We start from the raw sequence: 57,671 nt of genomic DNA, 5'->3' as shown, positions 1-57,671 counted from the left end.
GACTTGGTTAGTAAGTGGTTTTGGAAGAGAAGAAGAAGCTCATAAATTTTATAAAAAGCTTGGTTATGAAATAACGGGATATAGATTTAGAAAGTTAATATATTGATAAGTATAGCTTATTTTCGATATTTATTAGTTATCAAAGATAAAGCTCAGGAATTATCCTGAGCTAATTTCCATTTACTGGAGAGATGACCCGAAATCGACGGATGCTCCATCTACCCCACGTAGGGACGGGTTACATGTTCTTTATTTTCTCCAGGACTTCTTTTACCTGAGGGTATTGAGCGATTTTTTTATATAAAGTCGTTCTGCTGATCCCCAGCATCCGAGCTGCTTTGGACAGGTTTCCTTTTGCGGATTGAATCGCCTGTTTCACCGCTTCCTCCTCCTTGCTTTGAAGCAACAAATTCGTGGAACGATCCTGTGGAAAGATTAACTCTTCAGCGGAGATCACAGTCGATCGATGGACGAAATACGTTTTATATGCAGCCTGTCGAAGTACCTGGCGTAATTCCCTGATGTTTCCGGGCCAATGATAGAGTTGAATTTTATCTTTAGCCAGATGATCCAACGTAAACTGGTTTATGCCGATTTCCTGAGCGACCTGCTTTAGAAAAAAATCTACGAGAGTTAAAAGATCCGAACGCTCTCGAAGGGGAGGAAGCGAAATTTCAAATTCACAGAGGCGGTAATACAAATCAGCTCGAAAACGTTTCTTTTGCACTTCCTGGGCCAATGGCCTATTCGTGGCTGCAACAATACGAACATCTACCGGTTTGGATTCAAGGGAACCGATTCTTGTGACTACTTTTTCTTCCAAAACCCGTAACAAGACCGCCTGAGAGCTTAAGGGCAATTCCCCGATTTCATCAAGGAAAAGGGTACCTCCATGAGCTGCTTCGAATTTCCCGATTTGTCCATCCTTGCGTGCACCAGTGAAAGCTCCCTGTTCATAGCCGAACAACTCCGATTCAATCAATTGTTCGGGAATGGCTGCACAATTGACTGTGATTAATGGGCCTTCTCTTCCGCTTTCCTGATGGATTCGCCGGGCTATCCCTTCTTTTCCACTTCCGGTTTCCCCTTGGATGAGAATGGAGGCTTCCGTTTTGGCGACAGCCGACACGATTTCCAAAACTTGTTTTACTTTCGGACAATCGTAAACCAATTGATCCGTATTCTCGGCTTTTTTTGGTTTGAATGGATCACGTGATCTCTCAGTACTGATAACCACACGGAATTTTTTTCTTCGTTTATCCTGTATGGTTTGAGCCACCCATGTTCTCTTTTTTCCTTTCAGATTGGGTTTAAGCGTTATTTTTTTCAGCGCTGGACCACAGGTAGATAAGATTTCCTCGGATTCTTTAAACCAACGATCCAAGGGTTGGCCGATACAGCGTTCTAAAGGCTGTTCTAGAAGATTTGCCGCGGCTTGGTTGATCCGGGTGATGATACCGCTTTCATCTACGGATATAAGAGGTTGGTTGATTCCTTTGAAAACCGTTTCTGTTTCCTGGAGGGCGAAGGTTAATTCCTGTTGTGTACTTTCGAGAAGAAGATGGGCTTGGCATGCTTGGGCTGCCGCGATCACCATTCCCAAGGTATGGACTTGATGGTTCCGGGCGTCTCCACTGATATCCAATACACCCAGAAGTTCTCCTTTTGGAGAATATAACGGAGAAGCGTAACAAGTGAGAAAATGGTTTTCGCGACAATAGTGTTGTTTACCGATCACGCTTACCGGTTTTTTTTCAACCAGAGCGGTTCCGATGGCATTGGTTCCTTTGATCCGTTCATGCCAGTTCGCCCCCACATCCAACCACACTTTTTTTGCTTTCTCTATGAAGGGGAAATCTCCCCATGAACGGATAATGTATCCGTCCACATCTGAAATGAGAATCATAAAGGAAGTCCTTTTTAACTGAGAATAGAGACGGTCCAGTATTTTCGTTGAAGTACGGAAAAAATCATGGAACTGGTTGGTTCGGTCTCTTAACTCTCCTTCTGTTAACAGTTCATTATTGATTTTATCGGGATCAACACCAAACGTTTTGCTCCTCTCCCATGACGTATGAATTATCGCATTATTTTCTGTAGATTCATGCAACACAGGCATTCACCCCTTTAAAGTACCATCTCGCTTTCACTGAAAATGAAGGCGTAATGAGGGATACTTCACCGAAAAAGCATTCAGTTCTGATACTAATATCAAATTCGGTACTTGACGAATTTAATTGTAACATATTTTATTACAATTTATCCAAAAAAAGATAGGACCAGCTTTGCTCATTCGGAGTTAAATATTTTCTTGTCATGCAAGATTTGCAATGTAATGGCTTTGGCTTTTCCGCCGCTAGCAGAATCTTGAGCCTCAATATTGGTAGCAAAACGTTTGAGGAAATCAACTTGTTCTTTGGGAGAGATCTTCAATGGGTCCAGTTGTGGAAGCACTCATATATCCCAAATTCACGATGATCACTCTTTTCAAGTCAATATCGTATCCTTATTGTATCAAAAAGGGTAGATAAAGTCTGTATTTGTTATCAATTTGTGTAACTTTAGACTCTATCGTTGTCCATGATCTCCAATAGGATCTTCCTATATCTCCTACTCAATTGGTAGCAGTGAGTAAAAGCAGAAAAAATCAGGGCGTATTCAACAAAATGATAAGTACACCCTGACTTTTTCATGTAAGACCTCTTGAAAATGGGTCTTAGATCCTTATAAACCTATATTTTTTGCAATGATCTGTTTCATGATCTCATTGGTTCCCGCATAGATCGATGTTACTGCGATGTCGCGGTAGCGGCGGGCAATCGGATACTCTTCCATATACCCGTAACCACCGTGTAATTGCATACATTCCCCAGCCACTCGCTTCGCCATTTCTGTAATCCACCACTTTGCCATTGACACTTGTGTCACGATATCTTTACCTTCCATATGCTTGACAATCAAATCATTCACAAATGTGCGACCAATTTCAATCTCAGTCGCCATCTCTGCGATTTTAAACTGTGTATTCTGAAATTGGCCAATCGGCTTACCAAATGCCGTTCGATTTTGTACATACTCGATCGTCATCTTGAGCATCTCTTCAGCAGATGTTTGCGCTTGAATGGCTACGACAAGTCTCTCCTGCTGCAGCTTGTTCATGAGGTAATAAAATCCTTTTCCCTCTTCCCCCAACAGATTGCTTACTGGTACACGGGCATCCTCGAAGATCAGTTCGGCTGTATCACTGCTGTGAAGGCCGATTTTGTCCAATTTCTTACCTCGAGAAAACCCAGGAGTATTCCGTTCCACTACAATCAGGCTAATGCCCTTATAGCCTGGAACAGCTTTCGGATCAGTCTTGCAGGCAACCACGATGAGATCGGACTGAATTCCATTCGTGATAAACGTCTTTTCACCATTAATGATGTAATGATCCCCGTCACGGATTGCGGTGGTTCGGATGTTTGCAAGATCGGATCCTGTACCCGGTTCAGTCATCGCAATTGCAGTAATGATGTCACCGCTTACACATCCCGGAAGCCAACGCTGTTTCTGTTCTTCTGTCCCATATGCATCTAAATAAGGAACAACAACATCGTTGTGCAAAATAAAACCGGTAAGCCCTGTTCCGATACGCTCCAATTCTTCCATCAAAACGACCGAATAGACGAAATCAGCATTCAGCCCGCCGTACTTTTCATCCAGCCACGGACAAAGAAATCCGTTATCACCCATTTTTTTCCATAATCCACGTGGGATCAAACGCTCCCTTTCCCACTGGTCAAAATAAGGAACAACCTCTTTCTCCAAAAATTTGCGGAGCGATTCGCGAAAAATGAGATGTTCTTCTTTTAGGTATCGATGTGTCATGTTTCAATTCCTTTCATCCTTGTAAGAAATTATTTCGAAAATATCGTTAATATTAGTATAATATAAAAACATGTCAATGATAGCGTTTTCTAAAATTGCAGGAATATTACATATAGTTCATCTAAAACCCCACATCGATATAAGTCTATCAAGTTAACTATTGCTTTTTTTCACTCTATTGTTGTCGTTTAATATTGACTTAGGGCGTATTCATACACCTGTCCAAGGTGTGGAGACCGTTTGAAGAACAGGGACAAACGGTAAAAGAAAAAGCAAAATCACCTTAGCCCCCTTGAAAATGGGACTAAGGTGTCGTGTTGAGGTTTACCATTAATCTTCGATATTGATCGGATAGGTTTCGAGGAATTTGGTATTAAAATTGCCGCTGACAAAAACCTCATGATCCATGAGTTTACGATGAAAGGGAATCGTTGTATTTACGCCTTTGACAACAAATTCATCCAAAGCCCGCTTCATCCGTTGGATGGCTTCCTCACGATCTTTCCCCCAAACTATGAGTTTGGCTACCATGGAATCATAGAATGGGGAGATCTCACAGCCTGGATAGACGGCACTGTCAACGCGCACACCATATCCTCCTGGCGGAAAATAGCTTACCACTTTTCCGGGGGAGGGCATAAAATTTTTCGCCGGGTTTTCAGCGTTAATCCGGCATTCGATCGCCCATCCGTTAATTTGAATGTCTTCTTGCTTCATGGAAAGCGGATAACCAGCAGCTATCCGGATCTGTTCTTTAATGAGATCATATCCAGTGATCATCTCGGTTACCGGATGTTCCACCTGGATTCGCGTATTCATTTCCATGAAGTAGAATTGGCCGTGCTTGTCCAATAAAAACTCAACTGTCCCGGCGCCATGATAGTTAACAGCCTGTGCAGCGGCAACAGCGGCTTCTCCCATTTTTTGACGCAATTCCTGACTTAAAGCGGGAGACGGAGCCTCCTCGACGAGCTTTTGATGGCGGCGTTGAATCGAACAATCCCGCTCGCCGAGGTAAACAACATTGCCATGTTTATCGGCGATGATTTGGATTTCAACGTGACGGGGTTCCTCAACAAACTTCTCAATATAAACGCCAGCATTTCCAAAAGCGGTTTCCGCTTCTTTCTGAGCTTGACGAATCCCTTTCCGAAGTTCTTCTTCATTGTTGGCAAGACGCATCCCTTTTCCTCCACCACCGGCTGTGGCTTTTATAATAACAGGGAAACCAATCTCTTTGGAAATGTGCACAGCATCTTCAATGTCTTCCACGAGCCCTTCTGTTCCCGGAACGCAAGGAACTCCCGCCTGTTTCATTGTTTCTTTGGCAGTCGATTTATCCCCCATTTTTCGGATTGCCAGCGGGTCCGGACCAATAAATGTGATATTGCATTGGTTGCAAAGCTCGGCAAAATCGGCATTTTCAGCCAAAAACCCGTATCCCGGATGGATTCCATCGACTCCGGCCGATAAAGCCACACTGATCAGATTGGTCATATTCAAATAGCTTTCTTTCGAAGCTGTTGGACCGATACAATAGGCTTCATCCGCTAATTTCACGTGGAGTGCTTCCCGGTCAGCTTCGGAAAAAACGGCCACCGTTTGAATTCCCATTTCCCGACAAGCGCGGATGACACGGACAGCAATTTCACCACGGTTAGCAATCAGCACTTTCTTAAGCATATCGCTATCCCCTTACACTGTCTTAATTCGTAACACCGGTTGCCCATATTCGATTACTTGTCCTTCTTCCGCCAAGATCTCGACCACTTCGCCAGCCACATCCGATCGGATATCATGGGAAAGATTTAAAGAAGCCACACGGCAAGTGCCAAGCAACGTATTTTCTTCCACACGATCTCCTACTTGAACAAAAGGACCGGAGAAAATTCCCACATATCGGGACACGATCTCTTTCGTGGAGATCACCGGAGATTCGGATTCCGTGTCTACCTTTTGCAAGGAAGTGTTAAATTCTTCATTGGTAGGGGTCGTAAGAACAGGTGATTCTTCACCCTGAACCATCTCGGGGGCCGGCTTTCGTATGGCGATTCGAAAACCTTCTTTTTCAAAGCAAAATTCATCAATAGAAGATTCGTTCACAAGGCGAATGATTTCTCGAATTTCTAACAGTTTCATGTTGGCACCTCTTTTTCTTGCTCTTTTATCTTGGAGATCTTCGCAAATGATGGAGCCGGTTCCAAGGCAATCCGAACGGCAAGGTTTCTCGCAGTCCCTGAACTGCAGGAACTATTGCATCCCCTTGTTTCTGCCAGTATGATACAGGCTCTTGGGTCACAAACGGAGCGTGATATCGTCCATCCTCGGATTGCTTCTTCAAACAATCTTGTTTGACTAACGTAATCATCATCGGATCCACTCCTTAAAGCGGAATATTTCCATGCTTCTTCGGCGGTCTGGATTCCCGCTTCGTCCGAAGCATCTCAAGTGCCTCTTTGAGTTTTTTTCGAGTTTCTCGCGGATCAATGACATCATCGACCATGCCATGAGAAGCAGCAACATAAGGATTGGCAAACAGCTCCCGGTACTCAGCGATTTTTTCTCTTCGAGTTTGCTCTGGATTCTCGCTGTTTTCAATTTCTTTGGCGAAAATGATATTCGCAGCCCCTTCCGGTCCCATAACAGCAATCTCAGCGCTGGGCCATGCGTAAACGATATCTGCCCCAATGGCTTTGGAGTTTAAGGCCACATAGGCTCCCCCGTACGCTTTTCGCAAAATGACGGTGATTTTCGGAACGGTGGCTTCAGAGTAAGCGTAGAGAATTTTCGCCCCGTGACGGATAATCCCGCCATGTTCCTGTTTCACACCCGGGAAAAATCCCGTAACGTCTTCGAACGTAATTAATGGAATATTAAAGGCATCACAGAAACGTATAAATCGAGCGAGTTTATCCGATGAATTGATATCCAAGCCACCAGCCATGACTTTGGGTTGGTTAGCGATAATTCCCACGGAATGTCCGTCAATTCTACCGAAACCGATGACAATGTTTTTCGCAAAATCAGGTTGAATTTCCATAAAGTCGCCGCCATCCACAACCTGACGGATGACTTTTCGCACATCATACACTTTCGTTCCTTCAATCGGAACAATTTCGGCCAGATCTTCCCGCCAATCCGAATCTTGAGGCGCCTCAAAAACAGGAGGATTCTCCATATTATTTTGAGGAAGGAAGCTTAACAGGCGTCTTACATCGTTTAAGACTTCGGGTTCGGAAGGGGCTGTAAAGTGAGCAACCCCGCTGATGCTCGAATGAACCTTGGCTCCCCCCAGTTGATCAGCCGAAATTTTCTCTCCTGTGACAGTTTCAATGACTTTCGGCCCCGTAATAAACATCTGGCTCGTTTTTTCGACCATAAACACAAAGTCGGTAATTGCAGGAGAGTACACGGCTCCCCCGGCACAAGGGCCGAGAATCACGGAAATTTGCGGGATTACGCCCGAGTAAATGGCGTTCCGGTAGAAGATGTGGCCGTATCCATCCAAGGATACAACCCCTTCCTGGATTCGGGCTCCACCCGAATCATTCAAGCCAATAATCGGGGCTCCGTTTTTGGCTGCCAAATCCATAATGCGGGCAATTTTCAACGCATGCATTTCCCCAAGTGCCCCGCCAAAGACCGTAAAATCTTGGGCGAATACATATACCAGGCGTCCGTGGATCTGCCCGTAACCGGTGACGACCCCTTCTCCGGGAGCATCGACTTTATCCATTCCAAAGTGCGTGGCCCTGTGTTTGATAAACGGATTCAATTCGACGAAAGTGCCTTCGTCCAGAAGCAAATCGATTCGCTCTCTTGCGGTCAGTTTTCCCCGCTTGTGTTGCGCGTCAATTTTGGCATCGCCGCCGCCCAATTGAATCTTCAGTTTTCGATCCATTAATTCATCAATTTTTTTATACATGCTCATGTTGTTCATCAGCTCCTGGTTGACAGAGTTCGATCAAAACTCCCTGGGTGGATTTCGGGTGTAAAAAGGCGATCAAATTCCCATGAGCGCCCTCTTTCGGAACTTCATGAATGAGGCGAATCCCTTTTTCTTTTAAAAAGTTCAATCGTTTAACAGCATCATCCACGCGAAAGGCAATGTGATGAATGCCTTCACCCTTTTTCTCAATAAACTTTGCAATTGGACTATCCGGGGAGGTGGGTTCCAACAGTTCCAGCCGGGTTTCCCCAATCTCCAGAAAAGCCACCTTCACTTTTTCGCTTTCCACCGTATCAAAACCGAGTAATTTCAATCCTAACAGGTCTGTATAAAAAGGGACCGATTCTTGTAAACTCTTTACAGCAATTCCGATATGTTCAATTTGTTGTGGAGGATTGAGCATTCTCTTAACCCCTTTCCTGTTCTTCAAAAAGTTGAACCAGTCTTTTGAAGGCTTGGGTCGCCGATTCCCGTCCACTAAGCACCTCTTTTTCAATTTGAGGGAGAACCGATTGGATGGTCGGATGCTGAAAGAATCGTGCGCGAAGATACTCATCAATCATCGTATAGATCCAATCTAAAGTCTGTTGTTGCCTTCGGCGATGAAAAACACCGGATGCAGTAGTCACTTCCTGGAATTTCCGGATCACTTCCCAGATTTCTTCAATTCCGGTTCCGTAAAGGGCGGAACAAGTGTAAGCCTTCGTTTTCCAACCTTCGGTGGCTGGATGAAGATAATGAAGAACACGATTCAATTCCGCCTTTGTCGCCCTGGCTTTGATTTCGTTATCTCCATCCGCTTTGTTTATTAAAATCGCATCAGCCAGTTCCATAATCCCTTTTTTAATGCCCTGAAGATCATCTCCGGCACCGGTCAGCGTAAGCAAAAGGAAAAAATCGACCATGGAGCGAACTGCAACTTCGCTTTGCCCCACTCCGACAGTTTCGACGAGAATGACATCAAACCCGGCAGCTTCACAGACCAACATGCTCTCTCTTGTTTTTCTCGCCACCCCTCCCAGCGTTCCCGCAGACGCGGAAGGACGAATATAGGCATGGGGATGTTTAGAGAGCTTCTCCATTCTCGTTTTATCCCCCAAAATACTTCCTTTCGTCAATGTACTGCTCGGATCAATGGCCAGGACAGCTACCCGATGCCCCTTTTCGCATAACATAAGTCCAAAGCTTTCAATAAATGTACTCTTTCCTGCCCCGGGAACACCGGTAATGCCGATCCGAATCGATCGGCCGGTATGGGGCTGCAAGCGTTGCAGAACCTCTTGAGCCATTTTCATGTGCTCTTCCAAGTTGCTTTCAACCAAGGTGATGGCTTGAGCCAAAATTGTTCGATTTTTCTCCAGGACACCTTGTACGTAATCCTCAACCTTCAGGCGTCGTCGTTTTTTGGGTTGACTCATAGGCTATACCTCATCATTCAAACGTTGATTTACAACTTCCAAAACTTTCTGGGCAGCGACAGGGATAATCGTTCCCGGACCAAAAATCGCCACAGCCCCATGTTCTCTCAGATATTCATAATCTTGAGCTGGAATAACCCCGCCAATGACTACAGCAATATCTTCTCGGCCAAGCCTTTTCAATTCTTCCACCAATTGCGGAAGCAAGGTTTTATGTGAACCGGCCAAGGAACTGATGCCTACAATGTGAACGTCATTTTCTACAGCTTGTTTTGCAGTTTCTTCCGGTGTTTGGAAGAGCGGACCGATATCCACGTCAAACCCCATATCCGCAAAAGCAGTTGCAATGACTTTCGCTCCCCGGTCATGTCCGTCTTGTCCCATCTTGGCAATCAAGATACGCGGACGGCGTCCTTCCCGTTTCTCAAATTCATCCGTCATTTTCCGAACTTGAGCAACTTCTTCAGCATCACCGAATTCTGAGCTGTAGACTCCACTGATGGAACGAATAACGGCTTTATGACGACCGACCACTTTTTCATATGCATAAGAGATTTCGCCAAGAGTCGCTCTTGCCCGGGCAGCTTCAATGGCTAGGGCAAGCAGGTTTCCTTCCCCGGTTTCTGCGGCATGCGTAATGGCATTTAAGGCGCTCTGCACTTTTGCCTCATCCCGGTTCGCGCGAAGCTCTTGCAAGCGGCGGATTTGCGCTTCGCGAACAGCAGTATTGTCCACTTCCAAGATTTCCAGAGGCTCATGGTGATCCAAACGATAGCGATTCACTCCGATGATCACTTCTCTACCGGAATCGATATGAGCCTGTCTTCTTGCAGCAGCTTCTTCGATTCTCATTTTTGGAAGCCCCGTTTCAATGGCCTTCGCCATTCCCCCTAAAGACTCGATTTCCTGAATATGCTCCCAAGCACGCTTGACCAATTCCGCAGTTAAGGCTTCGACGTAATATGATCCTCCCCAAGGATCCACCACTTGACATATTCCTGTTTCATCTTGCAGATACAATTGCGTGTTTCTCGCAATCCGGGCGGAAAAATCGGTCGGCAATGCAATCGCTTCGTCTAAGGCATTTGTATGCAGTGATTGGGTATGCCCAAGGGCGGCAGCCATCGCCTCTAAACAAGTGCGTGCTACGTTATTAAAAGGATCCTGTTCAGTCAGACTCCAACCCGACGTTTGCGAATGCGTCCGCAAAGCCATCGACTTTTCATTTTTGGGATTAAACTGTTTGATTAATTTAGCCCACAAGAGACGCGCAGCCCGCAATTTTGCAACTTCCATAAAATAGTTCATTCCAATCGCCCAGAAGAAAGAAAGTCGAGGGGCAAAGGAATCTACATCGATCCCGGCTTTTATTCCAGTACGGACATATTCCAGCCCGTCAGCAAGGGTATAACCCAATTCGATATCAGCTGTTGCTCCCGCTTCCTGCATATGATAACCCGAAATACTGATGCTGTTAAACTTCGGCATATGTTTCGAGGTATAAGCGAAAATATCGGCAATAATTCTCATCGAAGCCTCAGGTGGATAAATATACGTGTTTCTCACCATATATTCTTTCAAAATATCATTTTGAATCGTTCCCGTTAACTGCTCCTGTTTGACTCCCTGCTCCTCGGCAGCTACGATATAAAAGGCCATTATGGGGAGAACAGCACCATTCATCGTCATGGAAACCGACATTTGGTCCAGCGGAATGCCATCAAACAAAATTTTCATATCCAGGATCGAGTCAACAGCTACCCCGGCTTTTCCTACGTCCCCGACAACACGAGGGTGATCAGAATCATATCCTCGATGGGTAGCCAAGTCAAAAGCGATAGATAACCCTTTCTGTCCGGCAGCGAGATTCCTGCGGTAAAAGGCATTACTTTCTTCCGCCGTGGAAAAACCGGCATATTGGCGGATCGTCCAAGGTTTAGTCACATACATGCTCGGATAAGGCCCCCTTAAATAAGGAGGAATGCCGGACATGTAACCAATATGCTCGAGATTGGCAGTATCCTCAGAAGTGTAAAAGGGTTTTACTGAAATTTGTTCCATCGTTTGCCAAGCAGAGGCCGTATTTGCACTCTTCTGAGCCGATATAGGAGGCTTGTAGGCGATTTTGGTGAAGTCAGGTGATTTTTTCATTTCGCAATCCCTTTCTTTTGTTGGAGTTTTGACAATATATCAAAACAATGAGCCCTTACATGGACAAAATCATCGACACCGGCTTGAAGGAAACGTTCCCGCCATTCTTTTGCAGGCAATCCAGCCAGGAAAACCGTAGATTCCGGGCGGCGTTCTTTTACCTTCCGCACGACGTCGGGAACAATTTCCGGATATCGGTCATCCTCGGAGCAAATGACCAGGATATCGGTGGAAGAAGCGGTATAGGAGTCTACAACTTCTTCAACGGAAGAAAGCCCCTCTTGTTCAATGACGTCAAATCCACCGACCTGAAAGAAACCAATCGTGAAATCTGCGCGTGGCTTCAATCGGGCTGGGTTTCCAATTTTGGCAAGGAAAATTCGTGGATAGGCTCCGTTTTGTTCCCGATAGGCTTCTGCGTTTTTCCTCAATGATTCGAAGCGTTCCGCAGCACGAAAAGCGGAAATCGGGCGAATGGAGGAAACAGGCGATGCGATGGATTTCACCCACTGCCCCACTGTCAAGCCGGATTGAAATGCTTGAATCGAAGCTTCAAGCGTGTGTTCAGATAAGAAAACATTGGATCTGAAGGATCGTATTTCTGCCAGTCGTTTTTGCCGTTGTTGCTTGACAAGCATTTCATCGTTTTCTAACGTTTGTTCGGAAAGATTGGGATACATATTGGTTCCTACGATCCGATCCTGACGTGATCCAATCCGAGCGATCCGCTTCTGAGCGATCTCAGCTACTTGATCTTGAATCCATCCCTCTGCTAATGAATTCATGATTCCGCCCCGGGATTCAACCTGTTGGAATAAAGACCAGGCCTTTTGTGCCATCTGATCCGTTAGCCATTCTACGTACCAAGAACCTCCCGCTTGATCGACCACACGCGACAAGTGTGCTTCATGTTGCAATATCAGCTGCGTGTTACGTGCGATCCGACGAGAAAACTCGTTCGGCAAACGAATACATTCATCGAATGGAGATACATGAAGACTATCTACTCCTCCTACTACGGCAGCGAATGCTTCTGATGTTACGCGAAGCATATTCACATAAGGATCGTAAACCGTTTTATTGAAAGCCGACGTCCGGCCATGAATGTACATTTTTTGCGATTCGGCATTCCCGCCAAACGCATCGATGATTTGACACCAAAGAATCCGGGCAGCACGCAATTTGGCGATCTCCATAAAGAAATGCGAGCCAATTGAGAATGAAAAAACCATCCGAGGAGCAATCTCATCGATCGATAATCCTCTCTCCATCAATTGCCGGATATAATGGACACCTGTCGCTAGGACAAAAGCAAGCTCTTGAACAGCATTTGCACCCCCGTCATGATATGGATGTCCCTCCACCAGAATGGTTCGCAGGTTTGGTACCTGTTTTAGCGAGGCTTTTGTTATCTCAGCCAGGTGATCATAAGCTTGTTCTAAAGAAAAGGGAAGCTGACCTTCTTTGACATAGAATCCGATCGGATCCATACCGATACAACCTTTCAGTTGGGAAAGATCCAACTGATGCTTATTCGCCCAGGCAAGAAGCAAAGCGAAATAAGGAAGCCCTAAACTTCCAACCCGGAGAAACAACGGCGTTTTTTCTAAATCGATGGAAGCGAAAGCGTTTTCCAAATCCTGCAGATGAACAAGAGAAACGCCCTTATCGCCAATTTCCGTTTCTTGTACCTCATCAGGATCTAAACCGCGTAAGCTGGCCTGATCCAAGGAAAGATAAATGGTGGTTTGACCTCGGGCTAAATCCGAACGCAAAGCCTCTCCCAATGCTTGAGGCGTGATTGCCTGGATTTCTTGCGCGATTTCCCAGCGCCGGTCTCCTTCTTCTTTTGTTCCACGGACATAAGGAGCTCGTCCGGGTTGAGATTGGATATGAGCCAAATGTTCAATATCTTCAGGCCGATAAATCGGTTGAAGCGTAATCCCTTCATACGTATTGGTAAAAAGCTTGTCAAAAGAGGTTCCTTTCAGAGACTTTTCAACAGCATTCTTCCAATCGTCGTAGGACGGATAGGGAAAATCTCCGAAAAATTTTTCTTTATCTGCTTGAATTGACATGATATGCCCCTCTTTCTTGTTTATGAAGTTTTAACCAGAAACAAAGGTTGTCCGATTTCTACCAACTGACCGTTTTGCACCAATACTTCAACAATTTCTCCTTCGACTTCAGCTTCAATTTCATTAAACAGTTTCATGGCTTCGATAATGCAAACCACTGTATCCTTTTTCACTTTCGATCCTACTTGCACATAAGGAGGTTCTTCAGGGCTGGGGGCAGCATAAAACGTTCCCACAATCGGAGAAGTAATTTTATATAACGAATCTGTCTCAGGGTTTGTCGGCCTGTTTTCGACTGGTTTTTCTTCTTTTACAAACGGTGGTTCGATCGGCTTTGCAGCAGGTTTTGGAATTTCAACCGGTGTAACAGACGGCTTTTCTGGAACGTTCATCTTCGGCGCAATCGTTTGGATGGAAGAAGAAACAGATCGCTTGATAACAAGTTTCCCCTCACCGGTTTCCAATTCTAAAGATTCAATGCCTGATTCATCGACTAGTCGGATGATTTCCCGAATTTCATGCATCCTCAACATACTCCACTCCTTTGAGATATGACATGTTATTTTATAAAGAGACCGACCAGTTGGTCTGCAAACCGACTAGTCCGTCTCTAAAAACCCAAAAAAAGAGTAATTTGATAAACATTCTGGAGATAAGACCATCCGAAGAATCAAATCCGCATAAATGTCCGAAATCGTTTCGATCGTATATTTCCCATCAGGCTTGTACCATTTATAGATCCAGTTAACTGCTCCAAAGATGAACATCGCTGCCATGGTTACCGGTAATTGGGGGTGAAATTCGCCGCATTCAACTCCTTCACGAAGGACTTTAATGATCAAATCTTTGTATTGATCCCTCTTCGCCACTATATTCGGGAAATAGTCGGAGGACAAATAATGACTTTCCTGATAAAAAATGGTCACCTCGGGTTTATACAGATCGATCATGACAACGAAAGATTTCGCAATAGCCCGTAAACGTTCGGTGGGTGTATTCCATTCATTGTAGGCAGCATGCCCTTTTTCTAAAACATAAGTAATAAATTGGTCGTGAATGGTATATAACAGTTCATCCTTGGAAGAAAAGTGATGATAAAACCCCCCTTTGGATGTTCCGCACTCTTTAACGATTTGATCCACGGATACATTATGATAGCCATACGTTTCAAAAAGGCGTAGGGACGTTTCGATGATCCTTTCGCGAAGAGGCTTGTTTCTCATATGTTGTGTTCACCACCTGGTTGTATTATAACACATCGAAAAAATTTTTGTCGAATTTTTCTTTTTAAAAGACATTTATTTACTTTACAAAACGAAAGACAAACTTCATAATATTGTTATATAACATGTCGTTTATTACAGATACTGTTATAGAAAGAGGTAATTTTATATGAAAAAAAGATCCGAAATCATCTTTCCGCTAGACGAAGGTGCGAATTTAAAAAACTACGAAGAAACAAGAGAGTCTTTTGATTGGAAAGAGATCGAAAAACACTTTACATGGAGTTCTACCGGTAAAGTAAATATTGTTTATGAAGCCATTGACCGGCGTGTCGATGAGGGTGCTGGAGATCAAATTGCGTTATATTTTACCGATGGAAACCGTGATGAAAGCTACACATACAATCAGTTAAAAGAGCTTTCTTGTCGTTTTGCAAACGGTTTAAAGAAATTAGGAATCAAAAAAGGGGATCGCGTGTTTCTTTTCATGCCAAGAAGCCCTGAGCTGATTATCGCCATGTTGGGCATTGTTCGAATCGGTGCCATTGTTGGTCCTCTTTTTGAAGCCTTTATGGAAGAGGCGGTAAAAGACCGTCTCCTGGACAGTGGAGCCGTGGCTGTTGTTACGACTGACCAACTACGAAAGCGCATTCATGATTCAGAACTACCACAATTAAAACATATCATCGTATTAGGGGAAATTTCCGATTCTTCCAAAGAAGTTTCTTACAATAGCTTATTAAACCAGTCTGACGCCTATACGATTGAGTGGGTGGATAAAGAAGATGGTATGGTCTTATTTTACACGTCCGGTTCTACCGGTAAGCCCAAAGGCATCCTCCATGTTCATTATGCCATGGTTCAGATGTATGTTTCCGGCAAATATGTTTACGATCTGCGCAAAGGGGATGTGTATTGGTGTACTGCTGACCCTGGCTGGGTAACAGGAACATCAGCCGGCATCTTTGCCCCTTGGCTAAACGGAGTCACATCGGTTTGCCGCGGTGGTCGTTTTAAACCTGAAGATTGGTATGCGACATTGGAGAAGTATAAGGTCAGTGTTTGGTTCAGTGCACCAACGGCCTTTCGAATGCTGATGGCTCAAGGAAATGACCTTCCCAAGAAGTACGATCTAAGTTCTCTGCGCCATATTCTGTCTGCCGGTGAACCGTTAAATCCGGAAGTGTTTTATTGGGGATTGGATGTCTTGGGTCAGCCTATTCATGATAACTGGTGGATGACAGAAACGGGTTCTACCATCTGTGCGAACTATCGAAACATGCCGATTCGCCCCGGTTCAATGGGTAAACCTCTGCCTGGTGTGGAAATGGCCATTGTTGATGATGAAGGAAATGTATTGCCTCCGAAGCGGATGGGGAACCTGGCCATTAAACCCGGCTGGCCTTCGATGATGCGCAAAGTTTGGGGAAATGAAGAAAAGTATCAGTCATATTTTCTCAATGGCTGGTTTATTTCAGGCGATTCGGCCTATCAGGATGAAGATGGATATTTCTGGTTCGAGGGCCGTGTCGATGATGTCATTAACACTTCAGGGGAACGCGTAGGTCCTTTTGAGGTTGAAAGCAAACTCGTCGAACATCCTGCCGTTGCAGAAGCAGGAGTCATCGGAGTTCCCGATCCCGTTCGTGGCCAAATTATTAAAGCATTTATCACACTTCGGGCAGGATATGAACCAAGCGAAGAACTAGCAAAGGAAATTTCCCAATTTGTCAGACAAAGATTAGCCGCGCACGCTGCTCCGCGTCAGATAGAATTTAAAGAAAAACTTCCAAAAACCCGTTCAGGAAAAATTATGCGACGCGTTTTAAAAGCTTGGGAATTAGGCTTGCCCACTGGAGATTTGTCTACCCTTGAGGATTAGAGGTGAATAAAAATGATTCTGAGAAGCCTGGTGATTCATCTATTGGATGATTAGGCTTCTTTCTTTTATCCTAGGGAATTTTCGGAATTAAACGGCATCAGCTGCCTTTGCTGGATGCCCTTGTTTGCCGTACCTTTCAGAGCATATCAATCGAATTGCGTGATAATGTAATAAGACCTGACAAATACAATCATAAATAAACAGAATTAATATATTCCTTATTAAAATTTATATATTGACATATGTTGATATATAGTTCATATTATGAAGAAAAAAATATAAAAGGAGGAAGCAATTTGAATTTTATTGAGAAAGCTGGAAGATTTATGGGAAACACATTCCCGATTTGGGTCTTATTAATCTCTGTTTGTGCTTTTTATCGTCCAAACGCCTTTCTTTGGATTAGCCCTTATATTACTTTGTTATTGGGAATAGTGATGTTTGGTATGGGTTTAACCTTATCTGTGGATGACTTTAAAGAAGTATTTCGCAGGCCCAAGGAGGTAGCCATTGGCGTTGTTGGCCACTTTATCATCATGCCTCTTGTTGCATTTATCCTGGCCATCGCCTTACATTTGCCGCCAGATGTAGCGATTGGGGTTATTTTGGTTGGAAGTTGCCCGAGCGGGACGGCCTCCAATGTAATGACTTTTCTGGCGAAAGGAGATGTCGCCCTGGCTGTATCAATCGCTTCGATCTCTACCATCCTCTCTCCTATTGTTACTCCATTTTTAATCGTCTTATTTGCACAAAAATGGACTAAAATCAATGCAGGGGATCTCATCTGGTCCATCGTTCAAGTTGTAATCATCCCTATTGTATTAGCGTTAATTGTCAAAGCATTCTTTAACAAACAGGCAAAGGCCAGCGAAAAAGCATTACCACTTGTATCTGTCATTGCCATCATGGCCATCGTGTCCGCAGTAGTAGCTGGAAGCCAAGCAAAACTTGCGCAGACAGGACTCATGATTTTCGCTGTTGTGATTTTGCACAATGTATTGGGCTTTTTACTAGGTTACCTGATGGCAAAACTTTTCAAAATGGACCTTGCCAAGCGAAAAGCTGTTACAATGGAAGTTGGTATGCAAAATTCCGGACTCGGTGTAGCGATTGCGATGGCGAACTTCACCCCGTTGGCCGCTGTTCCAAGTGCTATTTTTAGCGTCTGGCATAATATTTCGGGTTCGATCTTGGCCACTCTATTCTCACGGATGAAAGAGAAAAAGTAACATAAAATAATGAACCCGTACCACTTTATTGTGATACGGGTTATTTTTTGGGATTCAACATTTATTGATACCCTTTTGGGTCAAATGATTTTAGGCGGGGTAGAAATAGCAAAGCTCGATTTTGAGTCACACATTCTACTTTTTAGTAACGGGTTTACTTGTAAGGTGCAAAACGTAAAATAACATTATATTTTTCAACACAAATCGCAGATAATACAAGAGTAAATTCACAATACAATTCACACAAAAAGAGCTTGGATATTTTACCAAGCTCTTTTTCATTTCTTGTTATCTATGTTCTTTTTAATTAAAGCTACTTTATTATCCTTTAGTGTCTTCGTCATTTTTGTATTCTAAAATATCCCCAGGTTGGCATTCTAATGCTTTGCAAATTGCATCTAAAGTTGAAAGCCTAATTGCTTTTGCCTTTCCATTTTTCAATATAGAAAGGTTAGCCATTGTTATTCCAACCCTCTCCGAAAGTTCTGTTACGCTCATTTTCCTTTTAGCCAACATCACATCAAGATTGATTATAATCGCCATTTTATTCACCTCAGACCGTTAAATCATTTTCTGATTTTATATCTATGGCTTCTTGTAACAGCCTTTGGAGAACAGCAGCAAAGACTGCAATAATCGTTGAAGCAAAAATAATGCCCAATCCGATTAGCATGATACCTGGGGCGTCTTCTAACTTCGCAACGTTATAGAAGAATGGCAAACCTGGCACATACAAGATACTGATTGTGATTGCACAGTATTTTATATTCTTTAAAGCCTTTACAGATAATTCCGAGAAAGCTTTGTTCTTGTCAATATAACTTAAAAGTTTAAAAGCCTGATACAGAGCGAAGAAAAATGGTATCGCCGATACATACATAACAATTAAAAAGCCATATAGTACATAAGCGTACTCCGAATTACTTTCTGCTGCTTCTTTAGCTAACATAGGCAACCCAAATATACATAAAGCAAGAACTGGAGTTCCGATAATAAAAACAGCTATTTTTAAAAACAATGTTGTTCCTTGTTTCATAAAAAGCACCTCTCCTATTTATTTTCAATTTGATTTTAACAGGGTATTTATCGATTTGCAATAAATTCTTATCGACTTTAATTATATTGTTGTTGTTTTACAAATATCCTTTTAATTTTAGACAAAAATAAAAAATTGTTTGCACCTCTGAAGTAAACCCGTTCTAACCATCATAATACATAAATAAATTAGCCCGCATAGTTAGTTACGATTATTTAACTAACCTGCTCCGTTAGTTGAAGAATAGAGGATATTCAAAACCTACTCTAATTCACCTATAAACCAAATCTCTCCTTCATATGTGTCCCCATTTTCATCAGTTATAATTTCTTTAAATCCCTTAATGAACCCCGTTTGTCCAGACATTTAAGCAACATTTGAAGTTATAGATTGTCGAAACTCTTTAGGGGATAAATATCCCAAAGAATGTGGTCTCTCATCATTGTAGAATTTTATAGTTTGATCAATGTCATTTTTAGCTTCCAAGAAGGAAGAATATTCTTGGAACCAAACCGTTTCTTCTTTCAGGGTACGAAACCAGCGCTCAATATAAGCGTCTGCGTCAGGATTGTTGTATCCCGTTCTCTCTTGCTTAAACCCTGTATCTTTCAGTGCTTTCATAAAGTGGCGACTCGTCATTTGACACCCATTGTCACTCCTAATTGTGAGACCTTTTTCTTGTGTACCAAAGGTAAATCGGTTGTTTAGCGCCTGATCAACAGTAAAAAGAAACTCATCAGTGCGACAGAATCATAAGAATTTGTATCCGACAATCTCCTTGTCATATGCATCAATAACCGCAAAGAGATAGCCCCAGCCATCTTGACTACACCAGATTTTTGTCATGTCCACTTGAAAATGCTCATTGGATCGTGAGACAGGGATCTTTCCGATTTTCTTTTTCCGTTTGGCCTGGTAATGTGCTGGTTTGCTTAGCAAACCAAGCTCTTTCATGATCCGGTACACTCTTTTATGATTCACATTGATGCCATACTTTTTCTTTAACCAGATACGAATCCACCGATATCCATTGGTTGGGAACATTCCACAAAGCTCTTGAATCTTTTGACGAAGCGTTGCTTCGTCATTCTGTACACGCTTTTTTGGCTCTTTCTCTTTTATTAGCTCGTATCCATAGGTGCGGTTCATACGAAGGGTCTTCGTAATTTGTGGGACCGAATACCCTTCTTCTACTAAGGTTTGCACGAGCTCCCGAGTGCTTACTTTCGGCCCCAGTTCGTCTTTTTTCGGAGAATCTCAATTTGCATGGCTTGCTCACCAATCAGAGCCTTGGCTTCTTTTAACTCTTTTTCCAGTTCGCCTTCTCTATTAGATAGACCGCTAGACAAGGCAGATAGTCCACCTTGAATAAAAGACTCTCTCCACTTGTAATATTGTGGTTGTAATATTCCGTATTCTCTGCATACAGCAGAGATATTTGCTCCTGGTGCCATTCCAGCTAACACAATCTCCATTTTCTGTTCAGCTGTCCATTTTCTCCTTCCCATTAAAAACGACCCCTTTCTTCTTCCTCAATTATAACTTAAACTTTGTCTGGAAGATTATGGGGTCATTATAAACAATACAATAGCAATTGCATAGAAAGCTAAGGGGTTTTCTCGTTCGCATTCGGATAAATCATAAAAAATATTCCACTAAACACAAATAATGCCCCTATACCATGGGTTATTGTTAATTGTTCATTAAAAAATACAGTTCCCATAACAGTTGCAGATATAGGCATAACATTGATAAAAACAGATGCTGTTGATGCCCCAACATTTTGTATACCTCTATACCACCAGACAAAGCTGATAGCAGAAACCATAACAGCTACATATAGTACGCTTAACCATACCTCCCACCCACTGCCTTTTATTGAATCCAAAGAGGTATAGTAAATAGCTAAGGGAGATAACAATATCGTTCCGAAGCCTGTTGCATAGGTAGTTGCGGTTAATGGACTGTATTTTTTCATTACAACCTTTCCAATCACTGAATAAATACTCCAACTTAGACAGGCAGAAATCAAGACCAAATCAATCGGAGCAAATTCAAGTTCTAAAATAACACTCAATTGTCCATTCGTTATGATATATAAAGCACCAAATAAAGCCGTTATCACTCCAAGTATATCCTTCCAGTTTATTTTCTCTTTCAAGAAAACAGCTGAAAATAGCGTGATTAAAGGAGCATTTACAGCGATAACCAAAGAACTTTTTACAATAGGTGCAAATTTAGTGGCAATAAAAAAACAAACATTATACAAAAAAATCCCCGTAAGACCAAGCAACAAAAACATTCCCCAATCCTTTTTCGTCGGAACTGGTTGTTTCGGTTCTTTCCACCACATCAAAGGAAACAAAATCAGGCTTGCTCCAAAAAAGCGGAAAAAGGCGACTGTGACTGGATGTAAGCTTTCAGTTGCAATTTTCCCCGCAACAAAAGCCCCGCCCCATATGGTTGTAGTAAAAAAAAGAAGAGCATAGGTTTTTATCTTGCTTGTTTGCATTAAAAGCCCTCCCTCATCCCAAGGTCAATTTGTTGTTTCAACAAGGGATTTGTAAGTATGATATAACAATAATCATACTTTATAAAAAAACAAGAAGATCCCGACTTGAATTTTATCACAATAAAAGAAGAACAATTGGTTTTAGTTGCGAAACCAGACCAGAATTTGGTTCAATTCGGCAAAAGGATAAGTGGTGAAAAGTTAATTATGGCGGATCTTACCGGACTTGCGAGAGAGAAAACGCCCTCCCTCGTCGACGCTCGCTTTCATTCCTGTTCTCTTGCTCGCATTCTATAAATAAAAAGGATTTCGGAAAAAATAAACAGAGTTTGTCAAGACTGAGGAGGGTGAACCCGGTGAATCAACACATAAGCGGACAATTGATTTCAGGTGAGTTTCATTCCGATACAAACGAGTTGGTTATAAAACAAATCAGAAACATACCTGTAGAATCAGTTTGGAATCAAAAGCAAACAGAGGAAATGTATCAGACATTGAATACCATAAAAAACAGTCATGAAGACTCTCTGATTGTTTCCGTTGGGATGCTTCCTATACTTCTGAACCGCCAGGAAATTGAACAACTACATCAGGAATTGCAAGACATTATCACTTTTGTAAGGAAAAATCAATAAATTAGCTTACAACCACCCCATCCAGCCGCACCGGAAATTTTGTAGTCTGTGGGACCGAATTCGCCTCTTTTGCAAGGGTTTACACGAGCTCTTGCCTTCGGTCCCGATTCGTTTTTTTCTTCAAAAAGGTTTGTAAGAAAAGGCTTAGATGGATCGGACATACGAAAAGTCAAAAATCCTCCTACGTCTAATGCTCGCTCTCATCCAAATATGCCTAAGATTTTTCGATTTTAATTTTCATAATAATATTTCATCTACTTGATTGATAGAAAAGCTGTTAATATATCTAAAGCAACATAGAGTCGGATCGATTACATCAGGAGGAATATATGGAAAGTTTTCAGGTCGAGTATGATCATGTGGATGCTGTCCACCTGCTTTCAATCAAACTAACCCGATTTTTATCTCAAAAAGCCTTTCTTTCTTCCAAACTTGTTTGTCTTTGTATTGGTACAGATCGAAGTACGGGCGATTCGCTGGGACCATTGGTAGGAACGTTTCTATCAGAAGCAGACGAATCAGCAATCATCATTTATGGCACCTTAAGTAATCCGGTTCATGCAATGAACCTGGATCAGATCATAAACAACATCAAACATGCCCATCCCTCTTCTTACATTCTTGTTGTTGATGCTTGCCTGGGAAAATATAAAGACATCGGCTTAATCAAAGTCGGAAATGGCCCTTTAAGTCCTGGTAAAGGATTGAAAAAGAATCTACCTGAGGTTGGAGATTTCTATATAAAAGGCATTGTAGATATGATGGGGACAAATGGAATGTACATTCTGCAAAGCACTCGACTCCATCTTGTCTACTCCATGGCCAAAGTAATTTCCTCTGGAATTCTTAAAGCGGTCGATCAGTTGAAATCCTCCAAAGAATAGAAACATAAAGCAGCTTCCTGACTCACAACCGAGACAAGAAGCTGCTTTTTTATTACCAGGCAGCCACTTCCCCGTCAGTACGCGGTTCAGTGCCACCCACCAAAACTCCATTGTCTTGTTTCAAAATGATCTGCCCTCGGCCAAATGCCCCGTTATCTGCAGCAATGCGAATGTCATGACCACGTCGAATCAAAGATTGAACAATATGGTCCGGAACGCCTCTTTCCACTTCCACTCTTTTATCTTCTAACCACTGCCATCGTGGTGCGTCCAAAGCAGCTTGTGGATTGAGGTGAAAATCAATCATATTGGACACCACTTGCAAATGCCCTTGTGGTTGCATATATCCACCCATCACACCAAATGGGCCAACAGGTTGACCTTCATTGGTAATAAAGCCAGGAATAATGGTATGATAGGTCTTCTTACCCGGTTGTAAACAGTTAGCATGATTTCGATCCAGCGAAAATGTAAGTCCACGATTTTGCAAGCTGATCCCTGTGCTTGGCACAACCAAGCCTGAACCAAAGCCATGGAAGTTGCTTTGGATATAAGAAACCATATTCCCTTCGCAATCTGCTGCAGCTAAATATACCGTACCACCACTTGGCAGCTTCCCGGCTTCTGGAAGCAGGGCTTGTTCGCCTATTTGTTTACGACGAATCTCAGCATAGCTTTCAGATAGAAGGTCTTCAACTTTTACATTCATATATTTTGGATCTGTGATATATTTCTTTCCATCCACAAAAGCCAGTTTTAACGCTTCAATTTGTAAATGGTAGGTACGTTCAACTTCCTTCTCAATCAGTTCAAACCCTTTCAGGATATTTAAAGCCATAAGAGCAACAAGTCCTTGCCCATTCGGTGGAATCTCCCAAATATCGTATCCACGATAGTTGACAGAAATGGGATTCACCCATTCAGGTTGAAAGGAAGCTAGATCCTCCAGAGATAAATAACCCTCATATTTTTTTGCAAAAGCCACAATTTTTTCTGCAATCTCACCCTGATAAAACGAGTGGGCTTTTGTTTCAGCAATGGATTGTAACGTTTCAGCATGACCTCGTGAACGCCAAATTTCTCCTGCTTCTGGTGCCCTTCCTTCCGGTGCAAATGTTTCAAACCAATGAGCAAATTCAGGTCCTTGTAGTACCCGTCTATAATGCTGATACGCTTTTTTCCAATACTTGCTTACCGTCGGTGAGAGAGGGTATCCTTCTTCCGCATAGCGAATGGCAGGTTCCAACACCTTGGTCAGTGGAAGCTTCCCGAATCTTTCGGAAAGCTCTGCCCATGCCGCTGGAACTCCTGGCACTGTAACAGGTAACCAGCCATAATGAGGGATTTCCTTGATTCCTTTTTTCTCCAGTTTTTCAATACTGATACCTTTTGGAGCAGGTCCACTGGAATTGAGTCCATGTAATTTTCCGTTACACCACACCAGAGCAAATGCATCGCCGCCAATTCCGTTGGAAGTAGGCTCAACGACGGTAAGAGCTGCAGCTGTGGCGATTGCTGCATCAATGGCATTTCCTCCCTTTTTTAACATATCCAAACCAGCTTGTGCTGCCAAAGGGTGTGAAGTAGCGACCATTCCATTTTTGGCATATACCGGCATACGTTGGGATGGATAGGGATTGTGTAACGCGTGAAATTTCATTTTGCTCCTCCTTAATAATATCCATTGAAGATCATGCTACCTTGAGTACTCAATGTGGTATACTGATACCAAACGCCCAAAATTCTTACAACAGTGAAACTTTCGCCCGTTCGTAGCTAACAGGTGAAATGGGTGAAGTAAGATCTTTAACAGTTTTTGGGTGTTCTGAGGTGAAAACATATGAACAAACTAAAATCCCCTTATTTTCTTTTAATTCTGGCGAATCTCATTTGGGGAGGCAACTTTGTAGTAGGAAGAGCAGCAGCAAATTATTTACCTGCTTTTACCTTTTCATTTTTGCGATGGTGTATTGCTTTTATTATTTTCTTACCCTTTATCTGGAGAAAAATCAAAGAAGAACGCCAGATACTTATGCAGCATAGAGGCACTCTTTTGCTTATGACCATTTCAGGTATTGTTGGTTATAACACCTGCTTGTATTTTGCCTTGCATTATACGACATCCATTAATGCTTCTGTAGTGAATTCTACAACACCTCTCATTATCGCTATCTTGTCTTTTTTAATAATTAAGGAACGCTTAAACATAATCCAAATGATAGGAACCATTTTATCTATCATTGGCGTTTTATTTATTCTTTCCCAAGGTTCAATGCAAACTTTATTCGCTTTTTCTTTTAACATAGGAGATTTGCTAGTGATAATTGCCGTGATGTCGTGGAGTTTTTATTCTGTTATTGTAAAGAAATATGCTGGCATTATACCAAAATACAGTTCATTTTGTATTACCATGTTTATCGGCATCATTTTATTATTGCCTTTAAGCATTTGGGAACTTCAACAACCTGAAACAACCATTACCTGGACACCTTCTTTGATCTTTATACTCTTATTCGTCGGCTTTTTTGCTTCCATCATTGCTTTTTTATCCTGGAATACAGCCGTAGAACAAGTTGGAGCTTCCCGAGCAGGTGTATTCTTAAATTTAATTCCTGTCTTTGCTTCCATATTTGCGATTATTTTTATTGGTGAAACTTTAACATGGTATCAAGCAATAGGTGGAATCTGCGTGATTATTGGTGTTCTGGTATCTGCAAAACGTGTAAAGACAGTAAAAAATAAGGACACTTTGCTAGACAAAAAGGTGAGAACTGACAGTTTTTAAAATTAGCCAAGATGGATGGTGCCAACTTATTCATCAAACGACCATAAAACATGTTAATAAATCTGTTTTTCATGCTTGGTTGCATTTACCTATTTGAATGTTTTAAACAGAATAATGTTAGTAAAGGACAGAGGAAATGAAGTGGTTAAAGGATTGGACATGGTTTGAAAGAATATGGCTAATCTCTTTTACTTTGATCACCTTATATTTATCCTATGTATGGAAAGATAGTTTAATAGGTGTCATTAGTTCATTAACAGGGATGTTAAGTGTCGTTTTGGTTGCAAAAGGAAAAATTTCAAACTATTATTTCGGAATTATTAATGTCTCTTTATATGCTTATCTCTCTTATCAACAAGGTTTTTATGGCGAAGTTGCCTTAAACGCATTCTATTTTCTGCCCATGCAATTCTACGGTCTATGGGTTTGGCGAAAGAAAAAAGTCCAGAATGAAGCGTTTGATGTTAAAGTAGCCGTGATGACGAAAAAAGAAAAATGGATTTGGTCCATTGTGACCATTGTTGCCACGCTTATCTGTGGTATGATCTTACAACTTATCAAAGGGAATCTCCCTTTCATTGATGCCGCTACAATGGTCCTGCAAATGATCGCGATGTGGTTCATGATTAAGCGATTCAAAGAACAATGGCTATTATGGATTCTTGTTGACATCCTCTCGATCGGGATGTGGTTTCATGCTTTTATAAAAACAGGAAATGATGTTTCTGTATTAATGATGTGGGCTGCCTATCTATTCAATGCTGTCTATGGCTATTGGAACTGGAATCGGGCGGTAAAGAGAGAAGTGAGCGTATGAAAAAAGTAGGATTTTTTGGAGGAAAATTTCTTCCGCTTCATATGGGACATGTTTATGTAATAACAAAAGCGGCATGTATGGTCGAAGAGTTATATGTTATTTTGAGCTATAGCAAGAGTAGAGACTCTTTACTCTGTCAAGCTGGAAGAATCCCTGATCTCCCTCATTCCGTACGCCTGCAATGGCTAACCACTGTAACCAGGGATATGGAAAACGTAAAAGTGTTAGCAGTAGAAGACGATGCACCTAGTGATGAAACTTATGATTGGGAAAAAGGGGCGTATGAGATAAAAAAAGCGATTGGTAAACCGATTGATGTGGTCTTTAGTTCCGAACATTCCTATGATCCCATCTTCAAACGATTATACCCCGACGCTGAACATGTAGTCATTGATTCTGACCGGTCTCATTATCCTGTTTCGGGAACAGCCATCCGCAAACATGGCCCCTACCGGTATTGGGATTATATTCCAAATGCAGTGAAGTCTTACTTTGTGAAAAAAGTTGCCATCGTAGGGACTGAAAGCTGCGGGAAATCTACCTTGACCCGATATCTTGCGCAAATTTATGGCACCACTTATGTAGAAGAATATGGGCGAACCATTTGTGAAGAAATCGGTGGCTGTGACGGTATCATTAACGAGGAGCATTTTAAAGAAATCGTATTTGGACATAAATATATGGAATACCAAAAAGTAAAAGAAGCCAACAAAGTTCTTTTTATTGATTCAGAAGCAGTAGTGAGTCAATACTATGCTGAATTATATTTGGGTTATCCATGTTCCTGGATTGAAGGAGCCATTTTAGCACAAAATTATGACTTGTATCTCTATCTGGAACCAGACGTACCGTGGATTGACGATGGTTTTCGTGTTCACGGGGATGAAAAGATAAGACAATGCAATAATGAAAAGCTCAAGCAAATGTTTCAGGAAAGAAATATTCCCATTGTGACTATTCGTGGTTCTTATCTAGAACGACTGGAGCAAGCGAAACGAGCGGTAGATCAATTACTTTTTGGTTAGAATGAGTTTCGTCAACCACAGGACGATAAGGAACTGGATTCGCTCGGAATTGTATATTGGTGAAGTTTGATCCATTACGTTGAGGCTCCTGTATAGAGGTACGTTACTGCCTATGCCAATTAGGTCTTCATTTCTCTTTGAAATTTGGACACAAAATAACCGGCCCCCTGTATGCTAAGGGATGGCCGGCTTGTTGTTTAGGCAATAAGTATGTAGTATCAATGCTCGTTTTGTGAAGTGAATAGTCGAATACCTAATCCGATCAATATCGCTCCATTGACACTCCACACGGCTGAAGCCGTGGGATTCTTGGGTCGTTAGCGTCCGCAGTCCGTTTCCGTTTTGGACAACGCCCAAGTTCAGGGGTGTGTCATCACCCCGTCCTGCAGTTCTACGGCACTAAGCCGCATGTACCCACATGGGCGGCATACCTGTTACCAGTACGCTAGGCTACTAACCCAGAAATGGCTTTGGCTATATTGATCGCTCCATTCAGATCAGCATGGCAGGTATAACCACACTTTTTGCATCTGAATTGGATGCCATTTCGATTCGCTTTTTCACGATGACCACATTTACAAGTTTGACTGGTGTAGTCCGGTTTAACCAATTCAAAGCGAATCCCAGCCATTTCAGCCTTGTATTTAATCATTTCTTTTAACTGGTGGAAAGCCCATGAATGAAGGTTTCTGCCAGCTTCTTTTTTAGACTTTGCTCTATTTCGAATATCCGTCAAATCTTCCATACGAATCATGCCAACACCGTTGGCAAGTGCATGGTCGATAATTTGACGGCTTATTTTATGTCCGAAGAATTCGCAAATGGTTCAGATGCGAGAATTCCTGGCGAAGTTTTCTGGAAGTCACCCCTTTCAATTTCTCCATCATATCTGATGGAGAATCAGTTGGAAGACAATTAAAGTATAAATGACAGTGGTCGTACATTACTTCGATTGATATGATATTCCACTGATTTTCCTTGCAGATTTGCTCTACGATTTCTTCAATCGCTCTTCTACTTTCTTTACCAGTACCTTACGGCGATATCTGGGACAAAAAACAAAATGATAGTGAATCAATGATACAGTCGTTTTTGTTCTTCTATACTCTTGACTCATACTATAATTGTGTCAACTTAATATTCAAAATGCAACAAAAAAGTAAAAAATTGTTGCTCTAAGTTTCCCCATAAAGGGGATACCGAGCAACGCCACCTTTCATCCCACAGCTAAAGCCAGTGGGCTTTCAGGCGGCATTTCTATAAAGGACGATTGTACAAGCTCTCGGTTTAATTAGGACTGATAATCTACAAATGCTTCCTCTGTTATTTTCACTCTAAAACTACGGTTATTCCCTACCTTTTTATTATTCCGATAATAATCCGCAGGAAAATTAGATATCTCTCTTGTCTTTCAAAATCGCTATAACACACTCTCTTTCAGTAATTACAAACTCATTACTTGTTTCTTGAAAAGATATATCTTTATGGAGCTCATTTAATTTGTTTTTTAGTGATTGTAAAGGAGGCAGTTCCTGAGCATATAAATTAAGATGGCGAATCTCATAACTTTGTGCATCTACATGCATTTCAACTCTAATAATATCCTCATTTGTTCGTTCAATCTTATGCACACTAAATATCTTCTTTTCTTCATTGAATTCTAGATAAGAACCAAATAATGCCGCTAAGACGTCATAAGATGGATTTCCTCTTTTAAATATGTCTACTAGCTCTAGTATAAGTTCATCTAATGAACATTCTTCAAACTTTCTCATAAGCAATCCTTGTGAATCATCCTCCAACCAACTCTGAATTGGGTTTTCGCTAGCATATCTATCATCTATGAAGTTTGGGATCCAAGGCTTTTTATAAAGAAACTCCCTATTCATTTCCATCACCTTTATTTTTTATAAAAATTTTGGTGTGGAGGTAGCGAACGTCGATTTTGGGGTCATTTGCCAAAAAATGAAAAAAGCTATCAGAAGGAAACAAATAGTCCTTCTTCATTCCATTAAAGGACCATATTGTTGAATAAAATGATCACTTTGTTGAAAAACACACAATAATAATCATGCTTCATGGAAACAAACGTGTGTTTTCCCTTTGACCTTCTAATTAAATATTGGGGTGGTTACTTTAAGATTAGATGTGAAATAATACTGTTCTAACAGAGCATAAAATGACCGGATTTAAGTAAATCTCATTGTTAGAATTTGATTAAGGAGTGAGCTATATGGCATTGGTTGAATCGTTGCAAAAGGCGATAGACTACATGGAAGAACATTTAAAGGATCATATTACGATAGAAGATATAGCGAAACAAGCCAATGTATCTCCCTTTCACTTTCAACGTACATTTATGATTTTGACCGGTATATCTGTGGGAGAATATCTTCGGCGACGCCGTTTAACATTAGCCGCTCAAGAATTGTCTACTACAAATTGCAAAATCATTGACCTTGCCCATAAATATGGCTACGACACTCCTGAGTCTTTCTCAAAAGCTTTTCGTAAACAGCATGGTGTAACCCCAAGTGAAATGCGAAAAGGGATTGGAAAGTTACATTCCTATAACCGTTTGACTATACAGGTAAATCTGAAAGGAGCAGATCCAATGAAATATAGAATTGTAGAAAGAGATGCTTTCCAAATAGTAGGTATTAAACAGGAATTTTCATGCGTTACCGAGGAAATGGATGCTGTTATTCCAAAACTTTGGGATGAAGCTCATAAAAGCGGAACCATTGATTTATTAATTCAATTAAATAACGGCCAAATTAGTGGTCTATTAGGTGTGATTGTTGACTTTAGTGGACAGAAAAACGTAATGGAATATTGGATCGCTACAGAATACATTGGCGGCGTGCCAGATGGACTATCGCGCTTTGAAATACCCGCATCCAAATGGGTTGTATTTGAAGTTCGAGGCCCAGTGCCAGACGCTATAAAAAAATACATGGAAACAAATTTTTTCAGAATGGTTCCCATCTAACAGCTATGAGCATGCTGGTACAGCATCACTTGAAGTATATAAAGAATCTGATCCTACCAGACCTGATTCATATTCTGAAATTTGGGTTCCAATAAAATAATCATGAACTTGTGAAGGGGAATCATTATGACACTAAATGATAATACCAAGGAAAGCGACCTTCCGACCGATTTAGCCAAGCCAGCAAGACGGGCACTCGAACGGGCTGGTTACTTGCGACTTGAGCAGTTCACCAAGCTTAGTGAGGCCGAGGTCTTGCAGTTACACGGTATAGGCCCAAAAGCGATGGATCAAATCCGTCGGGCTTTAGCCGCCAAGGGCCTATCGTTCGCCAATGGCTCATAAAGCGTGTTTATCCATTGAGTGAGAAGTTTAGTTAAGTCCAGATAAATACTCTGTTTCATGCCAACTAAGCTTTGCAAATAACCATCAGTAAAAAGAACTCGAACGTTTTTTCAAGAAGCAGAATGACCATCCACGCTTCAAAAGCAGGAAAAATTCAGTTCAATCCTACACAAGTCAATGTGTAAACCAAAACATCAAAATAGATGGAAACAAAATCAGACTACCCAAGTTAGGATGGGTAAAGTTTGCCAAATCGAGAGAAGTGGAAGGAAAGATTGTTTCTGCCACGATCCGGCGCAATCCATCCGGAAAATATTTTGTTTCCATCCTGTGTGAAATGAACTACTGCCCATATAAACCCACCCATAAAGAAAAAGCCATTGGAATGGATCTTGGCTTGAGAGATTTCGCAATCCTCTCTAATGGTGAAAAAATCAATGCGCCTAAGATTTTCAGAAAGTACGAAAAAGAGTTGGCCAAATGGCAACGAAAAATGTCACGCCGTCAAAAAGGGGGAAGCAACTGGAACAAGGCCCGGATCAAGGTGGCCAGAATCCATGAAAAGATCGTCAATGCAAGACATAACTTTCTACATAAACTGTCAACCAAACTGATTCACGAAAACCAAGTGATCTGTTTGGAAGACTTGCAAGTGAAAAACATGGTAAAGAATCACAAGCTGGCAAAATCGATTACAGATGCATCGTGGTCTGAGTTTGTAGCCATGCTGGAGTATAAGGCGAATTGGTTTGGAAGAACCATTGTTAAAGTGGGTAAAGCATTCCCATCCAGCCAGCTATGCTCCCAATGTGGACATCGCCATAAAGAGGTAAAGAACCTCAATCTAAGAGAGTGGAAATGTCCTGAGTGCCAAACTCGCCATGATCATGACATCAATGCATCCATCAATATCCTGCAAGAAGGTATGAGACTCATTGCCGATGGACTGTCGGCCTAAGCTTGGTAAATTTCTCTTCGGTAGAAGAGATTACCCAAGAATCCCCTGCCCTTTAGGCATGGGGAGAGGTCAAATGGAGTTTCGAGGCTAAAATAACTAAGCCTTCAATGGGATATGCAACATCTTGGTGGGCATGAAAATATTCCGTTTCAACTATTACACCACCATCTGGTTCTATTTCCCCACTAGTTATTGCACAACTTAAACATTCAACCTCAACTGTTTTTCCATTCGACAAAGTGATTTTTCTCATAATTCCCTCCTAGTCACCTTCTTCTTGAATGAAATGGAAAGAAGGTGATGCAATATTAGAATAGAATTATTAATAGATAAGGAACAAGCTAAACTGGAGGGTGTTTTTCATAAAGTGCTGATAAATCAAACGAAATCAACATTAGATATTGGTATTGCGCTTCTGGATGATACAGGTGCTGTCCTCTATGAAAACGCTAACATCAAAAAGTGGTTCAGTCATACAGAATCAATAGAAAATCAATTCAAACAGTTTTTCCCCAAGCATCGAATTTCTAAAATCCTCTCTTCCGATCAATCCGTGCACTGGAGGATCGCATTAGAAAGCATGGAGTTAGAATGCCAGGTACATCCTTATCCCTGTTCTATACATCCTGAACAAGTTCTCTTATTGATCGCCTATGATATCACTCCCTTTAAAAAGATCCAGGAACAGCTGGCTGAAGCCAAGGCAACACGAGATGAATTGGATGCAATCATTCAAAACTCTTATGATGCAATTTACATTACTGATCAAAATGGAATAACACTTAAAACAAACGATGCCATTGAGCGCTTAACTGGCATTCCAAAAGAATATTATATTGGCAAAGATCTTCGTTATCTTGAAAAAAGAGGAATTGTCCAAAAGTCTGTGACATTCGAAGTCATGAAGCAAAAAAAGCCGGTGACTGTGATTCAAGAAAATGCGTTAGGAAAAGTTATACTGATTACAGGCAGTCCTGTTTTTAACGAACAAGGAGAAATTATTCGGGTTGTCACCAATCTTCGTGATATCTCCGAATTAAACCGATTGCGAGAAGAGCTGTTGCAACTGCGTCAATTTCATGCCGGAGATGAACCGATTGTGGTTGCGAGTAAAGAAATGAAACAAATCATGGAGCTGGCCAAGCGAGTAGCTCAAACAGACACTACTGTTCTTCTTCTGGGAGAGTCAGGGGTAGGAAAAGAGGTAGTGGCACGGGTCATTCATCGAAATAGTAAACGATATGAAAAAGGTTCATTTATCAAGGTGAATTGTGGTGCAATTCCTCAGGAGTTACAAGAGTCAGAACTATTCGGATATGAATCAGGCGCTTTTACAGGTGCCAGAAAAAATGGAAAAAAAGGCATGTTTGAATTGGCACATGAAGGAACACTGTTTCTTGATGAAGTTGGAGAGATGCCTTTACACTTACAGGTAAAATTGCTACGAGTCTTGCAGGATCAAGAGTTTTACCGTGTAGGTGGAACGAAACCGGTCAAAGTCAATGTACGAATTATTGCTGCAACCAATCGAAATTTAAAAAACATGGTCAAAGAGGGCAAGTTTCGTGAAGACTTATATTATCGTCTCAACGTCGTTCCGATTGAAATCCCCCCGCTACGGAAACGCCCAGAAGATATCTCGCCTTTAATTCAATTCTATCTCGATAAATTTAATCGGAAATACCAGACCAACAAAAAATTGAATAAGGAAACACTAGAGGCTTTAAAGAATTATCCATGGCCAGGAAATATTCGAGAGCTTGCTAACCTGATCGAACGGCTATTGGTCATCATTCCTGAGCATGAAATCAAGCCTGAACAACTTCCCAATCTGATGGGGGTAAACATTCTTGCACATAAAGAGAAGATTCAAGAGCCAAATCAAAGTCAATCCATTATTGATTTGGATGAAATCGAACAGGCAGGCGGTTTGCAAGCAGCATTGGAACAGCTGGAGCAACAGATATTGAAAAAGGCTTATGAGCGATATCACAGTTCTTATCAAGTAGCCAAAAAATTAAATATCAGTCAATCCACCGCTATTCGTAAAGCACATAAATATGGGATTCATGTGAATAAAAAAGATTAGAATGGATATCGTTACAAACATTATAATTGGTAAAAACATTGGGGCAGACTCTTAAGCTTAAGAGCTGCCCCTTTTGTTCTACCTCCATAAATTTTCAACAATCGTGGTGATCCCTTGTCCTCCTCCAATACAGAGTGTTACTAATCCATAGCGGGAATTGCGTTTAATCATTTCATGCACCAATTTCGTCATCAATATGGCACCGGTTGCACCAAGTGGATGTCCCAGAGCAATGGCTCCCCCATTTACATTTACTTTCTCCAGTCCCAATCCCAGTTCTTTCATTACAGCCAAAGCCTGAGCGGCAAATGCTTCATTTAATTCAATCAGATCAATATCCTCAAGACGAAGCCCCGCCATTTTCAGAGCCTTGTATGTTGCCGGAACTGGACCAATCCCCATAATCTCTGGAGAAACACCTGATACTGCCTGGGCAATGATTCTCGCTTTTGGTTTCAACCCTCTTCGCTCTGCTTCATCTTCGGCCATCATTAATACAGCAGCGGCTCCATCATTCCGTCCACTCGAATTACCCGCTGTAACGGTTCCGCCTTCCTTGAAGACCGCTGGAAGTGTAAGCAGTTTTTCGACGGAGGTCATTCGTGGGTGCTCATCCACTTCAAAACGAATCGTTTCCTTTTTTCCTTTGACTTCATATGGAACAATTTCATCTTGAAACTTGCCAGATTGAATCGCATAGCTTGCTCGACTTTGACTTAGAAAAGCAAACTCATCCTGTTCTTTTCGACTGATTTGATATTTTTCGGCAAGATTTTCAGCAGTCAATCCCATCGTTAAGTGCTTTCCGTAAATCTCTGGTGGTTGTGAACGAGGTTGACTTTCGGTATTTGGATCCAGCAGTTCTCCATTTCCCGCTTTTAAGCCAAAGCGAATCCCACGGATATAGTATGGAGCTGTACTCATGCTTTCAGCTCCTCCAGCCACAATGATATCCGCCAGTCCGCACTGAATTTGTTGAGCAGCGTTATTGATGGCCTGTAACCCTGACCCGCATTGGCGGTGCACCGTATACCCTGGTACTTCTACGGGCAAACCGGCCCGAAGAAGGGCCACTCGAGCCATATTTGGCGCATCCGTGCTTTGTTTGGCCTGTCCCATAATCACTTCGTCCACTTCTTTGCCTTCGATGTTGGTTCGTTTTAGCACTTCATCAATCACCTTGGCAGCCAAGTGATCCACTTCTACATTCTTTAACGTTCCACCCATCCTTCCGATCGCTGTACGAACTGCATCGACAATAACCACTTTTCTCATTTTTCAATCCCCTCCATTATTTATGCACCCAGATATGCTTTGCGAAGCGCTTGATTATTTAGCAACTCTTGTCCTGTTCCTTCCAGGACAATCTGACCATTTTCCAAAACGTAACCCCGATCAGCCACTTCCAAGGCTTTCGTGGCATTTTGTTCGACGATGAGAATCGTCACTCCTGAGTCACGGATTTGACGAATAAAGTCAAAAACCCACTGAACCATAATGGGTGCCAGCCCCAGAGTAGGTTCATCTAACATGAGCAACTCGGGCTTGGCCATTAACCCTCGCCCAATGGCCACCATTTGTTGTTCTCCGCCACTTAAACTTCCTGCCTGCTGTTTTTTTCTCTCTTGCAAACGGGGTAACATCTCGTAAATCTGGTCAAGCGTTTTTTGTCGGTCTAAACGGGCGCGTTTCGCATAGGCACCCATTTCCAGGTTTTCTTGAACCGTCATGGTTGGAAAAAGCCGCCGACCTTCAGGTACGTGAATCAGTCCCATTTCTGTTCGCTGATGGGCAGGGATTCCTGTCAAATCATTTCCTTGGAACTCTATTTTTCCTTCGACTTTCAGAACCGTTCCCGAGATACTTTTCAAAATAGTCGATTTCCCCGCTGCATTCGCTCCAACGATCGCAACAATCTCTCCGCGTTGTACATGAAGAGAAATCTCTCTCAATACTTGTATCTCTCCATAGAAAGAGTTGATATTATGCAAGTGTAACATCCTTGAACTCACCTCCCAGATAGGCTTGGATCACCTCTGGATTACGGGTCACTTCTTCTACCGTTCCCTCTGCAAGTTTCCGACCTTGTTGCAGTACCAGAATTCGGTCACATAAAGCCATCACGGCTGACATCACATGCTCAATCATGCAAATGGTCATATTTTGTTCGCGATTCAAATAGCGAATAACTTCGATCATATCCTGTACTTCTCTGGGATGTAGACCTCCCATCACCTCATCAAGAAAAAGCAGTTGGGGCTGAGTTGCCAAAGCACGAGCGAGTTCGAGTTTTTTCTTCAGCCCCACCGGAAGTGTTTGGGCTATTTCATCTTGGTAAGGTGTTAACTCGAGCAAATCCATGATTTGTCGAGCAACTTTTCTTGCTTCTTGAAAAGTGTTATGTTTGGGCAAAGCACCCATTAATACATTTTGCTCTACTGTTAAACCACCAAATGGTTTTACCATCTGAAAGGTTCTTCCTATTCCGAGTGCAGCAATTTCATGTGTTTTTTTGCCTGATATGATTTGGTCGTGAAAACGAATCTCGCCTTCATCCAGCGCCAGATTTCCCATGATAAGATTGAAAAGGGTTGTCTTTCCAGCTCCATTCGGTCCAATAATCCCAAAAATTCCGCCTTTCTGAATTTCGAAACTGACATGATCCACCGCAATCAATCCACCAAAACGTTTCACCACATTTTTTACACTAAACATGGACGACCCCTTTCTTTCGTTTGGCTACGACTTGTTTGAACCATGGAACAATCCCTTGCGGGATGAAAAGAACGACGATCACCAGCAGCAAACCGTAAACCAATGCTTGAATTCCGCCATGAGCCCCACCCAAAGTTGCTCGTAATAACGTTCCCAGCAAGGTGATCAGGATCGCTCCAAAAATCGGCCCCCCTGCTGTTCCAATGCCCCCAATAATCGCCATTAAGGCAATTTGAGCAGATAAATGAAAGGAAAACTCGTGAAACGGTTCCACAATCCCAACATATTGTGCATAAAATGTCCCACCAACTGCTGTTAAAGCACTGCTAATTGTCATCGCAATCAATCGAACTTTTACTCCATTTATTCCAAGAGCCAAAGCTGCCTGTTCATTTTCTCTCAGTCCAACCAGATAGTATCCAAAATGGGAACGATTCAACCAAAGCGATAAGAAATAAACGATTGCTAACAATCCGAGAGCAAGATAAAAGTAAGTCACCCGATTGTCAAATACCATGTTGATGAAACCTGGACGGTATGGAACAGGAATCCCCGCTGAACCATGGGTTACCTCTTGCCAGTTAATCGCAATAATCATCAATACTTCCGTTACCGCAATGGTACACAAGGAAAAAAAGGGACCATGCAATCTCAGTGTCACAATTCCGATAAAAAGTCCGAACAGGCCAGCCAGTAACGCTCCCACAATCATCCCAATCCATGGAGAGACCCAATAGTCTACGAACAAAATCGTGGAAGTATATGCCCCGATTCCAAAAAAGGCTGCGTGTCCAAGTGACAATAACCCACCATATCCGCCAACGATGTTCCAGGAACAAGCAACAAATCCCCATAAAGCCATTAAAATCATCGTATCCAATATAAAAGCTTGATCCTGAAACAGGAGAGGTAACACCAGTAGTAACAGAATCCCCACCAGACCATTTCGTTTCCCTTTACTGTTTACAAGTCTCTGCATCATTCCAAGGCCTCCTCTGCAGCGCCTTCTTTACCAAACAACCCATTCGGACGCAAAATCAATATCAGGATGAATACACAAAAGTAAACCAGTTGTTTCATCGATGGGGCAATAAAATAACTGCTCATCGTCTCAATTAGCCCAATCAACAATCCCCCCACTACAGCACCTGGCAGACTGCCTAACCCTCCAAGTACTACAACCACAAAAGCGATTAAAACAAACTGTTCACCAACCGTTGGATAAACGGAGTAAATGGGGACCATGAGCGAACCGGCTATCCCTAAAATCCCGATGCCGATGCCAAAAGTAAGGGCATAAATTTTCTGAATGGATACCCCCATCAAAGTAGCGGCAAATCGATCCTGGGCAGCTGCACGAATGGCTTTTCCTGTATAGGTGTAATACAAAAAGATAAACAGAAGAATCGTAATAATCCCAGCCACAATGAAGGCAATGAATGATGGAAAGCTAATATGGATCGGACCCATATGAATCACTTTCGTTGAAACAGGATGGTTGATTGAACGGAAATCAGCGGAAAACAATACGAGGGCCATGTTTTGGAATGCAACAGATAATCCAATAAATGAAAATATTTGTACTACATGGGGACGTGAAATCGTCCTGCCTACAATCGTTTTATAAATAATCAGACCAAGGATAAACAGGGCAGGTGTAACGATCAACAATGATAGATAGGGATTCAAACCAAAGAGCTGATACAAGAAGAAAGCACCAAACATACCCAGCATAAGAAAGTCACCATGAGCAAAGTTCACAATCTTCATCACACCGAAAACCAAAGTCAAACCAATACTCACAAGAACATAAACGCCACCAAGCAAAATCCCTGATATCAACAATTGAAGAAAAATATCCATGGCTTCACCATCCTAATCTATTTTCGTTCGTTCCATTTCGGCAGTGGTATATAAATCGGTTTGGTAAGTGCAAACTTTTCAGGATACACAGCGAGTAATTTGCCATTCTGCCATTGCATCACGGTCATCTGTGCCCGCGTGTTTTGCCCATTCTGATCAAAGTGAATGCCCCAACCTACAGGAGTTGATCCGATCGGCAAGTCCAGGGACAGTGCTTGTTGACGTACTTTTTCCGGATCCGTCGTTCCTGTTTTTTGCAAAACTTCGTTAAAGAGAATGTACGCAGAGGAAAAAGCCACTTTGGCAATCAGATCCGGTTTCTTGCCAAACTTCTTTTGAAAGCGCTTAAAAAATTCTTCATTGATTTGCCTTGCTTCAGGTGTTAACGCATGGGTATTCAGTAACATCGCACTGGAAGTATCCAGCACGCCGTCTGCGTCCTTGCCAAATGCATCACCAAAATTATCTGTACTCTGTCCGGCGCCATTGGCTATTATTACCTTCGGCACATACCCCAACTGTTTCGCCTGTTTTAAAAAAAGTTGTGCGTCGTTGTTGTACTGAACTACATCGAGCACATCCGGGTTCCATTTTTTCAGTTGTAAAATGATGGATGTCATATCATTGGTCGTTTTCGCATTATACTTTAACTCCCCGATGATAGGCATCCCTGCTTTTTGGGCAGCTTTCCTGGTTGCTTTGGAGACCCCGTGTCCAAAGTCACCATCTTCATGTAGCAATGCAATCCTTAATTGAGACGGTTTCTTGCCAAGCTTGGGGCTGACTACCTTTTCCAAAAATTCAATGGATGCAGGACCGTAAGAGCTGGCGTTCGGATTGGGTCGAAAAACATATCGGTAACCGCGTCCTGTCAATCTTGGATCCGTTGCGGCTACTTCCCACAGTATCACTTTGTTTCTCTCCGTTATTTCGGAAGCTGCCATTGCCAAAGGACTTCCATAAGCACCAACAATTGTTTTTACATTTTCCATGGTAATCAGGCGATTGACTTCATTGACTGCAGACGTGACATCGGGTATATCCACTTTTACCAATTCAATTTTTTTAGCATGGGGCCGCTCATTCACAATGTCTTTGGCAATCTCGATTCCATTTGTACAAGCTTGTCCAATTTTTGCCAGGCTACCGGATACTGGAAAGGCCACACCTACCCTTAATGTATCTTCTTCCGAAGCCATGCTTGAACAGCCCGCCATGAAACTGGTTGCCAACAGGATCGCCAGGCATAATCGAGTGAATCGCTTACCGAACATTTTTGTCTCCCCTTTTACCCCATCGATTGTTTATTTGTTAAATATTCAGTTCTATTCACCATCCGAAAATGATCAGATATTTCATAATGAGCAGGTGTGATTTGTTTCAATTGATCGAGAGTCAGATCATCGACCAATTCTTCCAGGACCATCTGATTATCAATAAAACGAAAAACAGCATATTCCGTAATCAACACATCGGCTTCTCCTTTGGCCGTCAAAGGAAACGTACATGCAGGCAAGATCTTCGGTTTTCCATCAGAAGTTAGATGAGTAGAAACCACAATCACTGTACGAGCACCCACAATTAAATCCATGGCTCCTCCAACTCCCAGCACATCCTTTCCAGGAACGGCCCAATTGGCAATATCCCCGGACTGACTGATTTGCAATGTTCCAATCACCGTCTTGTGGATATGCCCTCCGCGCATCATGGCAAAGGATAACGAGGAGTCAAAGTATGAGGCTCCGATTTGTTCCGAAATGGGTAACTTGCTTGCATTAATTAAATCAGGGTCTTGGGATTCAGTGGGAGGAGTCGGTCCAACACCCAGGATTCCGTTTTCTGATTGCAAAAACACCTGTCGATCCTTGGGGATATAATCCGCAACCAGGATCGGAATCCCAATCCCCAAGTTCACAATATCCCCACTTTCCAGTTCTTGAGCCGCTCTCCATGCAACATAATGTCGTGGATCCATCATGAGGATGCCTCCTTTTGTACCACCACATCGACAAACACATGAGGAGTTACAATTGCTTCCGGATCCAATTCTCCTACTTCTACCACCTCATCCACTTCCACAATCGTTAAATCTGCAGCCATCGCCATGAGTGGATTAAAATTACGGGCAGTCTTATAGTAAACCAGATTGCCGTAACGATCCGCTTTATAGGCCTTAATTAGTGCGACATCTGCACGAAGACTCCGTTCAAGCACATACTCCTTTCCATCAAATATGCGTGTTTCTTTTCCTTCAGCCAACAAGGTGCCTGCAGCAGTTGGTGTATAAAACGCTGGAATTCCACTTCCGCCAAGCCGGATCGCTTCACTGAAAGTACCTTGGGGAAGCAACTCCACTTCCAGCTTTCCTTCCCGCTTGTACCGGGAAACGTCTGGATTACTGGTAAAATAGGTACCGATTGCTTTTTTAATCCGGTTATCCAGCAGCAATTTCCCAAGCCCTTTCCCCTGTTGGCCTACATTGTTGCTGATCACCGTTAAATCCCGTACCTCTGTTTCGAGCAATGCCTCCAGAAGAGACAACGGTTGGCCGGAGAGACCAAATCCCCCAACCATGACCGTTGAACCACTTGGCACCAAGGCAACAGCTTCCCGTGCTGTCATGAATCTTGCTGGCATTTGCTCTCTCCTCCTTCTCTCTAGTATAAATTTTCAATGATCATCGCTACTCCCTGACCACCCCCGATACATTGTGTTGCCAATCCATAACGACTGCCACGTCGCCTCATCTCGTGTAAGAGTGTGACAACCAATCGTGTACCTGTGCATCCAAGAGGATGGCCTAATGCAATCGCTCCCCCATTGACATTCACTTTTTTGAGGTCCAGATTCAGCTCACGAATACATGCCAGGGATTGCGATGCAAATGCTTCATTGAGCTCAATCAGATCGATATCATCCAGTGAAAGTCCAGAACGTTCAAGCACTTTTTGGGTAGCAGGAACAGGACCGATCCCCATATATGCAGGTTCCACACCTGCTGCTGCAAAGGCAACAATCCGAGCCAACGGCTTTATACCCAGCTCTTTCGCTTTTTCCAGCGACATCAATAGCACTGCCGCAGCTCCATCATTTCGTCCACATGAATTTCCGGCCGTAACTGTTCCATTTTCTTTGAAAACAGGTGGCAGACTTGCCAATTTTTCCAGAGTTGTATTCGGCCGGGGAAATTCATCGATTTCAAAGGTAATCCTCTCTTTTTTCGTTTGTACTGCAACAGGTGTAATCTCGTCTTTGAATCGTCCGGTTTCCAACGCTTCTTTCGCCTTCATTTGGCTTTCATACGCAAAACGGTCCTGATCTTCACGACTGATTCCATATTTTTCTGCCACATTTTCCGCTGTTTGTCCCATGCTAATCCTTCCATAAATCTCAATGGGCTGTGAACCAGGTCCACCTTCAACATTGGCATCAACCAACTCAGGGGTATGTCCAGGACTTTGCACATTACGCAGGTAGAAAATGGATTGACTCATATTTTCGGTTCCACCGGCTATCACAATATCTGCTTCACCGAGTCGAATTTCATTCATTCCAAGGTGAATGGCTTGCATTCCTGACCCACAGAGCATATTCACGGTATATGCATGGGCAGAAATCGGCAACTTTGCTTTTAAAGTCGCTACCCTGGCGATATTATTTGCACGGCTCGTTGAACGAACATGGCCTAAAATTACTGCATCTACCAATTCAGGTGAAATGTCTGCCCGTTTCAAAACGGATTGAATGACCGTCTCCGCCAAGTCTTCAGGATTCACAGAAGCCAATGTACCACCATATTTACCGATCGCTGTGCGTGTTGCACTGACAATCACGACTTCACTCATACTTTCACCCCCAGCATGTTATTGTTATTTGTTTGAATCGCCCCGGTAATCATACCATCCTTTTCCAGTCTTTCTGCCCCATTCTCCCTTTTCAAACTTTTCGATCACTGATTTCTTGGGCCCAAGTGCTGGGTCGCCCGTTTCCTGCATTCTTTGCATCCGAACATAATAATTCACATCAATGCCAGTCAGATCCATCAAGGCAAACGGACCAATCGGATGATTAAGCGCTTTCATGCAAGCCAGATCAATATCCTCAATCGACGCAATTCCCTGTTCATAGAGAGAAATAGCCTCATCTGTCAATGCTCCAAGAATCCGGTTCGCAACAAAACCGGAAATTTCTTTATGAAGAACAATCGGAATTTTTCCGATACAGCGGGATAGTTCTACAATCACATCAACAGTTTCTTGAGACGTTTGTGGATTGCGAACCACTTCTACGAGCTCCATCACCAGTGCTGGATTGAAAAAATGCATATTGCAAACGCGATCAGGTCGGTTGGTAGCATCAGCCAGTTTGGAACTGACGATCGTTGAGCTGTTTGTAGCTAGTATCGTTCGGGCTGGAGTCAATTGATCCAATTCGCTGAATAACTGGCGTTTCGTCTCCAACTTTTCAATAATCGCCTCGATCACCACATCGGCATCTCGGGCTACTGCCGTTAGATCGGTTGTGAATCCAAGGCGTGCAAATGCTTCATCTACCTGGGATTGTGTCAATTTTCCCTTATCAACTCTTCTTTTCATGTGATAATGGAGTGACTCTTTCGCTTTCCGTAAACTTTCCTCTGATATATCCTGAACGCTAACTTCATAACCCGCTAATGCACAAACCATCGCAATTTGCGAGCCCATTGCTCCAGAACCTACAACCAGAATCTTTTTCACATCATCGATGTTCATTTTTATCTCCCCTCTTTCTTCGCTCTTCCTCCACCAAAATCCGTCGTAATACCTTACCCACGTTTGACTTCGGGAGAGAGTCTCGAAACTCAATACAACGTGGAACTTTATAGTTCGCAAGCTGACTGCGACAAAACTGGATAAGCTCATCTTCCGTCAACGATACATGAGGTTGTGGGACAATAAATGCCTTAACCGCCTCACCCCGATAATCATCAGTAATACCAATGACGGCAGCTTCTCGAACTCCTGGATGCTTGTAAAGCACTTCCTCAACTTCATTGGGATACACATTAAACCCACCAGTAATTATCATTTCTTTTTTCCGTCCAACAATATAGTAGTAATTCTCCTCATCCCTTTTAGCAATGTCTCCCGTATACAGCCAGCCATCTCTTAAAGCCTGCTTCGTCTCCTCTGGATTTTTCCAGTAACCTTTCATCACTTGAGGTCCTCTTACCACGAGCTCTCCTTCTTTACCTGGAGGAAGCGTTTTGGTCCCTGTCTCCAGATCCACTATTTTAGCTTCTGTATACGGGAGAGGGATCCCGATGCTTCCTGGCTTGCGCTTACCCTGAAGCGGATTGCGATGAGTCACAGGTGAAGCTTCAGACAATCCATATCCTTCCGTAATAATCGCTCCTGTTTTTTCTTCAAAACGTCGAATAATCTCAGTCGGTATGGGTGCTGACCCGCTAATACAATGCTTGAGTGAGGACAAATCGACCTCATTGCTTTTGGGATGGTTCAGGAGAGCAATGAACATCGTCGGAACGGCTGGAAACAAAGTAGGACGATATTTCTGAATAAGTTCAAATACTTCATTCACATCAAACTTCCGCCGTAAAACAATGGTTGCTCCCAGGAAAATGGCATAATTCATACAGCTTGTCATACTGTACACATGGTAAAGAGGGATCAGGCATAACATGATTTCGCCTGGTATTTGCAGAATGGATGCAGCCATTTGATAGCATTGTTGCACATTGGCTACCAGGTTATAGTGGGTTAACATGGCTCCTTTGGAACGTCCCGTGGTTCCACCTGTATACTGCAAAACAGCAACATCCTCTTTCACGTGAAATGGGATGTCTGGTGGATTGGCCTGGGTAGACGCGAGTAACTGTTCAACATGGACCGCATTTTCGACGGTAGCTTCTGGTTCCAAACCAAAGAGTAGGATTTGCTGAATATTTGTATGAGATTGGATTGTTTTCAGCTTGTCCCATTGCTCTTTCTCGCATAATACCCATCCAGCTTCAGAATCCTGAAGGATATTCAGAAGTTCTCGCTCTTTATAAAACGGATTCACTTGGACTACAATTCCGCCCGCTTGTAATACACCATAATAGGAAATGATATATTCAGGGCTGTTCTGAAAAATAAGTGCGACACGATCCCCCTTTTGTATTCCTAAATGGGCAAGAACAGTTGACAAGCGATCCACATGCTCTTTTAATTCCTGATACGTATACGTCCTGTTTTCAAATCGAATCGCTACATGATCAGGAAACCTGGCAGCGGAATTTGTTAAAAGTTGAAACACAGGCATTTCAACCATTTCCTTACCCCTTCTTTTTGTATTCTTTGATAAGCTGGGTTCCGATGATATTGCGCTGGATTTCGGAGGTACCTTCATATATTTTGGTAATTCGTGCATCGCGATAGAATCGTTCAATGGGGTACTCTGCACTATATCCCAATCCACCATGAATTTGCACGGCTTTGTCAGCAACCCGATTATATACTTCAGAACCAAACAGCTTCACCATCGCAGCTTCTTTAATCACCTTGATCCCTTGGTCGACCATCCAGGCGACCCGATAGGTCATTGATCGTAATGCTTCAATATCCAGTGCCATGTCCGCCAACATGTGCAAAACGGCCTGCTGTTCAATAATGGGCTTGCCAAACTGAACACGCTCCATCGCATACTGGATGGATCGATCCAGTAAATATTGACAAGAACCAAGATTTCTTGCGGCTAAACCGGCACGCCCTTCTGTCAGAATTTTCAATGCATTGAAATACCCTTCTCCTTCTTTGCCCAGTACATTCTCAACCGGAACTTCCAGGTCTTCGAAAAACAACTCGCAGGAATGTGAGCCATGTAGCCCCATCTTTTTCTCTGTTTTTCCGACGATAAATCCTGGAAAATCCCGCTCGACAATAAAGGAAGTGATTCCTTTTGGTCCCTTTGCAGGATCCGTCACAGCCATAACCGTAAACACGTGGGCATCGCGGGCATTGGTAATGTAATGCTTGGAACCATTAATAATATATCGATCCCCTTTACGTACAGCAGTTGTTTTTATTGCAGCTGCATTCGACCCAGCACTTGGTTCTGTTAATGCAAAAGCCCCAATCCATTGCCCACTGGCCATTTTTGGCAAATAGCGTTTCTTTTGCTCCTCTGTTCCAAGCTGCACGATCCCTACCGTACCAATCCCGGTATGTGCTCCAATTAAAGAAGTAAAGCCATTATGTGTTTTGCCAATCTCTTCGTAAATGGCACATTTACCTACCATGGACAACCCGAGTCCGCCATATTCTTCTGGAATACTAATTCCAAACAACCCTAACTCTTTGGCCAGATCAATCACTCTTTGAGGGATCTCGTTTTTTTCTTCGATTTCCATTGCCACAGGTTCCACTTCGTTTTTTACAAAGTCTCTGACAATCCGTTTTAATGTTTCAATTTCTTTTGGCAGTGTAAATTCCATGGTCTCTCCTCCTGGTTTAGCTCTGTGTTTTTTGATGGGTCACCCTATTTATTTTGCAAATAGCATGCCAAGTAAAAATAACAGGAAAAAACCTTTATTCACATCAATTCAATAAGTCAATTTTGCATTACCCAATGCAAAATTGACTTATTCACCTAATAAAAAACTTCCGACTTCACAATAACTGAGTGTGTGAAGTCGGAAGTTTTTTATTATGGATCATGCACTTGACTTTTGTTTCCTGTTAGGCAAAGCTCATCCTCTTTTTTCTTCTTTTTCTCGGTAATCATACTCATAAAATCCGCGTCCTGTCTTTCGTCCAAGCCGGCCTGCTTTGACGTACTTTACAAGCAAAGGGGATGGTCGATACTTTTCACCCAGGTGTTTATAGAGGTATTCCATATTGCGCAAACGTGTATCCAAACCTACCAAATCAGCCAGCTCAAGCGGTCCCATCGGATGATTCAAACCCAGCTTGATGGCTTTGTCGATATCTTCAGCAGAAGCCACTCCTTCCATTAACATATTCATCGCTTCGTTTCCAATCAGACAGTTAATCCGGCTTGTAACAAATCCAGGGAATTCGTTGACTTCGACTGTCTCTTTGCCCATCTTTTTGGCTACATCTTTGGCGACTTGAACGGTCGCATCTGAGGTATCCAAACCACGTACGATCTCAACCAACTTCATCTTGTGTACAGGATTGAAAAAGTGCATGGCAATACATTGCTCTGGACGGCTTGTCGCAGCCGCAAGCTCCGTTGGGCTCATGGTAGAAGTATTGGTTGCCAAAATAGCATGACGCGGAGCATGTAAGTCCAGTTGCTTAAATACTTCTATTTTTACATCCATTAACTCAAGAACGGCTTCAATGACCAGGTCGGCTTCTTTCACTGCATCTTTTAACTGTGTGGTATAAGCGATTCGTTCATAAGCTTGATGGCAATCTTCTTCACCAAGCAATCCTCTTTTGATCGCTTTGTCCATTTCGGTTCGAATATCCTGTTTTGCTCTTTCCAAAGCATTTGGAGAAATATCCTGTAAAGCCACTGTATAACCAGCCAAGGCAGCAACATAGGCAATCCCTTTGCCCATCGTGCCACTGCCGATCACTCCAATATGTTTGACCACTGCGATCCCCTCTTTCCTTTCGGTTATTTATGAATCATCTTCCTTTAAACTGTGCAGCTCGCTTTTCTAAAAACGCCTGACATCCCTCTTTTTTATCTTCTGAGTTGAATAAAATGCCTTGAGCCAGCTTTTCCAAAGTTAATGCTGTATGGATATCCAAATCAGCTCCCTGGTTGACAGCGATTTTAGCCAATCGGACAGCCAATGGGCCTTTTGACAAAATTTTCGCTGCTTTCTCTTTGACAGCAGTCCATAATTCTTCGATGGGAACCACTTGGGAAACCAATCCGATTTGCTCTGCCTTTTCTGCTGTAATCATTTCCCCGGTTAAAATCATCTCTAACGCTCGTCCCTTCCCTATCAGACGAGTGAGCCGTTGTGTTCCACCCGCACTAGGAATAATGGCTAAGTTCAGCTCAGGCAATCCGATTTTGGCATGCCTTGCCGCGATGCGAATATCACATGCCAATGCGAGTTCGCATCCTCCACCCAAAGCAAAGCCGTTAATTGCCGCAATCGTCACTTTGCTTGCGTTTTCAATCCGCTGATAAACCCCGGACATACCTGGAAGCAAAGCATCCAAGGCATTTTTCTTTTGCAATTGCCGAATATCTGCACCAGCTGCAAACGACTTCTCACCTGCACCCGTAAAGACGATGACTCCTACTTCTTCATCTTTCTCAAACAATTCCAGTGCCTTCTCCATCTCTTTCAATGTTTCGCTGTCTAACGCATTTCTCACTTCCGGGCGATTGATTTTAATAACTCCGAGCTGCGACTCTTTGGAAATGACAATGTTTTGAAATGTCATCTGACCCACTCCTCCTTATGGATGCATTCTTCTCTATGAGCCTTATATGCAAGAATAATGCCAGAAAATATCGGCATGTTTTTTGCATAGTTAATGGGTAGGGATATGGATTTTACTAAGGAGGGGTTATGTTGCAAAATAAAGTGGCCATTATAACAGGAGGAAGTAGTGGAATCGGAAAGGCGATCGCCAGGAAACTGGCTGAAGAAGGATTATCGGTTGTGATTACTGGAAGAAAAAAAGATAAATTGGAAAAAGCCAAAGCCGAAATCGAACAATATAAAGATCAGGTTCTGATCTACCCCATGGATGTTCGTGATCCCGATCAAGTACAAAACATGGTTGAAAAAACGATCGACACTTTCGGACAAATTGACTTTCTTGTCAATAATGCTGCCGGCAACTTTATTTGCCCAGCAGAAAATCTTTCGATCAATGGCTGGCACGCCGTCATTAATATTGTTCTTCATGGTACCTGGTATTGTTCGCAAACAGTCGGCAAGCATTGGATTGCCAATAAACATCCTGGCCATATTCTGAACATCGTTGCCACTTATGCATGGACAGCAGGACCGGGGGTCATTCATTCCGCTTGTGCCAAAGCAGGAGTATTGGCGATGACTCGAACACTTGCAGTCGAATGGGGGGCCAAGTATGGTATTCGGGTCAATGCCATTGCACCAGGGCCTATTCAAAATACGGGAGGAGCCGATCGTCTGTGGCCTACTGAAGAACAATATCAAAAAACCATACAGAGTATTCCAGCCAAACGATTGGGAAAACCGGAAGAAGTTGCACGTCTAGCTCATTTTCTTCTATCAGATGAATCGAATTATATGAACGGAGAATGTGTCGTCATAGACGGAGGGCAATGGTTAAATCGAAGATCCTTTTTATAGAGCGAGCGAATAACATCCCCTGTGCCCATGTTTATGCAATGAAAAACAAAATCCTGTTTATGCTAAAAAATCCCGACAGGCAACTCTAATCCGTTGATTGTCGGGATTTTTTAGCTGTTTGTCCTCCAGTGTCATATTTCCTTTACTGCTACGATGCGAATCCGTTTATAATCTGCAATCCAACAGCCATTCTCAAACAGAAAGGGACGGGTTTTTTTCTTCACTTCGTTTATAAAAAGCGAGCGAGAAAACCCCTAGCTTCAGCTATGGGGATGAGAGCGAGCGTCGGACGAGGGAGGGCATTAGCCTTTGTGCCAAGTCCGACATTTTTTCAGAAAAGTATTTACAACTAAATGTCCCACTGTTAAACTACAGTTAGTTGCTCCTTGACAAGTGGATAGCATATAGGGTTGTGCAAGCCAATCACCTTGCACGTAAAATGCTATGTGTATGGACTGGCTAGACTGAAAAGCGAAAACCAAGCAGTAGGTCTAGCCTGTGACGTAGCAACTCAAACTGTTTAACCGTGGGGCCCACGGGGTTAGCTTGGTTAACTTCCTGTCAGTGGCCGGGATTACCCAAGAATCCCCTGCGTTTACGCATGGGGAGTGGTCAAGACATCCTGTTTTTCTTGCTTTGTTAATCCCTGTAGAAACCTGCAAAGCCAGTTAACCAATGGTCCAACCCCTTCTCACCATCCTCTGGATAACCAGATGTTTGTCCAAGAATAACTATTGCATATATTCCCTCAAATAGCAGACCGGAACAAACTCTGTTAACCAGATTCCATTGGCTGATTTGAAAAATGTATACCCATCCTGATACATTTCCCTGGCTAGAACCTGTAATATCACTGGATTACCATGTCTTTTACCAACCTGACGGGCGGTAATCGGATTTTTTGATAGATGTACATGATGGCGATTCCCTTTGATCAATCCCTTTTTACGAATAGATGGAAAAAAGCGGTCAGCTGTCCCGTGGTACAGTCTCTCGGGCGGCTCTATTGGCTCCAAATTCAAGTCGATGGGTACAGAATGTCCTTGATTGGCACGAATTTTTTGACCGTCTTCGCTAAAGGCAAAACGCTGTTTATCATTCGTTTCAACGATACGTACCAAGGTTTCGCGATCCAGTAAAACTCCATGTTTCCGACAAGCATCTAAGAGTTCCTCTACGCCTACCCACCCATTCTTATCCAGTCGTATACCAATTTTCTCTGGTGTATGACGTAAGACTTTACTAAGGAATTTGCTTTGTCTCACATCATTCTTCTTCATAAAATCACTCTCCGATATATTCGATAATCAAGATATACATTTTCTAATAAACATAGTCTAAGTCCTAGTGATTGATCGGATTCAATCAAAAAAATAAATGGATCTTCTTCAGAAAATGACTGGTTCTATGATTTTACACAAAATGAAGAATAATTAAAACCCCCCATAAAGATGAAAGCGACTGAAATATGATTCAGCCGCTTTTTTTAGCTAATGTATTTATCCAACCCATTGTTTCACCATTGGTATCCTTTTAATGATAAGCCAATCCAGAAGCCAGACGATCACCAGCGAGAGCCCGACTAAAGGGAAAAGGATGCCCAATGCGATCACGAGAACGCCTACTCCTTTGACCAGCTTAAAGTTTTTTGGGAGTGGGGGTGTCCCTAATTTATTGCTCGGCTTTCGCTTCCACCACATGACGAGTCCAGTGATAGAAATACCCACGATTCCGAGACATATGATCAATCCTGCGATTTGGTTTGGGAGACCAAATTCGGTTCCTTTATGAAGGGTAATGCCGGTTGCGATGATTTTGGCTATAGGACCATAATCGGCAAACCGATAATCATCCAGCACCTTTCCGCTATATTGATCCAGGAATAATGTGGCCTCATCCTTGGATTTGTCAGGAAAGACAGATACCGTGTAGACCCCTTTTGGACCCTCCGGGTAGTAGACATTGTAGCCGGGATGAACGTGACGAGCATCAGCAATCGCCACCACTTTGTCGATGGAAATGGGTGAAACTCTCTCATCCTTCGATTGAGGAACGGGCCGTTGTTCGGCTGCCCACGGCACATCGGCCACATCCTTGGAAGGAATCGTCGATTCCGGCTTTTCTCCTCCCCAGACAGCAGCCGGATACCCAATGCCGGCATCCGTTGCCAATTTCTGAAACTGATCTCCCCAAAATCCGGACCAAGGCAGACCTGTCAGTATCAGAAAAGCGATCCCCAACGACAGCCAAAAGGCCGGAACCGCATGAAGATCCCGCCAAAAGATTCGTTTTCCTCCGTTCAATCTAGGGAGAAAGGTACCAAAAACCCCTCCTTTTCGCTCCCTGGGCCACCAAAGAAATATCCTAGTGATCAGAAGAATGATGGCCCAACAGGCTGCCAATTCTACCAGACGATCACCCAGTGTCCCAGCCATCAATTCCCCGTGCAATTTTTCTATTTTGTCCATGATTCGTTGATCGTCATTTAACACTCCAGTGATAGCTCCATTATATGGATTGACAAAGACTGTTAGGGACTGATCCCCAGCCCGAATCCCCACTTCGGAGGACCGGTTCGCTTCAGCATGAGGTTGGTACCGGGATATTTGAGCATCCGGATACGCTTTTTTATCTTTTCGATCTGTTCCGACGGTGCCAATTCCTTTCCTTCCGCTTGAACCTGGTACATATCTTTGTACAACCAGGATTCAATTTGGGGCTTAAAGAGATAGATGCCGCCCGTCACCGCCAACATGACCAAAAACGGAGCGAAGATCAGCCCTGCATAGAAATGCCAACGCCAAATCGCGGCATACAATGGATTTGCTTTCTCTTGCTCGTGTTTTTGATCAGATGAATGATTTTGAGTCGGCTTAGCCATAAGCAATATTTCTCTCCTTTGGTCGTATAATTTGATACAACATTTTCTATATGAGTATAGAACGGAAAAGATAAGAAGCCATGACTCCAATGGGCTATCATTTTATGTCCAGATCTTGGCCAAATAAAGATATTAGACTTCTATCTTAAAGAAATAGTTTAATACCTCTTGCTACTCCTTTTACCTATGATGGAATGGAGATAAAAAACATGAAAATGCATTTCCTGGCTTTTCCCATGGAAAAGTTAATGGAAGATGGTTACTTAAATGTATTGAAATTTATCTGAATATTTTTATGTATGTTTTGCAAACTAGTATATATTTATTATTAGTTTGTATTATTATACATAATAATTAAATAATTTTTTATATTTTTTCGATTCTATGTTCCCTCTATTCTGATATATAATATCTTTCAAATAGAATGTTCGGCTATGGAATTGGTTTTTGGCAATCGGTACGCCATACCTGTTAAATAGTTGAATCATAAAAAAAACCCGTACCACCTTGAAGATGGTACGGATTAATCATTTTTGTTTCTTTTCTGCTCAAAGTGAATTTAGGTGGGGATTAGAAATTTTGTTAAGGTTTTTGGAGACAGCTTTCACTTTTAAGTCCGATTATTTCCGTGTTGGCCAACGGTAAGGTTTGACGTGCCGGATCATGGAATGGAAAATCGTTGCCCATTGGTCGATACTCAACCAACCAATGGGAAAATCTCTTTCAATTCCCAGTTCTTTCAACAGATGAGAAATCTGCGGTGGCGTAAACACGCCTCTTAGCGCTTCATAAACAGGCCATTCAGGTATCTTCAATCCATGTGAGGCCAGCGCCGAAAACAGTGCATGACCCCGAACGGGAATGAATGGTTTCTCTTTTCTGTTAATAAACAAGACAGCCGAGTCCACACGGGGAGGTGGGGAAAAATGATCAGGAGACAATGTCCTCCCCATCTTCAAGTCAAAAAACATCCGCCATTTCAAAATTCGTGGGTTGGTGGTCGGATTGGCAGTAAAACGTTTGGCTGCTCCTTTTTCGATTACCAGCAAAGCTTTTTTCAGTGGTGTTGCCGGTTGATCCATCAGCTTTCCCAAGATGGGGGTAGTGATGGAGTAAGGGATACTGGCTACCACGCAAAAGGGCTTTCTGGGAAGATTCACTTGCAAGATATCCCTTTCAATGATTGTGACATGGCTCCATTTATCCAACTTGACGCGCAGTTTCTGCACAAATTGCGGATCATTCTCGATTGCCAGCACTCTTCCCGCTTTTTGGGCCAAGGGCAAAGTCAATGCGCCTTTTCCCGCCCCGATATCCAAAACCAAATCATTTGATCCAATCCCGGCCATTTCAATCAAGCTCTGAGCCAAGCGTTTGCTGTAGATCAGATGCTGTCCTGGAAAATTGCTTCCTTCTTTATGATTTCGCCACAGGCGCTTATTTCTTGTATGCATTTTTCATCCTCCGCTCCGAAAAGGTTCTCCTACCTGTGTGGAGCAAACGGAGGATGGATCAACAACAAAAATGCGCTCACAAACACCGATTCGGTTCTTGTACGACAGGTGTTTCTAGCTGAGCATGCCAAAAACAACACAAAAAAAGGGCAAAATGCCCCCCTTAACATAAATATGCGAATGGTAGAATTTACCTAAAAATGGGCAGACCAATCCCGATTCACTCTACACACAGGTAGGGCTTTGAGCACTATGAAATTAGTTGCACAAAGCTTCGAATCGGAGTCTGACAAATGCCATTAGGTAAACCCTCCATTCTTTTTTCACTAAAGGGTATCTTAGCCCAACAATTTGATTCTGTCAATTGTTTTGATGTGGTTTCCACTTCCTTCCTATGCCAACCAAATCTGGATAATATTCAAATCAAAAGTAACCTCAACAAACAGCCCCGCCCTGCAGAAGTCAGGGTGGGACTGTTTGTAGCGTACGGCTTCCCGAGTGGCACTCACTTCGGCTGCATGCGAAGTGCGCCGTCCAAACGGATGGTGTTCCCGTTCAACATGGGATTTTCTACGACGCTTTGTGCCAGCAGAGCAAACTCATCCGGCCTGCCTAGCCTTGAAGGGAACGGTATCGTCGCACCAAGCGCCTCACGCGCTTTGTCCGGCAGTGAGGCAAACAGCGGCGTGTCGAACAAACCGGGCGCGATCGTCATGACGCGAATGCCGTGCGCGGCCAATTCACGTGCAAGCGGCAACGTCATGCCCACGATCCCGCCTTTGGAAGCGCTGTAAGCCGCTTGCCCGATCTGCCCTTCAAATGCGGCTACCGAAGCGGTGTTGATAATCACCCCTCGTTCTCCGTCAGCGTTTGGTTCGTTTTGAATCATTTTTTCCGCAGCCAATCGGATCACATTGAATGTGCCGATCAAATTGACCTGAATCACTTTTGCAAATGAGTCCAGATCATGCAGTCCGTTTTTTCCAAGCACTTTTTTGGCGATGGCAATTCCCGCACAGTTGACCACCACATGTACCCCGCCGAATCGATTCACTACCGTGTCCACCGCATGTTGCACACTTTTTTCATCAGTGACGTCAGTTTTGACGAATATGGCTTGTCCTCCCAAATCTTCTGCCAATGTTGCACCTTTTTCCGCATTCATGTCCCAGATGGCCACGCTTGCTCCCAAGCTCGCAAAGTGGCGCACCGTCGCCTCACCTAATCCAGATGCACCACCAGTGACAGCCACCACACTCTTTTGGATTTCCATCCTTTGCACTCCTTTCCCTGAAAATGATGACGAATATGCTGGATCTCTTTCAAACCGCCATCTCTTTTTCCGAAGAGGATTCTTACAGCATCTGACAGATAAGCTTCTCTCAACACGCCCCCTCACTTCCAGCGGGATTGACTTTGTTTTCACACTTTTGCTCCTTGACCGTTTCCGATTGATTCAATAATGCTTCCGTATGCTCGCCCAATTCGGGGATGTGGGCGTCCGCCGAAGACAGTCCAATCGTGGCCAAATCATGCTTCACCTGCGGATGGCGCCACACTTCCTCCGGTTCCAGAACAGGCGTTAAACAACAATCCACTTCACTTCCCCATACCTCCCAATCTTGAAGCCGACGGGAGCGAAACCACCGTTTCACCTCTTCATAGACAGGATTCTCTTCCGTCGTGGGAGAGAAATAAGCATGCAACCAATCCTCCCTGCCCGCATGCTTGCAAAATCGAGTCCAAAACTTTTCTTCCAGAGCAGCCAGGCTGACATACCGATCGTCCGCAGTTTCGTAGATGGCGTAATTGACGATCCGGTCGCTCAGAAACGGAATTCCCTCGGGGTGGTTCCGGTAATGCGCCATTAACGTGGCAATTGCGCCGGTCAGGGAAATGTCCAGATACGCCCCCTCCCCTGATCGTTCCCGACGGAACAGTGCAGCGACAATCGCTTCGCTCGCGGCGATGCCTCCGATCAGATCGGCCAGTGTAAGGGCAGGATGGACAGGCCGGCCTTTGTCGTTTTTGAATTGCGATAGCACTCCACTGAGAGACATATAGTTCAGATCGTGGCTGGCAAGATCACTCATGGGTCCGGTCTGACCATATCCTGTGATCGAGCAATACACGATGTCTGGATTCGTTTTGCGAACCTGTTCGTAACCCAAGCCCAATTGTACCATTACACCCGGCCGAAAACTCTCGACTAACACATCGGAATTGCTGATGAGACGTAGGGCAGCTTCTTTCCCAGCAGGTTGCTTGAGATCGAGCACCACGCTTTTCTTACCCCGGTTATAGGCATGAAATATGGCAGACATCTGACGGGCGGGATCGCCGTTGGGTGGTTCCACTTTGATCACCTCTGCGCCAAGGTCCACCAGGCGTTGGGTGGCAAACGGTCCGGGCAGATACCATGAAAAATCGATGATGCGAATTCCTTGGAGCAACAGTATCACCTTCTCTCTCAAAGCCCGGTTTGGCCGTGTTCTACTACGAGCAGACTGATCCTTTTGTGTTTCAGCTTAATGTCGGGTTTGTACACTGCCTCAATCAAATTGAGATACCACTGAATTTTTGCCACTCACGTTTTTCGACAGCGCTTCTAAAAAATGAATTCTCCCTCTTATTATAGTTTTAAGTGTTTTCTAACTATAATTCAATGATACCAAATTCCTGCCATACATTCGAGAGATCTGGGCGTATGGAATCAACGAATTGATCAACACAGAACACCGGGATTAATGTCGATAAAACAATGGGCGCCCTTTTGCTACCTGGGCGCCTTTTACTTCTTTTTATATGAATCAATTCTAACTTTCGAACACATAGGTGTCTGAAGAAACAAGAGAGATGAATGGACTCATCTTGCCAATAAAATAAATGTGCAATTCATGCATCGCTCTGGTGCAGCAAGTGTAAAACAGTTTACGTTCGTTCTCTCTGCTGTACTGTGTTTCCGAACCATTATAAATAATGACGGCGTCAAATTCGACACCTTTGGCTAAATAAGAAGGAATGACGATGACACCCGGCTCAAATGAGATCGTTTCTTTATCAATAAGAGAAAGAGAAACTTCTTCTTTCAACGCTTCATAAGCTTCCTTACTTTCTTTCGCTGTTTTACAGATCACCGCAATGGTCTGATATCCTTCTGACTGAAGCGTACGGATGCGGTCTGCCACCTTTTTAACCAACTCTTTCATATCAGCTACAGGTGTTACAGTTGGTTTCTTGCCTTCGCGTTGAAAAGGTTCAATTTCCTCTCCGTTCTCAATCATCCCTCTCGTAAAATCAACAATGGGTCGAGTCGAGCGATAGCTACGTCTCAATGCAAAAAACTTGGTTTCCTCCGATTCGAATAACGATAACAATGGAGAAAAACCATGATCTGTTGTTTCGTGAACAAATAAGCTTTGGTTTAAATCACCAAGAACTGTCAGCTTGCTAAACGGAAATAATCGTTTAATAAAGGCAAACTGGAATGGAGAATAATCTTGCGCTTCATCTATGAATACATGTCGTACGGACGTATTTATTTGAAAACCTTCCAGACATGCTCTGAGATATAAGTAGGGTGTGGCATCCTCATAAGCCAGTTCAAAACGGTCTAATTTTTCGACTGTCTGTCTGCAAATTTCCTCCCAATGTTTTGGCACTTTCCCCTCTGGCAAAAAGCGTGAAATCATCCATGAATTTACAAACAATTGCCTATAGATCGCCTGGATATCAATGAAGTGAAGTCGTTTTATCTTTGCAAAAAGCGGTTTGAAAGCTTCCCTTACCACGATCATGGCCAACATTTCCTGTTCGCGTTCAAAATCATCGAACGTATTTTGTGTAAACTGTTTTTGTCTGCGGAGCTTTTGATAGACCTTATAATATGTTGCCTTATCCAACAATTCAATTTCATCTTCCACCCATGCTTTTGACCGCTCAAGGAGCTCCATATTTTTCAGCTCTTCTAACAGCCATTCGGCAAGTAACTTCATTCGATTGGGAATGCGCAAAGAATCATCCAATGAATAAAACTTTTCTTTTACGCGTTCAGCTGAAATCAGTACTTCTCCTCTGAATGTAATATCTTTAAAAATCAGTCCTTCTTGTCCAAGAAACGCGACATAACGATGGATGATTTCCATGAACTCGAGTGAAGACTTAAAGCGAATGCCTTCAACTCTTGCCTGATAACCGGATTCAGCCGCATGGGTAAGGACATATTCCAATTGCGAAAAAGGATCTTCCACATGAAACGTATCGTTTAATTGACTCTCCAAATATTCCTGGAAGGTTGTCTGTCGCATATTCTCTTCCCCAAGTTCAGGCAGAACAGTGGAGACATAGCTGTTAAACAGCGGATTAGGTGAAAAAAGCACAATCTGTTCTGGACGCAATGTTTCGCGATAGCGATAAAGTAAATAAGCAACTCGCTGCAGAGCAACAGATGTTTTACCGCTACCAGACGCTCCCTGAACGATCAGGAGCCGACTGCGTTCGTCACGAATGATTTCATTCTGCTCTTTTTGAATCGTAGCCACAATACTCTTCATTTGCATGTCTGA

53 protein-coding genes and 6 pseudogenes (2 of these 59 cut by a window edge) are annotated in these 57,671 nt (G+C 42.9%); 13 read left to right on the top strand and 46 right to left on the bottom strand.

Translation table 11 applies throughout. The features are described from left to right. Positions 1-106: pseudogene (locus BMZ78_RS12520) on the top strand (N-acetyltransferase family protein); its annotated part reaches 227 nt to the left of the window's first position; the annotation flags it as partial. A gap of 132 nt (positions 107-238) precedes the next feature. Here BMZ78_RS12520 and BMZ78_RS12515 read toward each other — a convergent pair. The 13 genes from BMZ78_RS12515 to BMZ78_RS12460 all read right to left on the bottom strand — a co-directional run bounded on the left by BMZ78_RS12515 (position 239) and on the right by BMZ78_RS12460 (position 14,689). Then, positions 239-2,113 (bottom strand): sigma-54-dependent Fis family transcriptional regulator, encoded by a 1,875-nt coding sequence (locus tag BMZ78_RS12515; RefSeq protein WP_175482450.1) that lies wholly within the window; start codon positions 2,111-2,113, stop codon positions 239-241. Positions 2,114-2,289: 176 nt separating this feature from the next. Next, positions 2,290-2,454, bottom strand: coding sequence for a hypothetical protein (locus BMZ78_RS18835; RefSeq protein WP_175482449.1), 165 nt, complete (start codon positions 2,452-2,454; stop codon positions 2,290-2,292). A gap of 270 nt (positions 2,455-2,724) precedes the next feature. Further along, positions 2,725-3,870, bottom strand: a complete 1,146-nt coding sequence (locus tag BMZ78_RS12510) for an acyl-CoA dehydrogenase family protein (RefSeq protein ID WP_093230738.1) — start codon at positions 3,868-3,870, stop codon at positions 2,725-2,727. A 330-nt stretch (positions 3,871-4,200) separates the two neighbouring features. Then, positions 4,201-5,553 carry an acetyl-CoA carboxylase biotin carboxylase subunit gene (gene accC, locus BMZ78_RS12505; protein WP_093230737.1) on the bottom strand — a complete coding sequence of 451 codons (1,353 nt, stop codon included), beginning with the start codon at positions 5,551-5,553 and terminating at the stop codon, positions 4,201-4,203. Between the two features lie 12 nt (positions 5,554-5,565). After that, positions 5,566-6,009, bottom strand: a complete 444-nt coding sequence (locus BMZ78_RS12500) for an acetyl-CoA carboxylase biotin carboxyl carrier protein (protein WP_093230735.1) — start codon at positions 6,007-6,009, stop codon at positions 5,566-5,568. 25 nt (positions 6,010-6,034) lie between these two features. After that, a complete protein-coding gene (locus BMZ78_RS12495; protein WP_093230734.1) occupies positions 6,035-6,241 on the bottom strand; it encodes a hypothetical protein in 207 nt (68 codons plus the stop codon). A gap of 12 nt (positions 6,242-6,253) precedes the next feature. After that, on the bottom strand, positions 6,254-7,795 hold the full coding sequence (locus BMZ78_RS12490) for an acyl-CoA carboxylase subunit beta (RefSeq protein ID WP_175482453.1): 1,542 nt from the start codon (positions 7,793-7,795) through the stop codon (positions 6,254-6,256). Further along, positions 7,788-8,222, bottom strand: coding sequence for a methylmalonyl-CoA epimerase (mce, locus tag BMZ78_RS12485; RefSeq protein ID WP_093230731.1), 435 nt, complete (start codon positions 8,220-8,222; stop codon positions 7,788-7,790). The genes BMZ78_RS12490 and mce overlap by 8 nt, the downstream gene beginning before the upstream one ends. 4 nt (positions 8,223-8,226) lie before the next feature. Beyond that, positions 8,227-9,237, bottom strand: coding sequence for a methylmalonyl Co-A mutase-associated GTPase MeaB (gene meaB / locus BMZ78_RS12480; RefSeq protein WP_093230730.1), 1,011 nt, complete (start codon positions 9,235-9,237; stop codon positions 8,227-8,229). A gap of 3 nt (positions 9,238-9,240) precedes the next feature. After that, positions 9,241-11,388: a methylmalonyl-CoA mutase gene (scpA, locus tag BMZ78_RS12475; RefSeq protein WP_093230728.1), complete on the bottom strand. Its 2,148-nt coding sequence runs from the start codon at positions 11,386-11,388 to the stop codon at positions 9,241-9,243. Further along, entirely contained in the window at positions 11,385-13,466 is a 2,082-nt protein-coding gene (locus BMZ78_RS12470; RefSeq protein ID WP_093230727.1) for a methylmalonyl-CoA mutase family protein, read from the bottom strand. Before BMZ78_RS12470 ends, scpA begins: the two co-directional genes overlap by 4 nt. Positions 13,467-13,486: 20 nt before the next feature. Continuing rightward, a complete protein-coding gene (accB, locus tag BMZ78_RS12465) occupies positions 13,487-13,999 on the bottom strand; it encodes an acetyl-CoA carboxylase biotin carboxyl carrier protein (RefSeq protein ID WP_175482448.1) in 513 nt (170 codons plus the stop codon). Positions 14,000-14,065: 66 nt separating this feature from the next. Further along, a complete protein-coding gene (locus BMZ78_RS12460) occupies positions 14,066-14,689 on the bottom strand; it encodes a TetR/AcrR family transcriptional regulator (protein WP_093230725.1) in 624 nt (207 codons plus the stop codon). A 169-nt stretch (positions 14,690-14,858) separates the two neighbouring features. On the opposite strand from BMZ78_RS12460, the gene acsA reads away from it, so the two are divergent. Next, a complete protein-coding gene (acsA, locus tag BMZ78_RS12455; protein ID WP_093230724.1) occupies positions 14,859-16,571 on the top strand; it encodes an acetate--CoA ligase in 1,713 nt (570 codons plus the stop codon). Positions 16,572-16,867: 296 nt separating this feature from the next. Then, positions 16,868-17,800 (top strand): bile acid:sodium symporter family protein, encoded by a 933-nt coding sequence (locus BMZ78_RS12450; protein WP_093230722.1) that lies wholly within the window; start codon positions 16,868-16,870, stop codon positions 17,798-17,800. 321 nt (positions 17,801-18,121) lie between these two features. On the opposite strand, the gene BMZ78_RS12445 is transcribed toward BMZ78_RS12450, so the two are convergent. From BMZ78_RS12445 to BMZ78_RS12420, 6 genes are all read right to left on the bottom strand, one after another. Beyond that, a complete protein-coding gene (locus BMZ78_RS12445; RefSeq protein ID WP_093230721.1) occupies positions 18,122-18,343 on the bottom strand; it encodes a helix-turn-helix domain-containing protein in 222 nt (73 codons plus the stop codon). Between the two features lie 10 nt (positions 18,344-18,353). Continuing rightward, the gene (locus BMZ78_RS12440) at positions 18,354-18,836 is read right to left on the bottom strand and encodes a DUF2975 domain-containing protein (RefSeq protein ID WP_093230719.1); all 483 of its coding nucleotides are present in this window, start codon (positions 18,834-18,836) and stop codon (positions 18,354-18,356) included. A gap of 366 nt (positions 18,837-19,202) precedes the next feature. Then, on the bottom strand, positions 19,203-19,457 hold the full coding sequence (locus BMZ78_RS12435) for an integrase core domain-containing protein (protein ID WP_139203316.1): 255 nt from the start codon (positions 19,455-19,457) through the stop codon (positions 19,203-19,205). A 129-nt stretch (positions 19,458-19,586) separates the two neighbouring features. Beyond that, a complete protein-coding gene (locus BMZ78_RS12430; protein ID WP_093230716.1) occupies positions 19,587-20,042 on the bottom strand; it encodes an IS3 family transposase in 456 nt (151 codons plus the stop codon). Between the two features lie 14 nt (positions 20,043-20,056). Next, on the bottom strand, positions 20,057-20,344 hold the full coding sequence (locus tag BMZ78_RS12425) for a transposase (protein WP_093230715.1): 288 nt from the start codon (positions 20,342-20,344) through the stop codon (positions 20,057-20,059). 98 nt (positions 20,345-20,442) lie between these two features. After that, positions 20,443-21,348, bottom strand: coding sequence for a DMT family transporter (locus BMZ78_RS12420; protein WP_093230713.1), 906 nt, complete (start codon positions 21,346-21,348; stop codon positions 20,443-20,445). A gap of 356 nt (positions 21,349-21,704) precedes the next feature. On the opposite strand from BMZ78_RS12420, the gene BMZ78_RS12410 reads away from it, so the two are divergent. Further along, the gene (locus BMZ78_RS12410; RefSeq protein ID WP_093230710.1) at positions 21,705-21,983 is read left to right on the top strand and encodes a hypothetical protein; all 279 of its coding nucleotides are present in this window, start codon (positions 21,705-21,707) and stop codon (positions 21,981-21,983) included. A 329-nt stretch (positions 21,984-22,312) separates the two neighbouring features. Further along, positions 22,313-22,867: a spore protease YyaC gene (gene yyaC, locus BMZ78_RS12400; protein WP_093230707.1), complete on the top strand. Its 555-nt coding sequence runs from the start codon at positions 22,313-22,315 to the stop codon at positions 22,865-22,867. A gap of 52 nt (positions 22,868-22,919) precedes the next feature. Here the strand turns inward: yyaC and BMZ78_RS12395 are convergent, their stop codons facing one another. Then, positions 22,920-24,527, bottom strand: a complete 1,608-nt coding sequence (locus BMZ78_RS12395; RefSeq protein ID WP_093230706.1) for a gamma-glutamyltransferase family protein — start codon at positions 24,525-24,527, stop codon at positions 22,920-22,922. A gap of 180 nt (positions 24,528-24,707) precedes the next feature. On the opposite strand from BMZ78_RS12395, the gene BMZ78_RS12390 reads away from it, so the two are divergent. The 3 genes from BMZ78_RS12390 to nadR all read left to right on the top strand — a co-directional run bounded on the left by BMZ78_RS12390 (position 24,708) and on the right by nadR (position 27,494). After that, the gene (locus BMZ78_RS12390; protein ID WP_093230704.1) at positions 24,708-25,652 is read left to right on the top strand and encodes a DMT family transporter; all 945 of its coding nucleotides are present in this window, start codon (positions 24,708-24,710) and stop codon (positions 25,650-25,652) included. 136 nt (positions 25,653-25,788) lie between these two features. After that, positions 25,789-26,469 (top strand): nicotinamide riboside transporter PnuC, encoded by a 681-nt coding sequence (gene pnuC, locus BMZ78_RS12385; protein ID WP_093230703.1) that lies wholly within the window; start codon positions 25,789-25,791, stop codon positions 26,467-26,469. Further along, on the top strand, positions 26,466-27,494 hold the full coding sequence (gene nadR, locus BMZ78_RS12380; protein WP_093230701.1) for a multifunctional transcriptional regulator/nicotinamide-nucleotide adenylyltransferase/ribosylnicotinamide kinase NadR: 1,029 nt from the start codon (positions 26,466-26,468) through the stop codon (positions 27,492-27,494). Before pnuC ends, nadR begins: the two co-directional genes overlap by 4 nt. 445 nt (positions 27,495-27,939) lie before the next feature. Here nadR and BMZ78_RS12375 read toward each other — a convergent pair. The 3 genes and pseudogenes from BMZ78_RS12375 to BMZ78_RS12365 all read right to left on the bottom strand — a co-directional run. Then, a pseudogene (locus BMZ78_RS12375) lies at positions 27,940-28,299 on the bottom strand (RNA-guided endonuclease InsQ/TnpB family protein); the annotation flags it as partial. A gap of 28 nt (positions 28,300-28,327) precedes the next feature. Further along, positions 28,328-28,611 (bottom strand): annotated as a pseudogene (tnpA, locus tag BMZ78_RS12370) (IS200/IS605 family transposase); the annotation flags it as partial. 274 nt (positions 28,612-28,885) lie between these two features. Continuing rightward, entirely contained in the window at positions 28,886-29,383 is a 498-nt protein-coding gene (locus tag BMZ78_RS12365; RefSeq protein ID WP_093230700.1) for a hypothetical protein, read from the bottom strand. Positions 29,384-29,727: 344 nt separating this feature from the next. Here BMZ78_RS12365 and BMZ78_RS12360 point away from each other — a divergent pair. From BMZ78_RS12360 to tnpB, 3 genes and pseudogenes are all read left to right on the top strand, one after another. Further along, positions 29,728-30,586 (top strand): annotated as a pseudogene (locus BMZ78_RS12360) (AraC family transcriptional regulator). 26 nt (positions 30,587-30,612) lie between these two features. Then, the gene (locus tag BMZ78_RS12355; RefSeq protein ID WP_093230698.1) at positions 30,613-30,831 is read left to right on the top strand and encodes a helix-hairpin-helix domain-containing protein; all 219 of its coding nucleotides are present in this window, start codon (positions 30,613-30,615) and stop codon (positions 30,829-30,831) included. Between the two features lie 100 nt (positions 30,832-30,931). Then, positions 30,932-31,789: pseudogene (tnpB, locus tag BMZ78_RS12350) on the top strand (IS200/IS605 family element RNA-guided endonuclease TnpB); the annotation flags it as partial. A 73-nt stretch (positions 31,790-31,862) separates the two neighbouring features. Here tnpB and BMZ78_RS12345 read toward each other — a convergent pair. After that, positions 31,863-32,042, bottom strand: a pseudogene (locus tag BMZ78_RS12345) (HIT family protein); the annotation flags it as partial. A gap of 114 nt (positions 32,043-32,156) precedes the next feature. On the opposite strand from BMZ78_RS12345, the gene BMZ78_RS12340 reads away from it, so the two are divergent. Continuing rightward, positions 32,157-33,878: a sigma-54 interaction domain-containing protein gene (locus BMZ78_RS12340; protein ID WP_093230697.1), complete on the top strand. Its 1,722-nt coding sequence runs from the start codon at positions 32,157-32,159 to the stop codon at positions 33,876-33,878. Between the two features lie 78 nt (positions 33,879-33,956). On the opposite strand, the gene BMZ78_RS12335 is transcribed toward BMZ78_RS12340, so the two are convergent. From BMZ78_RS12335 to BMZ78_RS12270, 14 genes are all read right to left on the bottom strand, one after another. Then, positions 33,957-35,153 carry a thiolase family protein gene (locus BMZ78_RS12335; RefSeq protein ID WP_093230695.1) on the bottom strand — a complete coding sequence of 399 codons (1,197 nt, stop codon included), beginning with the start codon at positions 35,151-35,153 and terminating at the stop codon, positions 33,957-33,959. 20 nt (positions 35,154-35,173) lie between these two features. Further along, positions 35,174-35,878: an ABC transporter ATP-binding protein gene (locus BMZ78_RS12330; protein WP_093230694.1), complete on the bottom strand. Its 705-nt coding sequence runs from the start codon at positions 35,876-35,878 to the stop codon at positions 35,174-35,176. After that, positions 35,862-36,593 (bottom strand): ABC transporter ATP-binding protein, encoded by a 732-nt coding sequence (locus tag BMZ78_RS12325; protein WP_093230692.1) that lies wholly within the window; start codon positions 36,591-36,593, stop codon positions 35,862-35,864. Before BMZ78_RS12325 ends, BMZ78_RS12330 begins: the two co-directional genes overlap by 17 nt. Further along, positions 36,586-37,575, bottom strand: coding sequence for a branched-chain amino acid ABC transporter permease (locus BMZ78_RS12320; protein WP_093230691.1), 990 nt, complete (start codon positions 37,573-37,575; stop codon positions 36,586-36,588). Before BMZ78_RS12320 ends, BMZ78_RS12325 begins: the two co-directional genes overlap by 8 nt. After that, entirely contained in the window at positions 37,572-38,456 is an 885-nt protein-coding gene (locus tag BMZ78_RS12315) for a branched-chain amino acid ABC transporter permease (RefSeq protein WP_093230689.1), read from the bottom strand. Before BMZ78_RS12315 ends, BMZ78_RS12320 begins: the two co-directional genes overlap by 4 nt. Before the next feature lie 17 nt (positions 38,457-38,473). After that, the gene (locus BMZ78_RS12310; protein WP_093230688.1) at positions 38,474-39,730 is read right to left on the bottom strand and encodes an ABC transporter substrate-binding protein; all 1,257 of its coding nucleotides are present in this window, start codon (positions 39,728-39,730) and stop codon (positions 38,474-38,476) included. A gap of 14 nt (positions 39,731-39,744) precedes the next feature. Continuing rightward, a complete protein-coding gene (locus tag BMZ78_RS12305; RefSeq protein WP_341849639.1) occupies positions 39,745-40,434 on the bottom strand; it encodes a 3-oxoacid CoA-transferase subunit B in 690 nt (229 codons plus the stop codon). Beyond that, entirely contained in the window at positions 40,431-41,093 is a 663-nt protein-coding gene (locus BMZ78_RS12300; protein ID WP_093230686.1) for a CoA transferase subunit A, read from the bottom strand. The genes BMZ78_RS12305 and BMZ78_RS12300 overlap by 4 nt, the downstream gene beginning before the upstream one ends. Positions 41,094-41,113: 20 nt before the next feature. Further along, positions 41,114-42,301 carry a thiolase family protein gene (locus tag BMZ78_RS12295; protein ID WP_093230684.1) on the bottom strand — a complete coding sequence of 396 codons (1,188 nt, stop codon included), beginning with the start codon at positions 42,299-42,301 and terminating at the stop codon, positions 41,114-41,116. A gap of 24 nt (positions 42,302-42,325) precedes the next feature. Next, positions 42,326-43,207 carry a 3-hydroxyacyl-CoA dehydrogenase family protein gene (locus BMZ78_RS12290; protein WP_093230683.1) on the bottom strand — a complete coding sequence of 294 codons (882 nt, stop codon included), beginning with the start codon at positions 43,205-43,207 and terminating at the stop codon, positions 42,326-42,328. Beyond that, entirely contained in the window at positions 43,194-44,768 is a 1,575-nt protein-coding gene (locus BMZ78_RS12285) for a long-chain-fatty-acid--CoA ligase (RefSeq protein WP_245739849.1), read from the bottom strand. Before BMZ78_RS12285 ends, BMZ78_RS12290 begins: the two co-directional genes overlap by 14 nt. A gap of 4 nt (positions 44,769-44,772) precedes the next feature. Next, positions 44,773-45,930: an acyl-CoA dehydrogenase family protein gene (locus BMZ78_RS12280; protein WP_093230680.1), complete on the bottom strand. Its 1,158-nt coding sequence runs from the start codon at positions 45,928-45,930 to the stop codon at positions 44,773-44,775. Between the two features lie 255 nt (positions 45,931-46,185). Beyond that, positions 46,186-47,061, bottom strand: a complete 876-nt coding sequence (locus tag BMZ78_RS12275) for a 3-hydroxyacyl-CoA dehydrogenase (protein WP_281244566.1) — start codon at positions 47,059-47,061, stop codon at positions 46,186-46,188. A gap of 34 nt (positions 47,062-47,095) precedes the next feature. After that, positions 47,096-47,872, bottom strand: coding sequence for an enoyl-CoA hydratase/isomerase family protein (locus tag BMZ78_RS12270; RefSeq protein WP_093230678.1), 777 nt, complete (start codon positions 47,870-47,872; stop codon positions 47,096-47,098). Between the two features lie 128 nt (positions 47,873-48,000). On the opposite strand from BMZ78_RS12270, the gene fadH reads away from it, so the two are divergent. Beyond that, positions 48,001-48,771, top strand: a complete 771-nt coding sequence (gene fadH / locus BMZ78_RS12265) for a 2,4-dienoyl-CoA reductase (RefSeq protein WP_175482447.1) — start codon at positions 48,001-48,003, stop codon at positions 48,769-48,771. Positions 48,772-49,502: 731 nt separating this feature from the next. On the opposite strand, the gene BMZ78_RS12260 is transcribed toward fadH, so the two are convergent. From BMZ78_RS12260 to helD, 8 genes are all read right to left on the bottom strand, one after another. After that, the gene (locus tag BMZ78_RS12260) at positions 49,503-50,051 is read right to left on the bottom strand and encodes an RNA 2'-phosphotransferase (RefSeq protein WP_093230677.1); all 549 of its coding nucleotides are present in this window, start codon (positions 50,049-50,051) and stop codon (positions 49,503-49,505) included. Between the two features lie 219 nt (positions 50,052-50,270). Next, positions 50,271-51,377, bottom strand: coding sequence for a PepSY-associated TM helix domain-containing protein (locus BMZ78_RS12255; RefSeq protein WP_341849640.1), 1,107 nt, complete (start codon positions 51,375-51,377; stop codon positions 50,271-50,273). Next, positions 51,302-51,652 (bottom strand): PepSY domain-containing protein, encoded by a 351-nt coding sequence (locus BMZ78_RS19490; protein ID WP_341849638.1) that lies wholly within the window; start codon positions 51,650-51,652, stop codon positions 51,302-51,304. Before BMZ78_RS19490 ends, BMZ78_RS12255 begins: the two co-directional genes overlap by 76 nt. A gap of 620 nt (positions 51,653-52,272) precedes the next feature. Further along, positions 52,273-53,106 carry a 23S ribosomal RNA methyltransferase Erm gene (gene erm, locus BMZ78_RS12250; RefSeq protein ID WP_093230675.1) on the bottom strand — a complete coding sequence of 278 codons (834 nt, stop codon included), beginning with the start codon at positions 53,104-53,106 and terminating at the stop codon, positions 52,273-52,275. Between the two features lie 505 nt (positions 53,107-53,611). Continuing rightward, positions 53,612-54,379, bottom strand: a complete 768-nt coding sequence (locus BMZ78_RS12245) for a 3-hydroxyacyl-CoA dehydrogenase (RefSeq protein WP_093230674.1) — start codon at positions 54,377-54,379, stop codon at positions 53,612-53,614. Then, entirely contained in the window at positions 54,328-54,492 is a 165-nt protein-coding gene (locus BMZ78_RS18830) for a hypothetical protein (RefSeq protein ID WP_175482446.1), read from the bottom strand. The genes BMZ78_RS12245 and BMZ78_RS18830 overlap by 52 nt, the downstream gene beginning before the upstream one ends. Then, entirely contained in the window at positions 54,489-55,568 is a 1,080-nt protein-coding gene (locus BMZ78_RS12240; protein WP_245739848.1) for a CaiB/BaiF CoA transferase family protein, read from the bottom strand. The genes BMZ78_RS18830 and BMZ78_RS12240 overlap by 4 nt, the downstream gene beginning before the upstream one ends. 354 nt (positions 55,569-55,922) lie before the next feature. Beyond that, positions 55,923-57,671: the 3' portion of an RNA polymerase recycling motor HelD gene (helD, locus tag BMZ78_RS12235; protein WP_093230671.1), read on the bottom strand. It continues 603 nt past the right edge of the window; 1,749 of the gene's 2,352 nt are visible here — the last part of the coding sequence; its start codon lies off the right edge, out of view; it ends in the stop codon at positions 55,923-55,925.

Origin of the sequence: Thermoflavimicrobium dichotomicum, from assembly GCF_900114055.1 — a bacterium.
GTDB classification, from domain to species: Bacteria; Bacillota; Bacilli; order Thermoactinomycetales; family Thermoactinomycetaceae; genus Thermoflavimicrobium; species Thermoflavimicrobium dichotomicum.
The sequence above is the reverse complement of the archived record's forward strand: the minus strand, read 5'-3'. Positions and strand labels throughout refer to the sequence as shown.

Coding starts and splice junctions, on each gene's coding strand:
- BMZ78_RS12335 (WP_093230695.1), bottom strand. CDS start 35,153: ATGAGAAAAGTGGTTATTGTCGATGCAGTTCGTACAGCGATCGGAAGG.
- acsA (WP_093230724.1), top strand. CDS start 14,859: ATGAAAAAAAGATCCGAAATCATCTTTCCGCTAGACGAAGGTGCGAAT.
- BMZ78_RS12260 (WP_093230677.1), bottom strand. CDS start 50,051: ATGAAGAAGAATGATGTGAGACAAAGCAAATTCCTTAGTAAAGTCTTA.
- BMZ78_RS12295 (WP_093230684.1), bottom strand. CDS start 42,301: ATGAGTGAAGTCGTGATTGTCAGTGCAACACGCACAGCGATCGGTAAA.
- BMZ78_RS12425 (WP_093230715.1), bottom strand. CDS start 20,344: ATGGGAAGGAGAAAATGGACAGCTGAACAGAAAATGGAGATTGTGTTA.
- BMZ78_RS12440 (WP_093230719.1), bottom strand. CDS start 18,836: ATGAAACAAGGAACAACATTGTTTTTAAAAATAGCTGTTTTTATTATC.
- BMZ78_RS12325 (WP_093230692.1), bottom strand. CDS start 36,593: ATGTTTAGTGTAAAAAATGTGGTGAAACGTTTTGGTGGATTGATTGCG.
- BMZ78_RS12300 (WP_093230686.1), bottom strand. CDS start 41,093: ATGCCAGCAAGATTCATGACAGCACGGGAAGCTGTTGCCTTGGTGCCA.
- BMZ78_RS12245 (WP_093230674.1), bottom strand. CDS start 54,379: ATGGAAATCCAAAAGAGTGTGGTGGCTGTCACTGGTGGTGCATCTGGA.
- pnuC (WP_093230703.1), top strand. CDS start 25,789: ATGAAGTGGTTAAAGGATTGGACATGGTTTGAAAGAATATGGCTAATC.
- mce (WP_093230731.1), bottom strand. CDS start 8,222: ATGCTCAATCCTCCACAACAAATTGAACATATCGGAATTGCTGTAAAG.
- accC (WP_093230737.1), bottom strand. CDS start 5,553: ATGCTTAAGAAAGTGCTGATTGCTAACCGTGGTGAAATTGCTGTCCGT.
- BMZ78_RS12435 (WP_139203316.1), bottom strand. CDS start 19,457: ATGAAAGCACTGAAAGATACAGGGTTTAAGCAAGAGAGAACGGGATAC.
- BMZ78_RS12500 (WP_093230735.1), bottom strand. CDS start 6,009: ATGAAACTGTTAGAAATTCGAGAAATCATTCGCCTTGTGAACGAATCT.
- BMZ78_RS12310 (WP_093230688.1), bottom strand. CDS start 39,730: ATGTTCGGTAAGCGATTCACTCGATTATGCCTGGCGATCCTGTTGGCA.
- BMZ78_RS12460 (WP_093230725.1), bottom strand. CDS start 14,689: ATGAGAAACAAGCCTCTTCGCGAAAGGATCATCGAAACGTCCCTACGC.
- BMZ78_RS12390 (WP_093230704.1), top strand. CDS start 24,708: ATGAACAAACTAAAATCCCCTTATTTTCTTTTAATTCTGGCGAATCTC.
- BMZ78_RS12270 (WP_093230678.1), bottom strand. CDS start 47,872: ATGACATTTCAAAACATTGTCATTTCCAAAGAGTCGCAGCTCGGAGTT.
- BMZ78_RS12470 (WP_093230727.1), bottom strand. CDS start 13,466: ATGTCAATTCAAGCAGATAAAGAAAAATTTTTCGGAGATTTTCCCTAT.
- BMZ78_RS12290 (WP_093230683.1), bottom strand. CDS start 43,207: ATGAACATCGATGATGTGAAAAAGATTCTGGTTGTAGGTTCTGGAGCA.
- scpA (WP_093230728.1), bottom strand. CDS start 11,388: ATGAAAAAATCACCTGACTTCACCAAAATCGCCTACAAGCCTCCTATA.
- meaB (WP_093230730.1), bottom strand. CDS start 9,237: ATGAGTCAACCCAAAAAACGACGACGCCTGAAGGTTGAGGATTACGTA.
- BMZ78_RS12330 (WP_093230694.1), bottom strand. CDS start 35,878: ATGTTACACTTGCATAATATCAACTCTTTCTATGGAGAGATACAAGTA.
- BMZ78_RS12355 (WP_093230698.1), top strand. CDS start 30,613: ATGACACTAAATGATAATACCAAGGAAAGCGACCTTCCGACCGATTTA.
- BMZ78_RS12490 (WP_175482453.1), bottom strand. CDS start 7,795: ATGTATAAAAAAATTGATGAATTAATGGATCGAAAACTGAAGATTCAA.
- BMZ78_RS12395 (WP_093230706.1), bottom strand. CDS start 24,527: ATGAAATTTCACGCGTTACACAATCCCTATCCATCCCAACGTATGCCG.
- BMZ78_RS12320 (WP_093230691.1), bottom strand. CDS start 37,575: ATGATGCAGAGACTTGTAAACAGTAAAGGGAAACGAAATGGTCTGGTG.
- erm (WP_093230675.1), bottom strand. CDS start 53,106: ATGCATACAAGAAATAAGCGCCTGTGGCGAAATCATAAAGAAGGAAGC.
- BMZ78_RS12315 (WP_093230689.1), bottom strand. CDS start 38,456: ATGGATATTTTTCTTCAATTGTTGATATCAGGGATTTTGCTTGGTGGC.
- BMZ78_RS12495 (WP_093230734.1), bottom strand. CDS start 6,241: ATGATGATTACGTTAGTCAAACAAGATTGTTTGAAGAAGCAATCCGAG.
- BMZ78_RS19490 (WP_341849638.1), bottom strand. CDS start 51,652: ATGGCTAAGCCGACTCAAAATCATTCATCTGATCAAAAACACGAGCAA.
- BMZ78_RS12280 (WP_093230680.1), bottom strand. CDS start 45,930: ATGGAATTTACACTGCCAAAAGAAATTGAAACATTAAAACGGATTGTC.
- nadR (WP_093230701.1), top strand. CDS start 26,466: ATGAAAAAAGTAGGATTTTTTGGAGGAAAATTTCTTCCGCTTCATATG.
- BMZ78_RS12445 (WP_093230721.1), bottom strand. CDS start 18,343: ATGGCGATTATAATCAATCTTGATGTGATGTTGGCTAAAAGGAAAATG.
- fadH (WP_175482447.1), top strand. CDS start 48,001: ATGTTGCAAAATAAAGTGGCCATTATAACAGGAGGAAGTAGTGGAATC.
- BMZ78_RS12365 (WP_093230700.1), bottom strand. CDS start 29,383: ATGAATAGGGAGTTTCTTTATAAAAAGCCTTGGATCCCAAACTTCATA.
- yyaC (WP_093230707.1), top strand. CDS start 22,313: ATGGAAAGTTTTCAGGTCGAGTATGATCATGTGGATGCTGTCCACCTG.
- BMZ78_RS12305 (WP_341849639.1), bottom strand. CDS start 40,434: ATGATGGATCCACGACATTATGTTGCATGGAGAGCGGCTCAAGAACTG.
- BMZ78_RS12285 (WP_245739849.1), bottom strand. CDS start 44,768: ATGGTTGAAATGCCTGTGTTTCAACTTTTAACAAATTCCGCTGCCAGG.
- BMZ78_RS12510 (WP_093230738.1), bottom strand. CDS start 3,870: ATGACACATCGATACCTAAAAGAAGAACATCTCATTTTTCGCGAATCG.
- accB (WP_175482448.1), bottom strand. CDS start 13,999: ATGTTGAGGATGCATGAAATTCGGGAAATCATCCGACTAGTCGATGAA.
- BMZ78_RS12420 (WP_093230713.1), bottom strand. CDS start 21,348: ATGCAAACAAGCAAGATAAAAACCTATGCTCTTCTTTTTTTTACTACA.